We start from the raw sequence: 57,671 nt of genomic DNA, 5'->3' as shown, positions 1-57,671 counted from the left end.
ACGTACGCGGGCATGCGCCCCCAACGCACCTGGCACGCCGGATCGACCGGCGCCCCTTCCTGCTCGCGCAGGAACGCCTGGCGCATGCCCTCACGCGCCCGGTGCAACAGCACCGCCGTCGCGCCCTGCTTGGCGCCGATGCGCTGTCCGACCGTCTCCAGTGGCTGGCCCTCCGCCTCGGCGAGCCACAGCGCCTGCACCCACCGCTCGGGCAGCTGGCCCAGCACCCGCACCAACAGGTCGACCGAGGACACCTGTTCGGCGGGGTCGGCGGCATCGTCCGTGTGGGCGCCGGGCTCGACCCGCTCGGGGGCGGTCGGATCCTGCGGAGTCTCCCGCGTCGCGCTCCCGACCGTGACCGCGAGATGCTTGACCGTCGTCATCAGATACGCCGGTACGTTCTCGATCTCGTGCCCCGCCGACAGCCGCCGCCACACACGGAAGTGCGCCTCGGCGACCAGGTCCTCGGCCGTCCAGGCGTTACGGGTGAGGGAGCGCGCGTATGCGACGAGGCGCGGATGCTGCTCCTCGTAGATCCGGGTGTAGGCGGCGGTCGCGGACGCCGACAGGGAACTGGGCGCGGGCGCGGACCCCTGAGCCGGAACAACGGGCGCAGCGGGTACGGCAGGCACGGTGGCGTGACCGTCGGTCATGGAGGAACGCTCTCTAGTCGCCTGCTAATGGGACGAGGTTGATTTTGTAATCATGGATGATAAACACGTAGAGTAATCGCGAAAGAGTGACGCACGTCACGGAAGTTGACGTGAGTGGCGCGTAATACCCAGGTGCTCCGCGAGGTCGAGAAGGGTGTCGGGGGCAACTGGCCACCTGCTCAACCGCACTCGGAGAACTTCACATGGACAACATGGACACCGCCCTCGCGCAGCCCGCCCGTGCCCGCCTCATCGCCTCCGGCCACCAGCAGGTCTCGGTCCGCAGCACGCTGCGCTACACCGCCGCCGACCCCTACGCCGTGCACATCGACTTCCCCGGCGGCGCCTCGCTGGACGGCGGGAGCGTGACGTGGACGTTCGCCCGCGCCCTGTTGGAGGAGGGGCTGAGCGGCCCCGCCGGGATAGGTGACGTCCATATCTGGCCCTGCGGATGGGCCCGCACGGTCGTCGAACTCCACTCCCCGCACGGCCTGGCGATGATCCACTTCGAAACGGCCGCCCTCCGCCGCTTCCTGCGCCGCTCCTACGCCGTCGTCGCGGCTGGCGGCGAGGACTTGGCACCGATCCTCGACGAGGGCCTGGAATCGCTCCTCGGTGGGGTGTGAAGGATGAGACGCGGTGCCTTCGACCGCTATGTTCGATCAACGATCGTCCGACATTCGGCGTCGAGATCGTCGGGCCCGTCGATACCTCGTGGGGCCCGCCGGGACTCTTGAGATCCTTGAGATCCTTGAGTTCGGTGGGAGGGCCGGGATGCGGAAGGCGCATCGACCGGCGGGGAAGGTGGGGGCAGTGGCGGAGAGGGAGACGGTCGTCGCGTCGGCCCCTGTGGCGATCGGCGTCGAGGCCGAGGCCGATACCGACGAGGCCCCCATACGCGACTGGCCCCGCCACTGGCCCCTGCTGCTCCTCGGCGCGGCCGTCGTCCCCGGCGTGGTGCTCTACCTCGTCGGCCGGGGGACGGACAACCCCGCCATCGACGCCTGGCGGACGGTCTGCCTCTCCATCACCGTGCAGGCGCTGCCGTTCCTGTTGCTCGGTACGGCCCTGTCCGGCGCCATCAACGCGTTCGTGCCGGCCAGGGTGTTCAACAGCGTGCTGCCGAAGAAGCCCGCGCTGGCCGTACCGGTCGCGGGCGCGGCCGGGGTCGTCCTGCCGGGCTGCGAGTGCGCGTCCGTACCGGTCGCGAACAGCCTGATACGCCGAGGAGTCAACCCGGCCGCCGCCTTCGCGTTCCTCCTCTCGGCCCCGGCCGTCAACCCGATCGTCCTGACCGCGACGGCCGTCGCCTTCCCCGACAGCCCCGCCATGGTGCTGGCCAGGCTGCTCGCCTCGCTCGTCGCGGCCGCCGCGATGGGCTGGCTGTGGCTCTGGCTCGGGCGCGAGGAATGGCTCAAGCCCAACCCCGTACGCCACACCGGGCACCGCCCCGGCCACAGCCGCTGGACGGAGTTCCGGCTCGGCTTCCAGCACGACTTCCTGCACGCGGGCGGCTTCCTCGTCGTCGGCGCCATGGCGGCCGCCACCTTCAACGTGGCGGTCCCGCGCTCCCTCCTCGACACGGTCGCCGACTCGCCCTGGCTGTCGGTACTGTTCCTCGCCGCGCTCGCGATCCTCCTCTCGGTCTGCTCCGAGGCGGACGCGTTCGTCGCCGCCTCCCTGACCGGCTTCTCCCCCCTCGCGCGGCTGACGTTCATGGTCGTCGGCCCGATGGTCGACCTGAAGCTGATCGCCCTCCAGACGGGCACCTTCGGCCGGGCCTTCGCCCTCCGCTTCTCCGCCGCCACCGCCGTCGTCGCCGTCCTGAGCAGCGTCCTGATCGGAGCCGTACTGCTGTGAAACGTCCCCTCCAAGCACTGCTCCTCCTCCTCAGCGGCCTCGGCCTCCTCCACGCCACCCTCCTCACCGACCTCTACCTCCGCTACGTCAAGGAGGGCATGCGCCCGGTACTGATCGCGTCCGGCGCGGTGCTGCTGGTACTGGCGGCGGCGGAGGCATGGTCGTGCTGGAACCCGAAACCAGAGTCCGACGACACCCACAGCGACGACGGCGGCCACGGCCACGACCACTCCACCCCACCCCACGTGGCGTGGCTCCTCTTCCTCCCCGCCCTGAGCCTCCTCGTCTACGCCCCACCGGCCATCGGCGCGTACACCGCCTCCCGCGAGGCGCCCAAGGTCGTGGCGGTCACGGACCAGGACGACTTCGAGCCGCTCCCCAAGACGTCACCGCTCCCGATGACCCTCACCGACTTCACCAAGCGCGTACAGCAGGACCGCGAACAGGCGATCGAGGGCCGCGAGATCCAGCTGACCGGTTACGCCACCCCCGACGACCAGAGCGGCGACGGCTGGTACCTGACCCGCACGATCTTCAGCTGCTGTGCCGCGGACGCCCAGTTCGTGAAGGTCCGCGTCCACGGCACCCCACCCCCACCCGCCGACACCTGGGTCACCCTCACCGGCACCTGGCACCCCACCGGCACCCTCGGCACCAACTCCGCCGAAGCCGCCCTCGACGTCCACGCCATCAAAGAGGTCCCCCGCCCGACCAACGGCTACAAGGACGCCCTTCCGCTGCCGGGCTCGTGACGTCGCCGGCCGTCAGGGCGCTGCCAGGAGTGGCACCGGCGACTTCCGCTCCGCTTGGGATGCGGAGTCCGGTGGCCAGTCCTGCCGGTCCAGCTGCGGTTCGGGATTCCGAGGGAGCGCGTGTAGTCCTGCGCCTGTCGGTGGCCTGTTGTGAAGCCGTCTGGAACCGAATCCGATTGCCCCTTCGCGGCCAGTTGCGCATCCTGCTGGGATGCGCTTCTCCATCAACATCCCCAATTTCGGTGACTTCGCCTACCCCCGTAACGTTGCGACCGTGGCGGCTGCTGCTGAACAGGGCGGCTGGGACGGGCTCTTCATCTGGGATCACGTACTGCACCGGCAGCATCAAGGGCGTCCCTTCGGAGATCCTTGGATGTCGCTGACCGCGGCTGCGCTGGCGACCTCGCGGATCCGACTGGGCACCTTACTGACGCCGGTTCCCCGTTACCGTCCGCAGCAACTCGCCCGCCAAGTGGCCACCCTGGATCACCTCAGCGACGGCCGGGTGATCTTCGCCGCCGGCCTGGGCGGTCCGATCGAGGACGAATACCGCAGCTTTGGCGACGCCGCCGAGCCGCACGTCCTCGCCGAGCGGCTGGATGAGGGGCTGGAGCTGTTGAGGCGCTTCTGGTCCGGCGAGCCGGTGAACCACCGCGGCCGGCACTACGAGGTTCAGGACGTGACGCTCCTGCCTGCCACTGTGCAGCGGCCTGGTCCGCCGGTGTGGATCGGTGGGTTCTGGCCGCGGCGTCCGCCCATGCGGCGGGCAGCGCGGTGGGACGGCGCGGTGCCGCTGTTCGAGACGGCCCGGCATGGGCATGTGCCGGATGTGGCGGAGGTACGGGATCTCGTCGGCTATGTACGCAGGCACCGTTCGGCCGAGGCCGACCGCCCCTTCGAGCTCGTGCTCGGCGGTGCCACACCCCCGGATGCGGCCAAGGCCAAGGACGTGATCGGTCCGCTGCACGACGCCGGCGCCACCTGGTGGGACGAGCGGCAACTCCAGACGGGCCCCGAACTGGACCGCCTGCTCCCGGTACTGCGCCGCATCGAGGCGGGGCCGCCGGTGGTCTAGACGGCCCGACGAAATGACGGATGGCTGCGGCACGGGGGTTGTGGCCCGCGCGGTGACATCCGCGGGTGTGCGGGCATCGCCGGCCAATACCCGCACCACCCGTCAGACGCGCTCGTAGGTGGTGCCGGACTCGTTTCTGCGCAAAGATCGGACCAACTGAGGCAAGTTGATGTGGTGGCCGATGCGGGAGGCGATCCAGGCAGCCACCGAAGGACGCTTCCGGATGGTCGAGAGCGATACGCCCGACGCGTTCGCCACTCCCGATGGGACAGCCCGCGACGCTTGTGGGCTTCCTTGACCCTGCCCGGCAGTGCTCATGGATCGAGCGTACGACGCAAACCCAAGCCGGGCGCGGGCTCTGGGTGAGACCGTCTCGCCTGCGGGCTCCTCATGGCGCGGCGAGGTCCATGCGACGTCCAGGGTGTCTCCGGTGGCGTGTGTGAGGGGTGAGAATCGTTTCCGTAAAGGTCCGCACGTCAGCCCGGAGTGGAGAATCATGCTCCCCTTCTTCGTCTACGGCACCCTCCGCCCCGGCGAGCCCAACCACGACCTCTTCCTGCGTGGCCGCTCCCGTTCCGAGGAACCGGCGACGATGCGGGGTGTGGTGCTCTACGACGGGCCCGGGTACCCGTACGCGGTGGAGGAGCCCGGTGGTGTTGTGGTCGGTGAGGTGGTGACCGCTCGTCCCGAGGCGTACGGCGAACTCCTCGGTGCCCTCGACCGGTTGGAGGAGTACGCGCCCGGCGATCCCGCGAACCTCTACGAGCGCGTCGAACGGCCGGTGGCCCTTGGTGACGGCAGCGTCGTACGGGCCTGGGTGTATGTCGCCGCCCCGGCTGTTGCCGCCCGGCTGCGGGCCAGAGGCAAGCTGATTGAGGGTGGGGACTGGCGGGGGCGGTGACCCTGGGGCGGCCCTCGCCGGTTCAGGCGACCGTCAGCCGTAGTGGCCATGCCGTCGGGGTTTCCGGCAACCCTGATCCGCCTGCCGCCCTGCAGCCCTGCCGCCCTGCCGGCCTGCCGCCCTGCCGGCCTGCCGCCCTGCCGGCCCGTCGGCCCGGATCCGGCGGTTCACGCCGACCGGATCCGGTCCGGGTCACTTGCCCACCGCCTCCACCCGCACCGCGCACGTCTTGAACTCCGGCATGCGGGAGGTGGGGTCGAGGGCGGGGTTCGTCAGGGTGTTGGCCCGGCCCTCGCCCGGCCAGTGGAACGGCATGAACACCGTGTCGGGGCGGATGCTGGTGGTGATCCGCGCGGGCGCCACCGCCCGGCCCCGCCGGGACACCACGGCCACCGGGTCGCCCTCCGCCGCCCCGAGCCGCTCGGCCAGCCGGGGATGCAGCTCCACGAACGGGCCGGGCGCGGCGGCGTTCAGCTCGTCGACCCGCCTGGTCTGCGCGCCCGACTGGTACTGGGCGACCACCCGCCCGGTGGTCAGCAGCACCGGATACTCCTCGTCCGGCTCCTCGGCCGCCGCCCGGTGCGACACGGGCGCGAACCGGGCCCGGCCGTCCTCGGTGGCGAACCGGTCGAGGAAGAGCCGCGGGGTGCCGGGGTGGACCTCTCCGGCCGGGTCGGCAGCCTGCGTCGGGGCGGGGCAGGGCCAGAACACCCCGTTCTCCTCCACGAGCCGCTGATAGGTGATCCCCGAGTAGTCGGCGGGACCGCCCGCGCTGGCCCGGCGCAGTTCCTCGAAGACCTCCTCGGGATCGGTCGCGAAGCCCTTCTCCACGCCCAGCCGGGCGGCCAGTTCGTTCATCACCTCGAGATCGCTGCGGACGCCCTCGGGAGCGGTGATCGCGCGCCGCCGCAGCAGCACCCGGCCCTCCAGATTGGTCGTCGTGCCCGTCTCCTCCGCCCACTGGGTCACGGGCAGGACGACGTCCGCGAGGGCCGCCGTCTCCGACAGCACGACATCGCACACCGCCAGGAAGTCCAGCGACTTGATCCGGTCCTCGATGTGCGCGGCACGCGGCGCCGACACCACCGGGTTGGAGCCCATCAGCAGCAGGGACTTGATGTCCGTACCCAGCGCGTCCAGCAGTTCGTACGCGCTGCGCCCCGGCCCCGGCAGGCTGTCCGGATCGACCCCCCACACCTCGGCGACATGCCGCCGCGCCTCGGGGTCGACCAGCTTGCGGTAGCCGGGCAACTGGTCGGCCTTCTGCCCGTGCTCGCGCCCGCCCTGCCCGTTGCCCTGCCCGGTGAGGCAGCCGTACCCGGACAGCGGGCGCCCGGCGCGGCCCGTCGCCAGCGTCAGGTTGATCCACGCGCCGACCGTGTCGGTGCCCTTGGACTGCTGCTCGGGCCCGCGCGCGGTGAGCACCATCGCGCTCTCCGGCTCGCAGAACATCCGTACGGCCGCACGGAGTTCGGGAACGGACACTCCCGTGATCCGCTCCACGTACTCCGGCCAGTGCGCCATCGCCGCGGCCCGCGCCTCCTCCCAGCCGCTCGTACGCTCCCGGATGTACTCCTCGTCCGTACGCCCTTCCGCGACGATCACATGCAACAGGCCCAGCGCGAGGGCGAGATCGGTGCCGGGGCGCGGCGCCAGATGCAGATCCGCCTGTTCGGCCGTACGGGTGCGGCGCGGATCGATGACGATCAACGTGCCGCCGTTGTCCTTGAGTTCGGTGAGATAGCGCAGCGCGGGAGGCATGGTCTCCGCGAGGTTGGAGCCGACGAGGACGACACACCCCGTCTTCGGGATGTCCTCCAGCGGGAACGGCAGCCCCCGGTCCAGCCCGAACGCCTTCATCCCGGCGGCCGCCGCCGAGGACATGCAGAAACGCCCGTTGTAATCGATCTGCGAGGTGCCGAGCACGATCCGCGCGAACTTGCCGAGTGTGTAAGCCTTCTCGTTGGTGAGTCCGCCGCCGCCGAACACTCCGCACGCGTCCGGGCCATGTTCCGTACGCGTGCGGGTGAGTCCCTCGGCGATCCGGTCGAGTGCCTCGTCCCAGGAGGCGGGTTCCAGGACGCCCGCCTTCCTGACCAGGGGAGTGGTCAGGCGAACGCTCGACGACAGCACCGCGGGCGCCGTACGGCCCTTGCCGCACAACGCGCCCCGGTTCACCGGGAAGTCCGGGCGCTCGACGACCGCGACGCCACCCGCTGATCCGGGCGTGAGGTTCATCCCGCACTGCAGGGCGCAGTACGGGCAGTGGGTGGGCGTCGCGGAGTTCGGCATACCGCCCAGCGTGCGTCGGACGTGTTACGCGCCGGGACGCTCCCCGTTACGCGACCGGCACGGGGACCTCCCGGCGCGGACCGGGGTGGCGTGAGGAAGCCGGACGGGGCCTGGGTGAACGGAGGGTTCCCGATGTCCCGATTCTGTCACCGAGTGCACTTGCACAAGCGCTTACGGTGTCCTGCGTTCGGCCGTGCGTGCTAAGAACTACAGGCGCCACGGACACGGGAGTCAAACCGAGAGCCCGACGTGGCGCACGCCCAATCGCAGGGCCCGCGAGGGCCGTAGGGGGAAGAGGACCACCACTGTGAACCGTATGCGCACCACCGTCGCCGTCCTGGGCGCCACCGGCGCTCTGACCGCCGCCCAGCTGGGCCTCGCCGGGGGAGCGTCCGCGACGGACGTCTCGACGCAGGACACCAAGTGCGGCATCAAGATCACCTTCCTGACGAGGTTCTACGTGGACCAGAACAACTGGGTGACCAACGGCGGCCTCAGGTTCGGTCTCACGAACACCACCAAGAAGCAGACCTTCAATTCGGTGAGCCTCAAGGTGCAGAACGTCAAGAGCCTCCGCTTCGGCAAGGCGACCGTGACGACCAGGCCGATCGGCCGGATCACCCAGAAGACCGACCAGACCGTCAAGATCGCCGCCAAGACCCTGAAGCCGGGCAAGAGCGCCGCCTTCAAGGTCAGCACGCGCCTGCTGAGCAACAGGTACGAGGCGAAGTTCACCCTGTACGGCAAGACCCCGAACGGCAAGAGCTGGAGCTGCCCGGTGAACGGGGGCACCTGGGGCAACATCCACTAGGCCAGCCGCCTCCCCGTGAGGCCTCAGCGGGCCGCGGCCAGCGCCCGCTCGACCCCCGGTTCCTCCGGCCCGAGGAACCGGGGGTCCGGCTTGAACAGGGCGTCCAGGGAGGCCTTGCCCGCGGCGAACAGCTCCCGGGTGGCGCCGTAGTACCAGGTCTCGTCGTGCCGGTCCTGCACTCCGACGCCGTACGACTCGACGCCCGCCTCCTGGCACAGCGCGACCGCCCGGCGTATGTGGAACCCCTGGCTGATGAGCACCGCGCGGTCGACACCGAAGATCTTCTTGGCCCGGACGCAGGAGTCCCAGGTGTCGAAGCCCGCGTAGTCACTGACGATCCGTCCGTCGGGCACCCCGCGCTCGGTGAGATAGGCCCGCATCGTGTCCGGCTCGTCGTACTCCTCGCGACTGTTGTCCCCGGTGACCAGCACCACCTCTATACGGCCCTCGCGGTACAGCTCGGCCGCCGCGTCCAACCGCCGCGCGAGATAAGGGGACGGCTCACCCCGCCACAGCCCCGCCCCGAAGACCATCGCCACATCGGTACGCGGCACATCGGCGGTCGTCCGCAGCCGCCCGTCGGCGGCGGTGAACATCCACGTCGCGGGCAGCAGACCCAGCACGCACAGCAACATGACCACTTGCACGGCCCGCCGCCGCCCCGCCCGCGTACGAGGCAGCCGGAAGACATGCCTCACCCGCCTGCCCCCCTCATACCGCTCCCCGCCCCGCCATGTGTCCTGGATGTTTCCGACGGACCCGACAGCGCCCGTCCTTCTGACCAACGAAGACGCCGTATGCGGTGATCAGGTTCATCGCACAGCGTGACCAGTTTCACTCAGCCGAGCCGAAACTCCAGGTCACAGCGGTTCACACAGCCCTGCGGTCCACCGTGAACCCCCGGAAAACCCCCGTCATTCCCGTGCAACGGGCAGGCAACCTCCCCCCGGCACCATTTGTTCATGTTGTTCATGAAGGCGACCCGACGCCCCGCCCCGCCCACGCCGTCTCCGGCACAGGCCCTGGTCCTGGTGGCGCACGGCAGCCGCGACCCGCGCGCGCTGGAGACCGTACGCGCCCTCATGGACCGCGTCCGCGAACAGCGCCCCGGCCTGGACGTGCGCCTCGGCCACATCGAGCTGAACGAGCCCCTGCTCCCCGACACCCTCGCCACCCTCGGCGACCGCGAGGCCGTCCTGGTCCCCCTCCTCCTCAGCCGCGGCTACCACGTCAAACGGGACATCCCCGAGATGGCGGCGGAAGCAGGCGTACGCGCCCGAGTAGCGGCCCCTCTCGGCCCGCACCCCCTCCTCGCGGAAGCCCTCCACGCCCGCCTCGTCGAGGCCGGCTGGCGCACCCCCATGGACGACGCCACCCGCCGCACCAGCGCCGTCGTACTCGCCGCCGCGGGCTCCCGCGACCCCGAGTCGAAGGTCGACACCGGCCGCACCGCCCAACTCCTCGCCGAGCGCCTGGGCGTGCCCGTGGTCCCGGCCTACGCCACCACCGCCGCTCCCACAGTCCCCGACGCCCTCCAGGCCCTGGCCGCCGCCGGCCGCCCCCGAGCAGCCGTGGCCTCCTACTTCACGGCCCCCGGCCGCTTCGCCACGGAGTCCGCGGAAGCGGCCCCCTGGATAGCGTCGGCCCCCTTGGGTACGCACCGGGCGATGGCGAGCCTGGTCCTGCACCGCTACGACCAGGCACTGGCAACCCCGGAAGCGACGAGGGAACGAGCGCTGGCAACGGCATAGGGCGCTGGTAACTAGGGGGACGTCGTGCTGTTAAGGGGCGCGGGGCTGTACTCATATGCGGCTCCGCCGCGATGGGGGTCCCCCCGGTCGAGCGAAGCCGAGACTGGGGGGAGCGACTAGCCACAACGAACCCGCACCCGCCCAAAATCAGAACCCGGCAGACGGGTAGGCACCATTTGTCACCACCTCCCCGTACTGTCGAATCATGGAAGGCACCGCACCCCCCGGCTACGACCCCTCCTCAGCAGAACGTTGGGCCTACGAGCCCGACAAACGCCCAGGCCGCACCGCCTTCCAACGCGACCGTGCCCGCATCCTGCACTCCGCCGCGCTCAGAAGGCTGGCCGGCAAGACCCAGGTCGTCCCGCCAGGCGAGCGCAGCGACCCCGCATGGGACGCCACCCCCCGCACCCGTCTCACCCACTCCCTGGAGTGCGCCCAGGTCGGCCGAGAGCTGGGCGCGGCCCTCGGCTGTGACCCCGACCTCGTCGAAGCCGCCTGCCTCTCCCACGACCTCGGCCACCCCCCGTTCGGCCACAACGGCGAGGTCGCCCTCAACGAATTCGCCGAGGACTGCGGCGGCTTCGAGGGCAACGCCCAGTCCCTGAGGCTCCTCACCCGAATCGAACCCAAACGGTTCACCCTGGAAGGCTCGGTCGGCCTCAACCTCACCCGAGCCACCCTGGACGCCGCCACCAAGTACCCCTGGCCCCGCGGCGGCCACCCCACCGACCCCGCGTCCCCCAAGTTCGGCGTCTACGACGACGACCGCCCCGTCTTCGACTGGGTCCGCAAGGACGCCCCCGGCACCCGTACGACCTTCGAGGCCCAGGTCATGGACTGGTCCGACGACGTGGCGTACTCGGTGCACGACGTCGAGGACGGCCTGCACGCGGGCCACATCACCCCCAACCTGCTGCACGCGGAGCCCGAACGGCAGGCGGTGTTCGGGGTGGCCCGCGGCCGGTACGTGCCCGCCGACACCGACCCCGCCGAACTCGCCGAGGCCCTCGACCGCCTCCTCGACCAGGAGTGGTGGCCGCACGGCTACGACGGAACGGCCGTCGCCCAGGCCCGGTTGAAGGACGCCACCAGCCAGCTCATCGGCCGCTTCTGCCTGGCCGCCGAGGGCGCGACCCGGCAGACGTACGGCACGGGACGCCTCACCCGGTACGCCGCCGAACTGGTCGTCCCGCGCGGGGCCCGGCTGGAGTGCGCGGTCCTCAAGGCCGTCGCCGACCGGTATGTGATGCAGCGCGCCGAGCAGGAGCGGCTCCGCGCCGACCAGCGGATCGTCGTCGCCGAACTGGCCGGGGCGCTCACCGCCCGCGCCCCGGAAGGCCTCGAACCGCAGTTCCGCGCGCTGTTCGAGGAGGCCCCGGACGACCGCGCCCGCAAGCGGGTGATCGTCGACCAGATCGCCTCCCTCACCGACACCTCGGCCCGCTCACTCCACGCGAGACTGACGAGACGCGGCTGACGGGCATGAACGGTGAACGCACGACTGACGAGGCCGGTGTGAAACAAAAAGACCAGTATGAAACAAATGTGACCTCCGTGGCCTGATCGGGTCACTCCCTCTTCCCGCATCACGCTGTGTGCGGGACGCTCGCATGTGGCGGCAACCTTAAGAGGAGGCATCAAGTGGTCGACGCGGATCAGACATTCGTCATCGTCGGAGGTGGTCTCGCCGGCGCGAAGGCGGCGGAGACGCTCCGAGCGGAGGGCTTCAGCGGCCGCGTGATACTGATCTGCGACGAACGCGACCACCCGTACGAGCGCCCGCCGCTCTCCAAGGGCTATCTGCTCGGCAAGGAGGAACGCGACAGCGTCTTCGTCCACGAGCCCTCCTGGTACGCGCGCAACGACATCGAGCTGCACCTCGGCCAGACCGTCGACGCGATCGACCGCACGGCGAAGACCGTCCGCTTCGGCGACGACGGCACCCTCGTCCACTACGACAAGCTGCTGCTCGCGACCGGCGCGGAACCGCGCCGCCTCGACATCCCCGGCACCGGCCTCGCCGGTGTCCACCACCTGCGCCGCCTGGCCCACGCCGAGCGCCTCAAGGGCGTCCTCGCCGCCCTCGGCCGCGACAACGGCCACATCGTCATCGCGGGCGCCGGCTGGATCGGCCTGGAGGTCGCGGCGGCGGCCCGCGAGTACGGGGCGGAAGTGACTGTCGTGGAGCCGGAGCCGACCCCGCTGCACGGCGTGCTCGGCCCCGAGCTCGGCAACCTCTTCGCCGAACTCCACCGCGAGCACGGGGTCCGCTTCGTCTTCGGCGCGAAGCTCACGGAGATCGTCGGCCAGGACGGCATGGTGCTGGCGGCCCGTACGGACACGGGGGAGGAGCACCCGGCGCACGACGTCCTCGCGGCCATCGGCGCGGCTCCGCGGGTCGGCCTCGCGGAGGCCTCCGGCCTGGAGATCGCCGACCGCGCGCACGGCGGCGGCATCGTGGTGGACGCCCGGCTCCGTACGTCCGACCCCTCCATCTACGCGGCCGGTGACGTCGTCTCCTTCCCGCACGCCCTCTTCGACACCCGGCTGCGCGTCGAGCACTGGGCCAACGCGCTCAACGGCGGCCCGGCGGCCGCCCGCTCCATGCTCGGGCAGGACGTCAGATACGACCGTGTGCCGTACTTCTTCTCCGACCAGTACGACATGGGGATGGAGTACTCGGGCTGGGCGCCCCCCGGTTCGTACGACCAAGTGGTGATCCGGGGGGACGCGGGGAAGCGGGAGTTCATCGCGTTCTGGGTGCGGGAGGGGAGGGTGCTGGCCGGGATGAACGTGAATGTGTGGGACGTCACGGAGACGATCCAGAAGCTGATCCGCTCCCGGGCGCGCGTGGATGTCGAGGCGCTCTCGAACCCTCAGGTGGCGTTGGAGAGCCTTCTGGGCACCTCATAGCTGTCAGTGGGCCACCGTAGAATCACCCCGTGGCAGGACGGATCAACGACGAGGACGTGAAGGCGGTACGGGACGCGGTCCCGATCGACGCCGTGGTGTCCGAGTACCTCCAGCTGCGGAGCGCGGGCGGGGGCAACCTCAAGGGGCTCTGCCCGTTCCATGACGAGAAGTCGCCCTCCTTCCAGGTCAGTCCCAGCAAGGGGTTCTTCCACTGCTTCGGCTGCCAGGAGGGCGGCGACACCATCACGTTCGTGATGAAGGTCGACCACCTGTCCTTCTCGGAGGCGGTGGAGCGCCTGGCCGCCCAGGCCGGGATCACCCTTCGCTACGAGGAGGGCGGTTACAACCCCTCCCACCAGCGCGGTGAGCGGATCCGGCTGGTCGAGGCACACAAGATCGCCGCCGAGTGGTACGCGGAGCAGCTGGCGGTCAGCCCCGAGGCCGACACGGGCCGGATGTTCCTCGCCGAGCGCGGCTTCGACCAGGCCGCCGCCGTCCACTTCGGCGTCGGCTACAGCCCCCAGGGCTGGGACCACCTCACCCGCTACCTCCGCGGCAAAGGCTTCGCCGACAAGGAGCTGCTCCTCTCGGGGCTGGCGCAGGAGGGCCGCCGAGGCCCCATCGACCGCTTCCGGGGCCGGCTGATGTGGCCGATCCGCGACATCGCGGGGGACGTCGTCGGCTTCGGCGCCCGCAAGCTGTACGAGGCGGACAACGGGCCCAAGTACCTGAACACCCCCGACACGGCGCTCTACAAGAAGTCCCAGGTCCTGTACGGCATCGACCTCGCCAAGCAGCACATCGCCAAGACCAGCCGCGCCGTCGTGGTCGAGGGCTACACGGACGTGATGGCCTGCCACCTCGCCGGGGTGACGACGGCCATCGCCACCTGCGGTACGGCCTTCGGCGGCGACCACATCAAGATCCTCCGCCGACTGCTGATGGACAACGGCTCGGCCCGCGTGATCTTCACCTTCGACGGCGACGCGGCCGGGCAGAAGGCGGCCCTGCGCGCCTTCGAGGACGACCAGAAGTTCGCCGCCGAGACGTACATCGCGATCGCGCCGGACGGCATGGACCCCTGCGACCTGCGGCTGGCCAAGGGCGACGAGGCGGTGGCGGACCTGGTCGAACCCCGCACCCCGCTCTTCGAGTTCGCGCTCCGCCAGATCGTCGCCCGCTACGACCTGGAGACCCCGGCGGGCCGGGCGGCCGCCCTCGACGAGGCCGCGCCCGTCGTGGCCCGCATCAAGAACAGCGGCGCCCAGCACGAGGTCGCCGTGCAACTCGCCGGCATGCTCGGCATCCTCGACACCCAGTTCGTCGTCAAGCGCGTCGCCCAACTGGCCCGCTGGGCCCGCGACCGCGGCGGCAAGGGCCCCGCCCCGGCCCCGCAGCGCACCGCCCAGCCGTACGAGTCCACGCCCCGCCGCCCCTCCGGCCCCGCCCTCAACCTCCGCAACCCCGTCTACGCCACCGAGCGCGAACTCCTCAAACTCGCCCTCCAGCGACCCGAGTTGGTGGCCCCGGCGTTCGACGCGTACGGGGTCGACGAGTTCACCGCCGAGCCCTACGCGGCCGTACGCCAGACGATCATCGAGGCGGGCGGCGTCGAGTACGGCGCGGAGGACCCGCAGGAGTATCTGATCCGGGTCCGCGAGGCCGCGCCGGACGACGCGGTGCGGGCCATGGTGACCGAGCTGGCGGTCGAGGCGATCATGCGCAAGACGGTCGACGAGGTCTACGCGGGCGCCCAGTTGGTCACCGTCCGCCGCCGCGCCGTGGAACGCCGCGTACGCGACGTCCAGAGCAGCCTCGCCCGCGCCAGCGCCCAGGGCGACCCGGCCGCCCTGGCCGCCGTACAGAACGAGCTGTGGGTGTTGCAGCAGTACGACCAGGCGCTGCGGGAGCGGGGCGCGGAGGCGTTGTGAACGCTTCCGCGCGGAGCGTCCGGCCCTAGCCTTCCTGAGGCTGCTCGGGCGGCGTGATGCCGAGGTGATCCAGAATCGCGGCCTGCCCAGCCGCCAGGGACCGCAACATGGTGCTGTGCTCGCCCAGCGTCTTGCTGTGCTCGCCCAGCACCTTTGTGTGCTCGGCGAGGATTTTGCCGTGCTCGATCTGGCCCTTGACGAGAACGCCCAGCAGTTCGCTGTGCTCGCGCAGGGTCTTTCCGTGCTCCAGCTGCGTCTCACGCAAGGCATGGAACAGCTGCCGGTCGGCCCGCCGCTGCTCCTGCAGCGCAGCCACGTCCCGGTCGGAGCTCACGGCAAGGTGTCGGATGATGGCCTGCTGCTCCACCACGTCGTGCACCTGCGCCTCCAGCGCCTCAAGACGCCGCCGCAGCTCCTCGATCTCGCCCATGTCTTTCATCCTGCCCCAAGTCAGCGGGAATCAGTGTCCCCGCACGTCAGTCCGATGGTCAAACGATCCGAGTAACCGACCGGTCACGGACCGGACGCAAAAAGTCACCGCACGCCCCTCGTGGCGGCTGTGTGTCGTACTCCACACTGGGTTCCGGTGCCTGAGTCCTCGGAGCGCGGCCGACCCGTCCCCCACGGGTCCGAGATCCCCGCGGTTCCGCTCGATGAGTACGGGATGGACGGCGGCGAGGCCGCCCGCGCCATCCCAGACGTACCGCTGCCGTACGCCTCAGCAGCGACATTCCTGGAGGTCGCCCCCGTGCAGACCCAGACCCTCATACAGAACGACATCAGCACAGCCATCAGTACCGACGGCGCGGAGCCGGACGAGGAGACCGACGTGATCACCGCGGTGCCCGCCCAGAGCCGCGTCGCGCACCACCCCGAGGCGGCGCCGGAGGCCCCGCCGGGCCTCGAGGAGCCGCCGGCCGCCGTGGTGGAGGCCATAGCGGCGGCCGATCCCCCCGAGCCCGTGGAACTGCCGCGCAGCCGCCCGGACACCAGCGGCCCGTCATCCGACCTGTTCCGCCAGTATCTCCGCGAGATCGGCCGCATCCCGCTCCTGACGGCGGCGGAGGAAGTGGAGCTCGCCCGCCGCGTCGAGGCCGGCCTGTTCGCCGAGGAGAAACTCGGCAACGCCACCGACCTCGACACCCAACTCGCCCTCGACCTCGACAAACTGGTCGTCATGGGCCGCATGGCCAAGCGCCGCCTCATCGAGGCGAACCTGCGGCTCGTCGTCTCGGTGGCGAAGCGTTACGTCGGCCGTGGCCTGACCATGCTGGACCTGGTCCAGGAGGGCAACCTGGGCCTCATCCGGGCCGTCGAGAAGTTCGACTACGCCCGTGGCTACAAGTTCTCGACCTACGCGACCTGGTGGATCCGCCAGGCCATGTCCCGCGCCCTGGCCGACCAGGCCCGCACGATCCGCGTCCCCGTCCACGTGGTCGAGTTGATCAACCGCGTGGTCCGCGTCCAACGCCGCATGCTCCAGGAACGCGGCTACGAACCCACCCCGGAGGAAGTGGCAGCCCACCTCGACCTCCTCCCCGCACGCGTCAGCGAGGTCCTACGCCTCGCCCAGGAACCCGTCTCGCTCCATGCCCCGGTGGGCGAGGAGGACGACGTAGCCCTCGGCGACCTGATCGAGGACGGCGACGCCACGAGCCCCGTCGAATCGGCCGCGTTCCTGTTGCTTCGCGAACACCTGGAAGCGGTCCTCTCGACCCTGGGCGAGCGCGAACGCAAGGTGGTCCAGCTGCGCTACGGCTTGGCGGACGGCCGCCCGCGCACCCTGGAGGAGATAGGCCGCATCTTCGGCGTCACGAGGGAACGCATAAGGCAGATCGAATCCAAGACCCTGAACAAGCTCAGGGACCACGCCTTCGCAGACCAACTAAGGGGCTACCTGGACTGAGGTGCGGCCGCGGGTGGTGTGTGGCCCCTGAAAAGCACGGGCGCAGCCCCTGCTTTTCAGGGGCGCGGGGCTGTGTCGATGTGCGGCTCCGCCGCGTGGGCGCGACCAGCCCCCACCCACCCGCACATCGGGGTCGAAGGGGCAGCGCCCCCGGGGGGATGGGACGGGTAGGGGCGGCGGGGGCGGGAAAACCCCACGCACGCCCCACCCCCCTCAGTCCACCTCCGCAACCGCCTCCGCGAACTGCGCCTTGTACAACCGCGCGTACGCCCCGTCCGCCGCCAACAGGTCCCCATGGGCCCCCTGCTCGACGATCGAACCGTTCTCCATCACCAGAATCGCGTCCGCGTCCCGAATCGTCGACAACCGATGCGCGATCACGAACGACGTCCGCCCATGCGCAAGCTTCGCCATCGCCTTCTGAATCAACACCTCCGTACGGGTGTCGACCGACGAGGTCGCCTCGTCCAGCACAAGAATCACCGGATCCGACAGAAACGCCCGAGCGATGGTGATCAGCTGCTTCTCCCCGGCACTGACCCCCGTCCCCTCGTCGTCGATCACGGTGTCGTACCCGTCCGGCAACGTCCGGATGAACCGATCCGCGTGCGCGGCCCGAGCCGCCTCCTCGACCTCCCCCCGCGTGACCTTCCGCGCGGCGGACGCCCCGTACGCGATGTTCTCCGCGATGGTCCCCCCGAACAGCCAGGTGTCCTGAAGCACCATCCCGATCCCGTCCCGAAGCTCGTCCCGTGACATGGACGCGATGTCGACCCCGTCCAGGGTGATCCGCCCACCGGTGACTTCGTAGAACCGCATCAACAGGTTCACCAACGTGGTCTTCCCGGCCCCCGTCGGCCCCACGATCGCCACCGTGTGCCCCGGCTCGACAGCCAGCGAGAGGTCCTCGATCAGCGGCTTGTCTGCCTCGTACCGGAAGGACACGCCCTCCAGGGCCACCCGCCCCCGCAGCTCCTCCGGCCGCACCCCGGGCACGGCGTCGGCCTCCTGCTCCTCCGCGTCGAGCACCTCGAAGACCCGCTCGGCGGAGGCGACCCCCGACTGTACGAGGTTGGCCATCGACGCGACCTGCGTCAGCGGCATCGAGAACTGCCGCGAGTACTGGATGAAGGCCTGCACGTCACCGATGGACAGGGCGCCGGACGCGACCCGCAGTCCACCCACCACGGCCACCAGCACATAGTTGATGTTCGACACGAAGAACATCAGCGGCTGCATGATCCCGCTGTTGAACTGGGCCTTGAACCCGGCCTCGTACAGCCGCTCGTTCTCCTCCGCGAACTGCCGCGCCGACTCCTCCTGCCGCCCGAACACCTTCACGAGCGTGTGCCCGGTGTACATCTCCTCGATATGGGCGTTGAGCTTCCCGGTGGTCCGCCACTGTGCGACGAAGTGCGGCTGCGACCGTTTGCCCACCCGGGTGGCCACCAGGAACGACACCGGCACAGTGACGAGCGCGACCAGCGCCAGCAGCGGCGACACCCAGAACATCATCACCAGCACACCGATGATCGTGAGGAGCGAGTTGATGAGCTGCCCCATCGACTGCTGCAAGGTCTGGCCGATGTTGTCGATGTCGTTCGTCGCCCGGCTCAGCACCTCACCCCGCTGCCGCCGGTCGAAGTACGACAACGGCAGCCGCGACAGCTTCGCCTGGAGTTCCTCGCGCATCCGGCACATGGTCCGGTTGATGGCCCGGTTGGAGAGCCGGGTGGCCGCCGCCATCAGCAGCCCGGCGACCAGGAAGATGCCGAGGGCAACCAGTAGTACGCCGCCGACGGCCCCGAAGTCGATGCCCTCGCCGGGGGTGAAGTCGGTGCCGGAGAGCATGTCGGCCACCCCGCCGTCCCCACGCTCCCGCAGGCCTTCGAGCACCTCGGCCTTGGTCTGCCCGGCCGGCATCTCCCGCCCGACGACCCCCGCGAACACCAGGTCGGTCGCCTTGCCGAGGATCCACGGCCCCAGCACCGAGAGGCCGACGCTGCACACCGCGCACACGACCATCGCGTACATGGTGAACCGCTCCGGCCCGAACTGCGCGAGCAGCCGTTTCCCGGACCTCTTGAAGTCCATGGAGTGCTGATCGGGGCCGCCTCGGGCTCCCGCCATCCGTGCCAACGGCCCGGCCATCAGGCTGCCTCCGCTTCCGTGAGCTGGGAGAGCACGATCTCCCGGTAGGTCTCGTTGTCGGCCATCAGCTCGTGGTGGCGCCCGGTGCCGACGACCCGGCCCTCGTCGAGGACGACGATCCGGTCGGCGTCCCGGATGGTCGCCACCCGCTGGGCGACGATCACGACGGTCGCCTCGGCGGTCTCCCGCCCCAGCGCGGCGCGCAGGGCCGCGTCGGTCGCGTAGTCGAGCGCGGAGAAGGAGTCGTCGAACAGATAGATCCCCGGCCGCTGCACCAGCGTCCGAGCGATGGCGAGCCGCTGCCGCTGCCCACCGGACACATTCGTACCGCCCTGCGCGATCGGGGCGTCGAGTCCGCCGTCCAGCCGCTCGACGAACTCCTTCGCCTGCGCCACCTCCAACGCGTGCCACAACTCCTCGTCGGTGGCGTCCGGACTGCCGTACCGCAGGTTCGTCGCCACGGTCCCCGAGAAGAGGTACGGCTTCTGCGGTACGAGCCCGACCGCGCCGGCCAGCAGTCGCGGTTCGATCCGGCGTACGTCGACACCGTCCACGAGGACCTCGCCCTCGGTGACGTCGAACAGCCGGGGTACCAGCCCGAGCAGCGTCGACTTTCCGCTGCCCGTGGACCCGATGACGGCGGTCGTCTCACCCGGCCGCGCCACGACGTCGATCGACTTGAGCACGGGCTCCTCGGCACCCGGGTAGCGGAACCCGGCCCCCCGGATCTCCAGGAACCCGCGCCGCCGCAGCTCCCGTACGGGCTCGGCCGGCGGTACGACACTGGTCTCGGTGTCGAGCACCTCCTGGATGCGCTCGGCGCACACCTCGGCGCGCGGCATCATCATGAACATGAAGGTGGCCATCATCACGGCCATGACGATCTGCATCAGATAGGCGAGGAACGCGGTGAGCGCGCCGATCTCCATCCCGCCGCTGTCGATCCGATGGGCGCCGAACCACACCACCGCGATCGACGAGAAGTTGATGACCGTCATCACGATCGGGAACATCAGCGCCAGCATCCGCCCGGTCCCCAATGACACCTCGGTGAGGTCGGCGTTCGCCTTCCGGAATCGGTCCTTCTCGTAGTCGTCCTTCACGAAGGCCCGGATGACCCGGTTGCCGGTGATCTGCTCGCGCAGCACCCGGTTCACGGTGTCGAGCCGCTCCTGCATCGTGCGGAACAGGGGGCGCAACCGGCGCACGATGAGGCTGACGGCGATGCCGAGCACCGGTACAACGGCGAGGAGCACCCCCGACAACGGCACATCCAGCCCGAGCGCCAGCACGATGCCGCCCACACACATGATCGGCGCCGACACCACCAGCGTGAACGTCATCAGCACCAGCATCTGGACCTGCTGCACATCGTTCGTCGTCCGCGTGATCAGCGACGGCGCCCCGAAGTGGCCCACCTCACGCGCCGAGAACGACTGCACCCGGTCGAACACCGCCGCCCGCACGTCCCGGCCGACCGCGGCCGCCGTACGGGCGCCGTAGTACACGGCCCCGACGTTGCAGACGACCTGCACCAACGAGACGCCGATCATGATCGCCCCGAAGGTCAGGATGTAGCCCGTGTCCCCCTTCACCACACCCTGATCGATGATGTCCGCGTTCAGCGTGGGCAGATAGAGCGTGGCGCACGTCTGCACGAACTGCAGCAGCACCAGCAGAACGATGGGTTTCCGGTACGGACGGAGATGACTTCTCAGCAGTCGTATGAGCACGCGAGCTCTCTCGGAGGTCGACAACGGGGACGGGATGCACCACCCCCCATCGTCGAACACTCCACCCGCGTTACCTCAACCGAATTAACCCATCGGTGAAGGCATGGTGCCGCACCGGCGAAGGCGATCAGGGCCGACAGGAGAGATCAGGTGCGAAACGCCCCGGGGTGAGTCTGCTCACGAACCGACACGTACTGCTGCCGAACCGCCTGCCCCACGGCCAGCTCGTCCCCCGGCTCCAACACCTGCGCGGCCGCCCCCGGCCACATCGGCGGCGTACGGGGATCAAGCGTCCCCTGCGTCACCCCGAGCGCCCACGCCGCCTGCCGGGCAGCCCCCACGGCCGCGTAATCCGCCGGCTGCGGCACGACGACCTGCACCCCGAACAACGCCGGCGCCGCGGCCTGCACCGCGGGCAACTCCGCCGCCGCACCGAGCAGGAAGATCCGCCGTACGTCCACGCCTCGCCCCCGCAGCACGTCCAGCGCGTCCGCGAGACCGCACAGCATCCCCTCGAACGCGGCCCGCGCGAAGTGCTCCGGCTTCATGGACTCCCGCCGCAGCCCGGCCAGCGTCCCCGCCGTGTGCGGCAGATTCGGCGTCCGCTCACCCTCCAGATACGGCAGCATCACCAGCCCGTGCGACCCCGGCGTCGACTTCATCGCCAGGTCGGACAGCCCCTCCAGATCGGGCACGCCCAGCATCTCGGCGGCCCCCCGCAGCGTCCGTACGGCGTTCAGTGTGGTGACGACCGGCAGATGCATCCCCGTGGCGTCGGCCAGCGACGTGATCATGCCGGTGGAGTCGATGAGCGCCTCGGTATGGACGGCCATGACGGACCCGGAGGCCCCCAGCGACACCACCGCGTCCCCGAGCCCGATGCCGAGCCCGAACGCGGCGGCCATGGTCTCCCCGGTCCCGGCGGAGATGAGGAGCCCCTCCGGGGTCGTACCGGCGGCGTCCGAGGGCCCGAGCACCTCGGGAAGCATGACCTGATGCCCGAGCGCCATCTCGACAAGGTCGGTCCGGTACTGCCCGGTCGCCGCGCACCAGTACCCGGTCCCCGAGGCGCCGCCCCGGTCGGTGGTCCGCCGGACCGGCCGCCCGAGCAACTGCCAGACCAACCAGTCGTGGGCCTGCATGAGCACAGCCGTCCGCATCGCGGCATCCGGCTCCGTACGGCTCATCCAACGCAGCTTGGTCACCGGCTGCGCGGCCCCCGGCACGCACCCCACGGCCTCCGCCCAGGCGCCCCGCCCGCCGAGCGCGTCGACGAGGTCGGCCGCCGCGACCTGCGCCCGCTTGTCACCGCCGACCATCGCCGGACGCACGGTGTTGCCCTGCGCGTCCAGCGCGATCAGCCCGTTCTGCTGCGACGACACCCCGATCGCCTGCACACCTTCGAGCAGCCCGCCGGTGGCCGCCTCCCCCAGGGACAGCAGCCACGCCTGCGGATCGACGTCCGAGGGGCGCCCCCCGCCCTCGGCCGACTCCAACGGGTGCGGGGCATACCCCTGCCTGAGCACGGCCCCTGTGTCCGAGTCACAGACGACAATGCGCGTAAAATCGGGCGAACTATCCAGCCCGGCGACTATCCCCATGGCAGAAATTCTGCCGCACGGGAAGGGGTGGAGCCGCCCGCTGGTCTGCCTGGCGCGATGCGGCCCTTATGTATCGCTGGTCCCCCAGTCATCTCCGGCGGAGCCGTTCGCGTTGCGTTCGCGCAGGGAGCGGACCCGTTCCGCCACCGACTCGGGCACCCGGTCCCCGACCTTCTCGCTGACCACGTGGTACGCCTTGCCGGCGATCTCGCGCCCCTGCTGGGCGGCCGATTCGGCGGTGTTGCGCACGGCGGGGTTCTGGGCGAACTGCCGGGCGGACTTCTTCAGCTGCTCGTAACGTTCGCGCCCGGCTCGTGTGCCCAGTACGTAACCCAAGGCCACTCCGGCGACGAATGTGAGCCGATAGCGCATGGCGGCCACCCTTCCTTGCGTCTGCGTAGTTGCGTCTGCGTCGGTCTCTCGCGCCGCCCTGCAGGGGCGCCGGGCACGGGGATACCGATTGGCGGAGCACCCCCCTGCTTGCGCTAATGTATGTGTCGCAGCGAGCGCACGCCCCCTGGCGAATACCCAGGTGGGTACGTTCGATGCAACGAGGCATTCCTCCGTAGCTCAATTGGCAGAGCAGCCGGCTGTTAACCGGCAGGTTACTGGTTCGAGTCCAGTCGGGGGAGCTCGGTCCTCCGTAGCTCAATTGGCAGAGCAGCCGGCTGTTAACCGGCAGGTTACTGGTTCGAGTCCAGTCGGGGGAGCAGCCTGAACGAGGACCCCGTAGGGGTCCTTTTTCGTGTCCGGGTTCCGCGTCCGGCTTCCTGCCCAGGGAACCGCGGGGGCGGCGTCGATGTCCTCAAGGTCAAGAACGCATGCGAAGGCCGACCATCCGAAGCAGGAGATCGTATGAGCGGCTATGCTGCGGCAGACGGCGCGCACAAATGTGCGCGACACGCCGTACGGGGCGGTAGCTCAGCCGGTTAGAGCAGCGGACTCATAATCCGTCGGCCGTGGGTTCGAGTCCCACCCGCCCCACTTCAGCCCTTCGGTGCAGGAACGTTTTCACCTGCGGAAGCGCGTCGGCCCCTCCGGTTGGAAGGGGCCTTTTTCATGCCTGAAGATCGTTAGCTCAGTCGAAGCTCAACCGAAGTGCAGACGATCACGACATGGAGCGGCCCCGGCCGGGATCGGCGTCCGGCCGGGGCCTGGTCCCGCCCGCCCCCAGAGCTCACGGGGTGCAGGGACGGGCGGGAGTCTTTGGTGCGGTGACCCGCGGCCGTTCGGGGGTGCCGGCGCGCGGGTCACCTGACCGCCCACCCCGCGCAGGACCGGGGTCACCCTAGGGCGGCCTCACCCCGGCGCCGGAAACCTGAAAGAAAACGGCGCCAGGGGAGTTCAGTGGGGTATGGGCGTCTGGGCGCCCTCAGGTCGCCTGGCCTTCGGGGGCCTGCCGCCGTGGCACGGGCACTCGCACCTTCGCTGGAGGAGAATGCCGTTCGAGTGGGGCAGCGGTATGTCGACCTGCGTGCACCGCTGATGCCCGTCTTCGTAGCCGGGCTGCTGTGAGACCGCGCATTCCGGTGACAGTTCTGTGCTCACGGCTGCTCCGAGATGGGCACGAGGTCGTATGCGTGACGGCAGGGAGTGCAGGCGAACAGGCCGGGTGTTCCCGAGCCCGAGCCTTGGTCTGCGGGGAGGCGTACCAGGCGCGCGGTGCGGGTGTAGCCCTGATGCCACGAGCAGTAGGCGAACGAGCTGGTGGGCTGGCCATCCTTGGTCGTGGTCATGTCGCGGCCTTGTGCTTGGGGTGGCAGCGCATCTCCACCTCGAACATCGTGGCGCGGCGGATGTCGCCGTCCTTCTCCGCCTGGGCGCGCTGCACCTCGAGGGCCTCGCACACGTCACAGCCCGGCTTCGGCCGTGGCGGTCGCGTCGGGTCGGGCAGTGTGATGGGCGGCTCAGACGCCGTCTGCTGGGGGCTCACCTCGCACCCTCCGGACAGGCCTGGAGGGCGGGCTCTGCCGCCTCAGTTGGGCGGGTGGTAGGAATTGACATGTCGGCGCTCCTCAGCAGCGTTGGCCACACCCCGGGAGGCAGCCACCTCGCCGGGGCTTTGTCGTAACCGCCGACGTTAGGAACCACCACCGCGCGACCGCCACGAAGTTGCACGGAATTACATGCCAGTTGAAAACAGAGGTGGCAGTCCATACGCGGTCTTGACCGTGCGCCACGAGAGGCTGACGGTGGTGTAAATCGCTGCAACCAACTAGCGCGAGAGGCCAGCCTTCATGAACATTCGCTTCGTCGGGATCGACCCCGACACGGACGAGGACGGATGCCCCACGGTATGGGTGGACACGGATACAGCAGACCTGCTGATCCAGAGCTACGAGGCCGACGCGGAGACGAGCACCACGTGCGACTCGCTGTCGCCGGCCAGGGCACCGATCCCGCCCGGCGAAACGGTCATCAGGATCCCGGCCCGCATGATCCCGATCATCAGGAAGGCGTGCGATGAGCTCGATCCCGGAGTTCGCTGAACTCCTCGCCAGCACCGAAAAGTCGGCGGTCCACCTGGAGATGCGGGACGCCTACTACACCAACCCCCGCTTCGAGGGCTGGCAGCGAGGAGAGCGCGTCGACTGGGATGACCGAGCGTCCTGGTGGCGTCCGTTCCACCAGCAGATCGCGGATGCTGTCGCCCGCGGCGTGGCCGTGCGGCGTGCCCGGATCGTGTCCGAGCCGGTCACCGACTACATCAGGTGGGAGCACTACCAGACCCATGCCAATGTCGAGGCGGGCGAACGGGTGCGATGGCTGCCCCGGAGCCGGGCATGGGATCTGTTGCTGCCGGGCAGCGACTTCTGGGTGTTCGACGGACGCCTGATGCGCGTTCACCACTTCTCCGGTGACGGCGACTGGATCGCCAAGGAACTGTGCGACGACCCGGCCCTGGTGGAGATGCACGCGGCCGCGTTCGAGAAGATCTGGGAACGGGCCATCCCCCACGACGAGTACGAGATCAAGTAGCCAGCGATGCCCTCTTTCCCCACGTCCAGCGTGCAGGAAGCGCGCGCAGCTCTCGCGGCACGTCTGCGGGAGCTGCGCCTGGACGCGGGCATCACCGGCAAGGAACTGGCCGTGCGTTGCGGCTGGTCCGTCGCCAAGTCGTCCCGGATCGAGAACGCGCACACGCCGCCCTCCGACAAGGACATCAGGGCCTGGTGCCAGGCCTGCGGAGCGGAGGCCCAGGCGGCGGACCTGATCGCGGCGAACCGGCAGGCCGACTCCATGTACGTCCAGTGGAAGCGGCTCCAGCGCACCGGCATGCGCCAGCTGCAGGAGACATCCACGCCCCTGTACGAGCGCACCCGCCTCTTCCGCGTGTACGCCTCCCACGTGATCCCCGGCTATCTGCAGACGCCCGGCTACGCGAGGGCCCTCATGGGGACCATCGCGGGTTTCCGAGGTACTCCCGACGACGTGAGCGAAGCCGTGGAGGCGCGGGTGCGTCGCTCCCGTGTCGTCCACGAAGGTGACCACCGGTTCGCCACGCTCGTCGAGGAGAACGTGCTGCACCACTGTGTCGGCGACGCGGAGGTGATGGCCGGCCAACTCGGGCATCTCCTCGCCGTCATGGCGCTGCCGTCGATGTCCCTGGGGATCATCCCGGCTGCTGCATCCAGGGAACAGATCATGTGGCCTCTGGAGCAGTTCACGGTCTTCGACGACGCGCGCATCCATGTGGAGCTCCTTGCCGCGAAGGTGACCGTAACGGCTCCTGGCGAACTGGACATCTACCTGCGTGCGTTCGCCCGGCTCACCGACCTCGCCGTGTATGGGGCCGACGCCCGTGCTCTGATCCTGAAGGCCATCGAGGCGCTGAACTGATCCCGGGCATGACGAAACGCCCCCTGCACGGCCGCATGGACCGTGCAGGGGGCGTCGTCATATGTACAGGCGGCGCGTGGGGCCGAGGGCCGCGAGCGGGCCGTTGCCGTCGCTGTTGCCGGGTTCGTCGGGTGGCGGGGCGCCGTCCCGTCGGCAGACCAGCGCATCGGGATCGTCGGCCGGCGCCTGGAGGCTGTAGCCGTCCGGGCAGGTCTGCCCGTTCTTCCCGTCCTCTCCGGGCTCGCCCTGGGGCCCGGACGGTCCTGGTGCCCCCACGGTCGTACGACCGTGGGGGCACCGCTTTCTGTGAGGGGTCAGCCCCGGCCACCCGCCCTGCGGCGACGGAACACCAAGTAACCACCGGCGGCGACGAGGACGCCCGCGACCGCCGCGATCGGACCGACCGGCGCCCCGGCACCCGTCTCGGCGAGGTCACCGCCCGAACCGCCCTGCGGGGAGGCGGACGCCGCGGGGTCGGAGACGGACTCGGACACCGGGTCGGACTTCGCCCCGTCCGACGGCGTGGACGCCCCCTTGTCACCCTCCTTGCCGCGCTCCTCCTCCTGCGCGTTCACGTCCCCGTCGCAGTCCGTCCAGAACACCTTGTGCTTCGCGGATCCGTGCTCACCGTCGAAGTTCCAGAACAGCTTGTAGTGACCGTCGGGCAGCGACAGATCCTCCGTACGGCCATGCCCCGCGGCGTCCAGGCTCAGCGCCCCGGACTTCACCGTCTCACCCTTGACCTTCGCGGTCGGGGCCCAGGCCTCGATGTGCCAATCCACCCGCTGACCGCCGTCGAAACCGAACGCGTCCAGATAGAAGGTGCACACGTGCGGCTCGTTCTTCTTCAGCTCCTCACCGGTCGCCGCGTCATGGATCTTCACGGTGCCGTTGTCACCGGGCGGCGTGGCGTGCGCGGCGAAAGGAGCGGTCAGCACCGCGGCTGACGTGGCGACGGCGAGAGCGCCGAAGCGGATGAGGGTGCGCATGGGCAATCCATCTTCGAGACGGGAACGGAAGATGTGGAGGGGGCGGCTCAGCTTCCAGTTCCGGCGAGATCCGGTCAAGTGGCTGAACACCCCGTCTGGCCGATCCGTTACGGTTCGCCTCAAACGTCCCGGATAACGATCAGGGAACGTACAGACATTCCACAGACGCGCGCAGGGCCGGATGAAACCGTGAAGGAGAAACCCCAGATCAGAGCGCCACCCACGCCGCCGTGACCAACGCTACCCCCGCGCCGCCCAGCACCCACGCCGAACGAGTCATCCGCAGCCCGCCCGCCACCACCACCGAGGCGAGCAACAGCGCACCGCCGAGCGGCACCCAGGCGTGCAACAGACCCGCCGGCCCCGTCCGAACGACCTCACTGCTGCCCGGCTTCACCACGACCATGTACGTCTTGCCCGACTCCACCGCCACGGTCTGCTCGATGTCGACCCGCTTCCGCGCCGTCGACCCCACCGACACCGGCACGTACGGCCCCCAGCAGGTCTCCTCGCCACACCGCGAGACGGTCATCGTCCCCTGCTCACGCCCCTTGCTCAGCATCACGTGCTGGGCACAGTCCCAGGAACCCCACACCCCCGCGACCAGAATCACCACAGCCACGACACCCATCGCCGCGAGCCGCCCGTACCGGAACGCGGCCGCCGTGCCGCCGCCCTTGCCACCTCTGCCGCGCGACGCACGGGCATGCCGCGAACGCGGAGAGGTCTCGGTGGTTGTCGCAGGCATGGCGGGGATCATTGGCCATGGACCTGTGGTCGGTCAACCCCCGCAGGCCAGCACGGGCGGCCGACCGAAAACAGGACTTATGGACTCATCCCGATCGACTCACGAGTTGTACGTCCCCTGCGCCCGCTCCAACCCCTCGATGACCAGACACTCCACCGCGTCCGCCGCCCGGTCCACGAAATAGTCCAACTCCTTGCGCTCCGTGGAGGAGAAGTCCCTCAACACGAAGTCCGCGACCTGCATACGACCCGGCGGCCGACCGATCCCGAACCGCACCCGGTGATAATCCGACCCCATCGCCTTCGTCATCGACTTCAGCCCATTGTGACCGTTGTCACCACCGCCCAGCTTCAGCCGCAACGTCCCATAATCGATGTCCAGCTCGTCATGGACCGCCACGATGTTCGCCACCGGCACCTTGTAGAAGTCCCGCAACGCGGTCACCGGACCACCCGACAGATTCATGAACGACATCGGCTTCACGAGAACCACCCGCCGGTTCCCCGGCCCCGGCGGCCCGATCCGCCCCTCCACCACCTGCGCCTGAGCCTTCCCCGCCCGCTTGAACCTCCCCCCGATCCGCTCGGCCAACAGATCAGCCACCATGAACCCCACGTTGTGCCGGTTCATGGCGTACTCCGGTCCAGGATTCCCGAGCCCCGCGATGAGCCAGGGGGCACTCGGATCGGTCGTCACGTCCATGTCTCCTTACGCAGCAGCCGCCGCTCCCGGAAGGGAACGGCGGCTGACAGTCTGCTACGGCCCAACCGAAGCTCAGGCCTTGGCAGCCTCTTCGCCCTCGCCGGCCTCCTCCGACGGCTCCTCCGCCTGAGCGGCCAGAACCTGCAGGACGACGGCGTCCGCGTCGACGGCCAGCGTGGTGCCCTTCGGCAGCGTGATGTCCTTCGCGAGGACGGACGCACCGGCCACCAGACCCTCCACGGACACCGTGACGGACTCCGGGATGTGCGTGGCCTCGGCCTCGACCGGCAGCGCGTTCAGCACGTGCTCCAGCAGGTTGCCACCCGCCGCCAGCTCACCCTCGGTGTGCACGGGGATCTCGACGTTGACCTTCTCGCCCTTCTTCACGAGCAGCAGGTCGACGTGCTCCAGGAAACCCTTCAGCGGGTCACGCTGCACAGCCTTCGGGATCGCCAGCTCGCTGGTCTTGCCGTCGATGTCCAGCGAGATCAGGACGTTCGGCGTACGCAGCGCGAGCAGCAGGTCGTGGCCCGGCAGCGTCAGGTGCAGCGGCTCCGCACCGTGACCGTACAGAACACCGGGAACCTTCGCGTCACGACGGATACGACGGGCCGCACCCTTACCGAACTCGGTACGCGTCGACGCGGTGAGCTTCACCTCGGACATGATCACTCCTCGTAGATAACTAGGGGACAAGGTCACCCGGCCACACGAACGGCCTGCTACGAAGAGCGCGTCGATAACGGACCACCACACCTGCGAAAACAGGCACGGCCTCCCTCGCCGAGCAACTTCAGCAGTCTACTCGGAGGGGGAGGCCGTACCCAAAACGATCTCTACCGCACGTAGATCTCTACTGCTCGTCGAACAGGCTCGTCACCGAACCGTCCTCGAACACCTCACGCACCGCACTCGCGATCGTCGGCGCGATCGACAACACCGTGATCTTGTCCAGATCCAACTCACCCGGCGTCGGCAGCGAGTTCGTGAACACGAACTCGCTCACCTTCGAGTTCTTCAGCCGGTCCGCCGCCGGACCCGACAGCACACCATGCGTCGCCGTCACGATGACGTCCTCCGCACCATGCGCGAACAACGCGTCCGCGGCGGCACAGATCGTGCCACCCGTGTCGACCATGTCGTCCACCAGAACACACACACGACCCTTGACCTCACCCACGACCTCGTGGACGGTCACCTGGTTCGCCACATCCTTGTCACGCCGCTTGTGCACGATCGCCAACGGCGCACCCAGCCGGTCGCACCAACGGTCCGCCACCCGCACCCGACCCGCGTCCGGAGACACCACCGTCAACTTGCTCCGGTCCACCTTGGCGCCCACATAGTCCGCCAGCAGCGGCAGAGCGAACAGGTGATCCACCGGACCATCGAAGAAGCCCTGAATCTGATCCGTGTGCAGATCCACCGCCAGAATCCGATCCGCACCCGCCGTCTTCATCAGATCCGCGATCAGACGCGCCGAAATTGGTTCACGCCCACGGTGCTTCTTGTCCTGCCGCGCGTAACCGTAGAACGGCACGATCACGGTGATGGAACGAGCCGACGCACGCTTCAACGCGTCGATCATGATCAACTGCTCCATGACCCACTGGTTGATCGGAGCCGTATGGCTCTGAATCACAAAGCAGTCCGCACCACGCGCCGACTCCTCATAACGGACATAGATCTCACCGTTCGCGAAGTCGAAGGCCTTCGTCGGGACAACCCCGACACCCAACTGCTGGGCGACCTCCTTGGCAAGCTCGGGGTGGGCGCGGCCGGAGAAGAACATCATCTTCTTCTCGCCGGTCGTCTTGATCCCGGTCACAGCACTGTCTCCTCAGAGGTTTCTCAGCCGGGCGCGCGAACAGCAAGCCCAGCCGGGGTGCGGGTGTGCACTTATCACGGTACGCCGTCCCAGACGCACCCGTTTCCGGTCAGCTTTCGCCTTCCACCTCCCGAGAAGCCACCTCGGCCGCCTTCGCCGCCGCGCTCCCCGGACGCTTACGAGCCACCCAACCCTCGATATTCCGCTGCTGACCACGGGCCACAGCCAACGAACCGGGCGGCACATCCTTCGTGATCACGGACCCCGCCGCGGTGTACGCACCATCCCCGACCGTGACAGGCGCCACAAACATGTTGTCCGAACCGGTCCTGCAGTGCGACCCCACAGTCGTGTGGTGCTTCTGCTCCCCGTCATAGTTCACGAACACGCTCGCCGCGCCGATGTTCGTGTACTCACCGATCGTCGCGTCACCGACATAGGACAGGTGCGGCACCTTGGTCCCCTCGCCGATGTTCGCGTTCTTGGTCTCGACGTACGTACCGATCTTGGACTTGAGCCCGAGGCGGGTGCCGGGCCGCAGATACGCGAACGGCCCCACGGTCGCCTGCGGACCGACCTCGGCGCCGTCCGCGACCGTGTTGTCGACCCGGGCCCCGGCCCCGACCCTCGTGTCCTTCAACCGCGAATTCGGACCGACCTCCGCGCCCTCACCGAGGTGCGTGGCACCGAGGAGCTGGGTCCCCGGGTGGACGACCGCGTCCTGCTCGAACGTGACGGTCACATCCACCCAGGTGGTGGCCGGGTCGACGACGGTCACACCGGCCAGCATGGCCTCCGTCAGCAGCCGGTCATTGAGGATCCGACGGGCCTCCGCCAGCTGCACCCGGTTGTTGATACCGGCGATCTCACGGTGGTCGCCGGCCACGGAGGCACCGACCCGATGCCCGGCTTCCCTGAGGATCCCGAGGACGTCCGTCAGGTACTCCTCACCCTGGGAGTTGTCCGTCCTGACCTTCCCGAGCGCGTCCGCGAGCAGCTGACCGTCGAACGCGAACACCCCCGAGTTGATCTCACGGATCGCACGCTGCGACTCGGTGGCGTCCTTGTGCTCCACGATCTCCGTCACGGCACCGGAGGCGCCGTCGCGCACGATACGGCCGTAACCGGTGGCGTCCGGGACCTCGGCGGTCAGCACGGTGACCGCGTTGCCGTCGGCGGCGTGGGTGGCGGCGAGGGCCTGGAGGGTGGCGCCGGTGAGCAGCGGGGTGTCGCCGCAGACGACCACGACCGTCCCGTCGACGGTCCCGCCCAGCTCCTCAAGACCCATGCGTACGGCGTGCCCGGTGCCGTTCTGCTCCGCCTGGACCGCCGTACGTACGCCCGGGTCGATCTCGTTCAGATGCGCGGCGACCTTCTCGCGGGCGTGCCCCACGACCACGACGAGGTTCTCCGGGTCCAACTCGCGCGCGGCGGCGAGTACGTGGCCGACCAGCGAACGGCCACAAATGCTGTGCAGAACCTTCGGTGTGGCCGACTTCATACGGGTGCCCTCACCCGCTGCGAGTACGACGACGGCTGCCGGGCGGGTTGCGCTCACGGGGATGCCCTTCGGCTGTGGATGGGTGAGGTGTGGACATCCGCAGGATACCGGGGCGTTGTGAGGGGGAAATGTGAGCGGGTCCTGACCGTCTGGGGTCAGGACCCGAACCGAGCAGCTCCGCCGGCTGGATTCGAACCAGCACTGCAAGGCTTCAAAGGCCTGCGGGCTACCGTTACCCCACGGCGGATCACTGCATCAGACCCTACCGGAGACGCGCAGGGGCCATAGCCACCATTCCCTGCCACCAACCTTCGATGCGGCGGTACAGGTCAGCGCCTTGGGCGACACGGATCACCAGGCAGCCTCGGTAGTTCTCGCCCACGTTCTTCCGGACCGTCTTGGGGTTGTGCTTCTTGATGGTCGTCCTCTGGAACGTGGAGACGTCGACTCCGACCAGGTCGGCCCAGTAGCGCTTCGCACCTTCGACGTCCGCTGTCATGTGGATCATGACCCGGTAGCGCCGACGCTCGGGTTCAACGCCCAGGAGGTCCAGCCAGGCCATGTAGATGCCGATCACTCCAGGGTCGCTGTTGACGAACAGCACGTTCTCGCGTCGGTCGTACGGCTTGTCCTTGGAGCCCTCGGCCCAGTACAAGGCGACTCCTGCGATGAACAGGTCGCGGTCTGTCATCGTTCCCATCTCCTGGGTCGCGGCCGCTTTGGTGCGCTGGCGCTCCTCGTCACGGATCGCCAGCTCGTGCTCCCACCTCTTACGGGCTGCGAGCTTCGCCTGTTCCGTCGGGTCTCGCCGCTCCGGCTTCGGCAGGTCCCGAACCCAAAGCGAGATCGAGCTCTTCGAGCAGCCCAGCTCCACCTGGATCTGGTCGTACGTCCAGCCCTGGAGGCGTAGCTCTCGGGCCCTGTGTCGCAGGTCGTCCTTGGCGTTCGGGCGCTTGGTCCACTCCGGTGGGGGCTCGCCCTCCAGGAGGCGGTTGAGGATGTCGTTGTTGTCGACGTGGAGCCGGTCGCGGATCTGGCGGCGGCTGAGGCCTGCTCGGCGCAGGGCGACTGCCCGCTCCCGCAGGCCCTCGAAGTCGGCGCATTTGCCGTGTGCGTGTGCCATGGGCATACCGTCTGGGCGGAATGGGGGGTTCCAGGATCGAACGGTGGGCGATTCAGTAGTTCGAGCGATACCGGGTGGTTTCGCTTCTGTTCGAATGCGGGGTGTGGTGTAGGCCAGTACGGGAAACTCGCCGGAAAAGCGGGGGTGCTCGAACGTAGGCTTGGGCTATGACCACGACGGGGGAAGACCGCACCGGGGCCGAGGCGGGGGAGAGGGCCGGGCCGTGGTGGTGGGAGCGGCGGCGGGGGGTGCTGCTGGACGGCGGGTTGGCGCTGGTGTCGGCGGTCGAGTGTGCGGTGCGGGGGGAGCGGTTCGCGGGCGAGGCCGGGTTGCCGGTGGGTGTGGGGGTTGTGTTCGGGGCCGCCGCGGGGTCCGTTTTGTTGGTGCGGCGGATGTGGCCCGTCGCCGTCGTGTTGGTCTTCGTCGCTGTCGCGCCTGCTCAGATGGGGTATCTGATGGGGCTCGTCGGGTTGTACACGCTGGCGGCGTCGGAGGCGCCGCGGCGGATCATCGGGGCGTTGTCGGGGATGGCGTTCGTCGGTGTGTTCATCGTGTGGTTCGTGCAGACGACGCGGAGCAATGTGAGTGGGGGCGCGGGGGTCAGTGGGGAGTGGTTCGCGCCGTTCGTGTCGTTGGCGGTGGCGATCGGGCTGACCGCGCCGCCGGTGCTGCTCGGGTTGTACGTGGGGGCGCGGCGGCGGTTGATGGAGAGTTTGCGGGAGCGGGCGGACTCGTTGGAGCGGGAGCTTCAGTTGCTCGCGGAGCGGGCGGAGGAGCGGGCGGAGTGGGCTCGGGGGGAGGAGCGGACTCGTATAGCGCGGGAGATGCATGACGTGGTCGCGCATCGGGTGAGCTTGATGGTTGTGCATGCCGCTGCCTTGCAGGCGGTGGCGCGGAAGGATCCTGAGAAGGCCGTGAAGAATGCGGCGCTTGTGGGGGACATGGGGCGGCAGGCGTTGACCGAGTTGCGGGAGATGCTCGGGGTTTTGCGGTCGGGGGAGGGGTTGTCGTCGGTGGTGCGGGCGGAGCCGACGGGGGTGCCGTTGGCTGCGGTGGGGGCGGCTGCGGCTGCGGCCGCGGCGGCTTCGCGGGCGGAGGAGGAGTCGGGGGAGGGGCCTTGTCTGGCGGAGTTGGGGGAGTTGGTGGGGCAGTCGGCGGCTGCGGGGATGGTCGTCGAGTTGTCGGTGGAGGGGGAGGTGCGGGCGTATGCGGCTGATGTGGAGCAGACGGCGTACCGGGTGGTGCAGGAGGCGTTGACGAACGTGCACAAGCATGCGGCGGGGGCGAAGACGCAGGTGCGGTTGGCGCATCGGGCGGCGGAGATCGCGATGCAGGTGGAGAACGGTCCGCCGCCGGAGCCGGGGGCGGCGGGGGCCGCGCGGTTGCCGAGTGGGGGGAATGGGTTGCTCGGCATGAAGGAGCGGGTGGCTCGGCTGGGGGGCGTGTTTGTGTCGGGGCCGACGGAGGCTGGGGGGTTTCGGGTGTCGGCGGTGATTCCGGCGGCGTAGGCGCGCTGTCCCCGGCGGCACGATTGCCCGCGGTGGTGGAGGCGACCTCTCAGCCTGTTGTGAGCCGTACCGGGGCGTTGCCGGTGAGGAGGGTGGTGAGGGCGGCGTCGATGTGGGGGCCGAGGTACCAGTCGCCGGTGTGGTCGAGGGCGTAGGTGCGGCCGCTTGTGTCGATGGCGAGGAGGGCTCGGGTGGCCGTTTCGTGGCCGAGGGGGCTGACCTCGGTGTCGAGGGCGCGGCCGAGGTCGCCGAGGGTGCGGGCCATGTGGAGGCCGTGGAGGGGGTCGAGGTGGAGGTCGGCGGGGGCGAGTTGGCGGCCGGGACCTTGTGAGGTGAGGTGGAGGCCGCCGAATTCGGCCCAGGCTTCGACGGCCGCGGGGAAGACGGCGTGGCGGTGGCCTGCGGGCGAGGTGTGCTCGCGCAGGGTGTCGGCCCAGATTTCGGCCTGCTTTATGTCCCAGCGTCCGGGCTGCCAGCCGGCGGCGCGCAGGGCGGCGTCGACGGGTACGGAGAAGCGCGTGGTCGAGGTGCGGTCGGTGTGCATCTGCCCTTTGTTCGTCGGGGGGTTCGTTGGTGGGGACTTCGGCCTATCAGGTGTTCCTGTGGGTCCGGGGTGGGTTTTGTGATTTCCGGGGTGTTCCTTCAGGGATGGTGCTGGGGGCTGTAGAGACGGTGTTGGGGGTTCTTCGGTTGCTCGGTGGGGGATTGCCCGTCAGTTCTGCTGTGTGGGGTCCACGATGCGGACGCCGAAGTGGGCGCTGAGGGCGGTGCAGGCGCGGCAGGGGGTGGCGAAGCCGCCGTGGAGGGGGTCGCCGTCCTCGCGGATGTGGCGGGTGGTGAGTTTGGCCTGTTTGAGGACTTTGCGGGCTTCGCCGTTGGTCATGGGTCTGCGGGCGGCGCGCTTGCTGCGGGCGGCGTCGGCGGTGGTGATGTGCCGGGAGATGAGGATGGCCTCGGCGCAGCGGCCGGTGAAGCGGTCGCGTTGTGCGGTGGCGAGGGAGTCGAGGAACTCCTGGACGAGGGGGTGCAGGGGTGGTGCGTGGTCGCCGCGGGCGGCGGTGCCGGTGAGGGTTTCGCCGCGTACGGAGAGGGCGGCGGCGACGGTGGGCAGGATGCCGTCGCGGCGGTGGAGGAGGGCGGGGGCATGCGGCTGTTCCGCGGTGCTCCAGCCGATGCGGGGATCGCCCGAAGGTCCCGCCTGCGTCGTGCTCATGATCGTCGTCCCCTCCTGTCGCATCCCCCGTCAGCGGACACAGAGTGCCAAACGGTGTGGCGGGTGCGGAAGCTGGGGTTGTGCGACACGCCCGGGCTTCGGCGCACGGTGAGGGTGGTGTGACGGCTGGTCACGGAAGCGGAGGCCCGGTGACCGGTGTCGCCGTACCGCATAGGCTGTCGACAACCGCGGTCCGTGCGGTTCCCGCGATCGAGGGCAGATCGAGAGCTGATGGAGAGCTGATCGAGTGCCGGTCGGGTGCGGGGGCTGGGTGGATCGGGGTGTGGGAAGAGGCTGGGTACGAGGGTGTGCACGGGCCTTTTCGCCGCCGGTTGGACCAGTCATTACTGAGACAGCAGTCAGCAGCAGTCAGACCGTCAGAACAGGTCACACAGAACGCCGCAGGGGGCTACCGCCATGACGACAGGTCGGCTCGGGCAGCAAGCCGCGCCGCCGAACGCGGCCTATGCCGGGCAGGTCGTGCAGTTTCCGGACCCGGTCCGGGCCGCGCGTCATCCGAGGGGTGTCCGTGTTGACGCGCACGGCTATCCGGACTTCTCGCCCTATGCGCGTGCCGCGGCGGAGATCGCCGATCCTCCGGAGGGGTTCGGTGTGGACGAGTTGCGGTTGACGGACTATGTGTCCGCGAACGCGGCGCTGGCGGCGACCGGGCATGAGTTGTGGGACACGATTCCGACGGTGGCGACGCCGCACGGGTGGACGTGGCATCACGTCGCGGGCGGTCGGCGGCTGGAGTTGGTGCCGGTCGAGGTGAAGGCGCTGCTGCGGCATCACGGTGGTATCGCGACGGCGCGTGTGGATCAGAACAAGCGGGGCACGCGGCCGTTGCAGGAGACCCGGCCGGCGCATTTCGGGTTGCCGAAGTCGTCGGCGGTGGCGGTGACGGAGTCGCAGGTGCAAGGGGTCGAGGAGGATCTCGGGTACCGGCTGCCGGGTGCGTACCGGTCGTTCCTGAAGGCGGCCGGTGGTTGTGCTCCGGTGGGGGCGGCGCTGGACGCGGAGTTGGGGCTGCTGGTCGATCAGCCGTTTTTCACGGTGCGCGACGAGGCGGCCGTCAACGACTTGGTGTACGTCAACAAGTGTCTGCGGGACCATCTCACCAAGGATTATCTGGGTGTCGCGTTCGCGCAGGGCGGGTTGCTGGCGGTGAAGGTGAAGGGCGACCGGATCGGGTCGGTGTGGTTCTGCGCGTACGACGACGCCCGTGATGTCGATCCGTCGTGGCCTCCGGCCGAGCGGGTGGAGCGGTTGCTGCTCCCTGCCGGTGAGGACTTCGACGCGTTTCTGTCCCGGTTGGCGGGAAATCCGCCGGAGTTGGAGACGGTGGCGAACCTGATGGTGGACGGTGGCTTCGCACGTGCTGTGCCGGTCGCCGCGGGTGCCGCGTCGTCTTCGGCGTCCTCGGTGGGGGAGTGAGTTTTCGATGGTGACGTTCGCTCAGGCGCAGGAGCGCGCCGAGGAGTGGATCAACGGGGAGCTGCCCGGTTATCAGCACCGTGAGGTGCGGGTGCGGGAGTTCGAGCTCGGGTTCGTGGTGTGGGCGGAGGACCGTGCGGACGGTCCGCGTTCCGATGGCGGCGCGCAGCGGCTGGTCATTGCTCGGGACAGTGGGGAGGCCACGCTGTGGCCGGCGCTGCCGGTGGGTGAGGTGATCCGTCGTTACGAGGAGGAGTACGGCCGTACGGAGGCGGCTCCGGCGGCTGCGCCTGCGGCGCCTCCGGCGCGGGTGGATCTGAACCAGACGTCGTTCCTGCTGACTCCGCCGGAGTGGTTGCAGGACGCGGCGGACAAGCTGGGGATTCCGGATCGTCGGTCGGGGTCGGGTGCGTCCGATGGTGCTGGGTCCCGTCCGGCTGCGGTTGCGGATTCGATGGGTGGCCCGGGTGGCCCGGGTGCCAATGGGGTGTCCGGGGGCGCGGGGGCGATGCCCGAGACGATGCCGGGTCAGGGGACGCCGCCTGGGCCCGTGACGTCCGGTACGTCTGTCACTCCGGCCGATGCGACGCCGTGGCCGGCCGCCGCGTCGGCGGATGACGAGGTGCGGGACGTGGTGCCGCCCAGGGACATCGGCGAGCCGCACGACGCGGTGCCGGGTGTGCCTGCCGGGGCGACTCCGTGGGCGGGGACGGACACCAACGCCGAGGCGGAGGACGACCGTTCGGTACCGCTGCCGCAGACGGTGTTCGCGCCGCAGCTGTCCGAGGTGGGCGAGGAGCACGACACTCCGCCGCCGGGCGCGGCGCCGGACGCCAAGACCGCGCTGATGTCCGGGGGCAGCCAGCTTCCGCGTACGACGGTGGCTCCCGCGGTGGGCGGTCCCGGCCCCGATCTGGGAGCGCCGGGCGGGCCTTCGCAGCAGCCGCCGCCGCACGGGCCGGGTACGCCGCCGCCGGGTGCGCCTTCGTACGGGTACCCGGGTGGGCCGGTCCCGCACGGGCCGGGTACGCCGCCGCCGGGTGCGCCTTCTTATGGCTATCCGCAGGGAGCGGGTGGCCCGCAGGGGTCCGGTCCCCGTACGCCGCTCGCGCCCCACGCCGGTGACATTGCCGACGCCGCCACCAGTAAGGCGGCGCCGCCTCCGCGTCGGGGTGGCCGGGGCGGTGGTCCGGGTGCGCCGCCGCCTCCGGCTCCGCCGGGTACCCCCGGTACGCCGGGCGCGCGTCCGGGCGGTACGCCCGCGCCGCAGTCCGGGCCCGGTGCTCCGGGGAACCCGGGGACTCCGGCGGGTGGTTACGTGCCTACGCAGCTGGTTTCGGCTCTTGGCCCGGACGGGCCGGAGGGATTGGCCGGCGGTCCGGGCACGCCCGCTCCCGGTCAGCCCGGCGGTCCGGGTGCCCCCGGCGCTCCGGGTCAGCCTGGTACTCCAGGTGCCCCGGGCGCTCCGGGCGCGCCGAATCCGCCCGGGGGTACGCCCGCAGGTGGTGTGCACCATGCGGCGACCATGCTGGCCGGTCCCGCGGTGGGCGGCCCGGGCGCGCCGCTGCCGCCGGGGCCTCCTGGGGTTCCGGGCCAGCCGCCCGCTCCCCCCGGTCCTCCGGGTGCCCCGGGTGCCCCGGGTGCCCCGGGTGCTCCGGGCGCGCCGAATCCGCCTGGGGGTACGCCCGCGGGTGGTGTGCATCACGCGGCGACCATGCTGGCCGGACCTGGCGTGGGTGGCCCGGCTGCGCCTGGTGCTCCTGGTGCTCCTGGGCAGCCGGGGACGCCGCCGGGTGGCCCCGGTCCCGTACACCACGCCGAGACGATGCTGGCGGGGCCTCCGGTCGGTGGGCCCGGCGTGCCCGGAGTCCCGCAGCCGCCCGGCCCGCCGGGGATGCCGCCGGGTGCTCCGCAGGGGATGCCGGGCCGGCCGCCGATGGGGATGGGGGCGCCCCCCGCGTACGGCTACCCGCAGCCGCCCGCCGGTCAGCCGACCGTCGGCCCCGGCTACCAGGCCGTACTGCGCTACCGCGCGCCCGACGGCTCCGAGCAGCAGGTGATCCGGCGGTCCGCGCCGGGCACCCCGCACCCGGAGTGGCAGATCTTCCATGAGCTGCGCGGTATGAACATCCCGCCGGAGGCGGTCCTCGAACTCCACACGGAGCTGGAGTCGTGCGAGCTGCCGGGTGCGTACTGCGCGCGGATGATCCGCGAGCAGTGGCCGAACGCGCGCATCACGTCCATCGCCCCGTACGGCAAGGACCATGCGAGCCGGCAGCAGGGAATGGCTCAACTCCTCGCGCACCAGGGCGAGTTGCACCAGGTGGCGGATGGTCCGGCGCGGCCCGCGCCGGTGCGGGCGCCGTTGCCGCCGGTGCAGCCGGCGCCGCCGATTCCGCCGGAGGCGATCGGGCAGGAGCTGGCGGCGGTGTTCGGGCCGGGGGTGTTCCGGTTCGACCAGCAGGCGGTGTCGCGGCAGGGCGTTCCGCCGATCGTGGCGCACACGCTGGTCGTGGCGGGGCTGCCGGTGGACATGGGGCCGTTCTTCTGGGCGCAGGCCCAGCCGGGGCGTCCGGTGCCGACTCTGGCGGAGCTGGCGCAGGAGCGGGGTGTGCAGCCGGCGGCGGACGCGGGCTCGTACCTCGTGATGGGCAGCGACTTCGGCAAGGCGCTGTGTGTGCAGTACGGCACGGCGAACATCGTGGCGGTACCCGTGGAGGCGGGGCCGGGCGGTGCGCCCGTACCGCCGCAGTTCGTGAACACGGGCCTGCCCGAGTTCGCGCGTTGTCTGGCTCTTCTCGGCCGGATGTGGCGGCTGCGCTTCGGTCTGAACCAGGAGCAGGCGGGCCGCTGGACCGTCGATTTCCAGGCTCAGCTCGCCGCCCTCGACCCGGCGGCGCTGGCGTCGCCGGAGAGCTGGTGGTCGGTGCTGCTGGAGCAGATGTGGGACGGATTGCTGTAAAGCGCCACCGCCACGGTCGTGGTCGCTGACGGCGGTCGTGGGAACGGAACAGGGGCTGGGCCCGGTCGCAGGACCGGGCCCAGCCCCTGTTTCCGTTCTCTCTTGCCGTCGTCCATGACCTCGTACGGAGTGTCGCGTTATGAACACTTCCGTCCGATACATCAAGATGTGCGCGAAATCATCATTTCGTGTGCGTCCGGCGGAGAGGGTCCAGCATGAGCAGCGCACCGACGGCGCCCCACGGCTTCACGCTCGACTTCGACGTCGTACGGCGTGGTTACCGTCCCGACCAGGTCTACGCCTGCGCGGTGGCGCTCTCGCAGGACCGTGACGCCGCGTGGGAGCGGGCCGCCCGGCTGACCGTGCTGGCCAAGGACATGGACGCGGAACTGGCCCGGCTGCGCGCGACGGTCGCCGGGCTGGCCCCGCAGACGTACGAGGCACTCGGCGGCCGGGCCCGCGAGCTGTTCGAACTCGGGGTCGAGGAGGCCGGGGCGGTGCGTGCGGGCGGGCGCCTGGAGGCCCAGCGGATCGTCGAGGAGGCGGAGGAGGCCGGGCGGCGGGTGCTTCAGGCCGCGCAGGCGTACGCCGACGGGGTGCGTGGCGAGGCCGACGAGCGGGCCCGGCACCGGTTGCTGGCCGCCCAGGCCCAGGCCGACGACCTGCGCATCGGGGCGCGGCGCGCGGTGAAGGAGGGCCGGGGTGAGGCCCTGGCCGCGCTGCGGGAGGTGCGGGAGCGCACCGAGGGGATGCTCGCCGAGCTGGACAGGGAGTACGCCGAGCGCGTCGCCGACATCGAGCGCGACATCGCCGGGCGCGAGGCTGCGTTCGAGGCCCACCACACGGCACGCGTCGCCCAGGCGCAGGCCGCCGTCGCAGAGGCGGAACGCGTCCTCGCCGACTCCGCGGGAGCCGCGGCCCAGATCCAGGCCGAGGCCGAGGCCCGCGCCTGCGAACTGATCGCGGAGGCCCGGATGCGCGAGGAACGCATCATGCGCGAGACCGAACGCATCCTGCGCGAACACGGCGAACGCTCGGACGAACTGCAGGCCCAGATGGACTGCGTACGCGCGAGCCTGTCGGCGCTGACGGGCAACGCGCAGGGCGAGTAGTCACATCCGGGCGACGAACAGCCTTGTCGGCGCCGTCCGCTTTCTGGAGGAACTCGTCGCTGGTGTCCCCGAGTTCGGCGAGGTCTACGAGATCCATGTCGGCGGAGTCGGCGGAGTCGGCGGAGTCGTGGGTCCGCTGCTGTCCGCGTAGCACGCGACGTCGCGAGTGGCTCAGTCCTTCAGTACCGGAAACCTCCGCGGCGCCACCACCAGCAGCACCACGAACGCCACCGCCGCCGCAGCCGCCGCTCCCAGGTACACGGCGTGGACCGCGTCCGCGACGGCCCTGCGGACCGGCTCGGCGGCTGTGCCTGAGTCGAGGGAGTGGGTCACGGCGTCCAGGTCTCCCGCGCCGCCGAGGCGGGACGCCAGCACGCCGTTCGCCACCGCGCCGAACACGGCCGCGCCCAGGGTCTGGCCCGTCTGGCGGCAGAAGAGGATGGACGCGGTGGCGGTGCCGCGCTCCTCCCACTCCACCGTCGACTGGACGCCCACGATCAGGGGGAGTTGGAAGAGGCCCAGGGCGGCGCCGAGGAGGAGCATCAGCAGCGTGGGCTGCCAGGCCTCGCCCGGGTAGGGGAGGAGCGGGAAGGCGAAGAGGAGGGCTGCTGCCGCCGCCATGCCCAGGAGGGCTGTGTCGCGGAAGCCGATCCTGCGGTAGACGTGCTGGCTGAAGGCCGCCGACACCGGCCAGCTCAACGTCCAGATGGACACGACGAATCCGGCGGCCACCGGTGCCAGGCCCAGCACCGACTGGGCGTAGGTCGCGAGGAAGACCGTGGGCGCGACCATCAGCAGGCCCAGTGCACCGAGGGCGAGGTTCACCGCGGCGATCGTGCGGCGGCGCCACACCCAGCCGGGGACGATCGGTTCGGCGGCCCGGCGTTCGATCAGGACCAGTGCCGCGATCAGGGCGACTCCCGTGCCCAGCAGGGTGATTGAGGGCCAGGAGAGCCAGTCCCAGGCCACCCCGCCCTGCACCAGCGCCGTCAGCAGGGCGCCTCCGCAGGCGAAGACCGTCAGGGCGCCCGCCCAGTCGATACGCGGCCGACTCGTCGACTCCCGCCGCGGCTCGTGCAGATGACGGGCCAGCAGCCACAGCGCGGCCGCGCCGAGCGGGAGGTTGATGAGGAAGATCCAGCGCCAGTCCGCGTAGGCGGCGAGCACTCCGCCCACCCCGGGACCCGCCACCGCCGACATCGCCCACACCGTGGACAGCTTGGACTGGATCTTGGGGCGTTCCTCCAGGGGGTAGAGGTCGGCGGCCAGCGTCTGCACGGTGCCCTGGAGCGCTCCGCCGCCCAGGCCCTGGACGATACGGAAGGCGATCAGCGAACCCATGTTCCAGGCGAGCGCGCAGAGCAGCGAGCCCAGCAGGAACAGGGCCGCGCCCACGATCAGTACCGGTTTGCGGCCGAAGGTATCGGAGAGCTTGCCGTAGACGGGGAGCGTGACCGTCACCGCGAGCAGATAGCCCGAGAACAGCCAGGAGAAGACGGAGAAGCCGCCGAGGTCCGCGACGATCTGCGGTACGGCGGTCGAGACGATCGTGGAGTCCAGCGCGGCCAGCCCCATGGCCAGCATGAGGGCGACGGCGACGGCTCTTCGTCTGTCGGTTCCGGTGTGCTGTGCCGAGTCGCGTACCGCGGGTCGCGTGTCGCCCACCGGATTCCTTCCCCTTGCACCTGTCTGCCGCGGAACACCATGCCACTTGGCCCGCCCGTCGCCCGACCACCACCCCTCAACGACGCGCTTCGCGCGGCCCCTGCTGAATTGTGGCGGCAGGGTGCAGCCTGAGTGCGCCGGAAGGGGGACGCGGACCCCGAGACGGTCTCGTCCCGGCGGGCCAGTTCCCCTAGGGGTACCTCCGTACTACGGCCAGGGCAGGGTTCGTACCGTCGGAGGACGAGACGGCCCCGCCCTCGTCCTTAACCTGGCTTTACGCCGCTGGAGGGCGGTGCACCGGACCGGTGGGGGTGGGGTTTTCCCCAGCAGAAGACTGCGCCGGGCACCAGCGCGCCGGACCCCGTCGGGGGACCAGACTCAAGGGCACATCACCTCGTACGACTTGGCACCTCACTTCGTACTGCTTGTCCGCTGACCGACATAGGAGACATACCGTGACATCGGCTGTGACCATCACCAGGCACGGGGGTACTGGAGGGACTACGGCCGTTGCCGCGCGGGCGCGGCAGGTCGTGAAGGCGTACGGGTCCGGGGAGACCCGTGTCGTCGCCCTCGACCATGTGGACGTGGACATCGCGCGGGGGCAGTTCACCGCGATCATGGGTCCTTCGGGGTCCGGGAAGTCCACCCTCATGCACTGCCTCGCCGGGCTCGACACCGTGACGAGCGGCCAGATCTACCTGGACGACACCGAGATCACCGGGCTGAAGGACAAGAGGCTCACGCAGCTGCGCCGGGACCGGATCGGGTTCATCTTCCAGGCGTTCAACCTGCTGCCGACGCTGAACGCGATAGAGAACATCACCCTGCCGATGGACATCGCCGGGCGGAAGCCCGACAAGCAGTGGCTGGGGCGGGTCGTGGACACGGTCGGGCTCTCCGACCGGCTCAGGCACCGGCCCACCCAGCTCTCCGGCGGTCAGCAGCAGCGCGTCGCCGTGGCGCGGGCGCTGGCGGCCCGGCCGGAGATCATCTTCGGTGACGAGCCGACCGGGAACCTGGACTCGCGGGCCGGCGCCGAGGTGCTCGGCTTCCTGCGGCGGTCGGTGGACGAACTGGGCCAGACCATCGTGATGGTCACCCACGACCCGGTGGCCGCCTCGTACGCGGACCGCGTGCTGTACCTGGCCGACGGGCGGATCGTCGACGAGATGTACAAGCCGACCGCGGACACCGTCCTGGACCGCATGCACCTTTTTTCTGGGGGACACCCCCAGACCCCCAACTTCGACGCGCGGGGGCGTACGTCATGAGTGTCATGAAGACCTCGATGCGCAACTTCTTCGCGCACAAGGGACGGATGGCGCTGTCGGCCATCGCGGTCATGCTGTCGGTGGCGTTCGTGTGCGGCACGCTCGTGTTCACCGACACGATGAGCACGACGTTCGACAAGCTGTTCGCGGCCACCGCCTCCGATGTCACGGTCAGCGCCGAGGACGCCTCGGGCACCGGTGAGACCCAGGCCGACAACGGCAAGCCGCCGGTCATGCCCGCCTCCGTGCTCGACAAGGTGGGCGGCGCGGAGGGCGTCAGGTCCGCCGAGGGCACGGTCTTCTCGACCTCGGTGACGGTCGTCGACGCCGACAAGGACAACCTCTCGCCCACCAGCGGCGCCCCGACCATCGTCGGCAACTGGAACGCCAACGACGCCCGCACGATGAAGATCGCCTCCGGCAACGCGCCGCGCGGGCCGGACCAGATCATGGTCGACGCGGACACCGCCGACAAGCACGGGCTGAAGCTCGGCGACGAGATCGGTGTGATCTCGGCCGTCGGCACGCACCGGGCCAAGGTGGCCGGCATCGCCGAGTTCCAGGTCACCAACCCCGGCGCCGCGATCTTCTACCTCGACACCGCCACCGCTCAGAAGACCCTCGTCGGCGAGACCGGCGTGTACACCAACGTCAATGTCACCGCCGACGCGGGGATCACGGACGCGCAGCTGAAGAAGAACGTCGCCGCCGAACTGGGCGGCGCCTACAAGGTGCAGACCGCCAAGGAGGTCGCGGACGCGAACGCCGCCGACGTCCAGGAGTTCATGGGCGTGATGAAGTACGCGATGCTCGGCTTCGCCGGGATCGCCTTCCTCGTCGGCATCTTCCTGATCATCAACACCTTCTCGATGCTGGTCGCCCAGCGGACCCGCGAGATCGGTCTGATGCGGGCCATCGGCTCCAGCCGCAGCCAGGTCAACCGCTCCGTGCTCGTCGAGGCGCTGCTGCTCGGCGTCTTCGGCTCGGTGCTCGGTGTCGCCGCGGGCGTCGCCCTCGCCATCGGCCTGATGAAGCTCATGGGCGCCACGGGCATGAACCTGTCCACCGACGACCTCACCGTTGCCTGGACCACCCCGGCGGTCGGCCTGCTCCTCGGCATCGTCGTGACCGTCCTGGCCGCGTACGTGCCGGCCCGGCGCGCCGGCAAGGTCTCCCCGATGGCCGCCCTGCGCGACTCCGGCGCCCCACTGGACGTCAAGGCCGGTGTCGTACGGGCCGCGATCGGCCTGGTCCTGACCGGCGCCGGTGGCTACTGCCTGTACCTGGCGTCCGCCGCCGGCAAGGCGGGCGAGGGCTCGATGTGGCTCGGCGGCGGTGTCGTGCTGTCCCTCATCGGTTTCGTCGTCATCGGCCCGCTCCTCGCGGGTGCCGTGGTCCGCGTCCTGGGCGCGCTCGTCCTCAGGATCTTCGGCCCCGTCGGACGGATGGCCGAACGCAACGCGCTGCGCAACCCGCGCCGTACCGGAGCCACGGGCGCCGCCCTGATGATCGGCCTCGCGCTCGTCGCCTGCCTCTCGGTCGTCGGCTCCTCCATGGTCGCCTCGGCCACCGAGCAGCTCGACAAGACCGTCGGCACGGACTTCATCATCCAGTCCGACACCGGCCAGCTGATCACCGCGCAGGCGGTCGAGGCCGCGCGCTCCGCCGAGGGCGTCGACAGCGTCACCGAGTACAAGTGGACCCAGGCCGACTTCACCACCCCCGACGGCAAGACCCTCAAGGACACGGCGATCACCGCCGCCGACCCGAGCTACGCCACGGACCTCGCCACCGAGACCGTCGCCGGCAACCTGACGGACGCCTACAAGCCCGACTCGATGTCCGTCCACGAGGAGTTCGCCAAGGACCACGGCATCGAACTCGGCTCCAAGGTCTCCGTCGCCTTCCAGGGCGGCTCCACGGCCCGGTTGACCGTACGGGCCATCACCAGCAGCGACGTCGTCATCGACGCGGGCGCCATGTACACGGCCATCGACACCATGGCCAAGTACGTCCCCGCCGAGAAGATGCCGCTCGACCAGCTCCTCTTCGCCTCCGCGAAGGACGGCCAGGAGACGGCCGCGTACAAGTCCCTCAAGGACGCCCTGCACGACTACCCGCAGTACGAGGTCCGCGACCAGACCGACTACAAGGAGGCCCTGAAGGGCCAGATCGACCAGCTCCTCAACATGATCTACGGCCTGCTCGCCCTCGCGATCATCGTCGCGATCCTGGGAGTCGTGAACACCCTGGCGCTGTCGGTGGTCGAGCGGACGCGCGAGATCGGCCTGATGCGGGCCATCGGCCTCTCACGACGCCAGCTGCGCCGCATGATCCGCCTGGAGTCGGTCGTCATCGCCCTGTTCGGCGCGCTGCTCGGCCTGGGCCTGGGGATGGGCTGGGGTGCCACCGCCCAGCAACTCCTCGCCCTGGAGGGCCTGAACGTCCTCGACATCCCCTGGCCGACCATCATCGCCGTCTTCCTCGGCTCGGCCTTCGTGGGCCTGTTCGCGGCCCTGGTCCCGGCGTTCCGGGCGGGCCGGATGAACGTCCTGAACGCGATCGCCACCGAGTAGCCACCGAGTAGCCACCGAGTAGCCACCGAGTAGCCACCGAGTGAGTGGCCATGGGCCACGGGGGAACCGGGGGAGAGCCCGGCGCCGGGAAGTCGACACTTCCCGGCGCCGGGTTCCACCGCTTCAAGGGGACGTACGTTTCAAAGGGGGCGTACGACTCAAGGGAAGGTGATTTTCACAGATGTTCAGGGATGTACGTCTCACGGGGAGGTCCGTTTCAGCAGCACGTACCCCTGGACCAGGCCCCTGAGCTCGTACTGGGCGCGCGGATGCAGCTGACGGGCGTACCCCGGGACGTCCTTCACCCACCGCGAGGAGTTGTTGAAGACGATGTAGTCCGGGGTGAGCCCCTTGGCGCGGCCGATCCAGAAGACGCGGCAGCGGGAGGTGAGGCGGGTGATGGGCCCGATGTTGGACTCGACGGTGGCGCCGTCCGGGACGGTGTCCAGCAGCCTCTCCACGGCCGTGACCCGGTCCGGGACGCGATAGGCGTCGGCCTCGGTCAGCGCGGACAGCGGCAGCGAGGCCGTCAGCGCCAGCGCGGCCGCGGCGACGGTGGCGGGCAAATGGAACGCGTACGAGCGCAGCCACGGGCGGGCGCTGTGACGGGCGGCCGGGAGCGCGTCGACGAGGGCGAGGGTGACGATCGGCATCAGGACGGCGCTGTAGTGCCAGTCCGTGCCCCAGTAGTGGTCGTCGGAGGACAGGAAACGCCAGCCGAGGGTGGGGAGAGCGGCTATGAGGATCGGCGAGCGCAAGGCCAGCAGCCCGCTCGTCGGCACCAGCAGCCACAGCAGCGTGCGGATCTTGGTGTCCGTGCCTTCGAGCGGGCCGGCCTCGCCGACCTTGGTCCAGTAGTCGTAGCCGCCGGTGGCGTTGAACGCCGGGATGATCACGGTGAAGGTGAGCAGCGCCGCGACCGCGCCGAACGAGGCCACGGCGATGGCGTACGGCACGGTCCGGGCCGAACCGTGCTTCCGGGCCCGTAGCGCGACCACGACCGCGAGGGCCGCCGTCGTCAGCCCCAGGTCCTCCTTGACCAGCACCAGCGGCAGCGCCCAGAGCAGCGCCGCGCGCCACCGCTGCGTCAGCAGCGCCTCCAGCGAGAACGCGATCAGCGGAACCGCGAAGCAGATCTCGTGGAAGTCGAAGTCCACCGCCCGCTGCAGCCCCCACGACAGCCCGTACGCCACCCCGACCGCCAGCCCGCGCGCCCGCCCGAGCATCCGCGCGGCGACCCGGGTGACCGGCACCGCCGACAACGCGAACAGCGCCGCCTGTGCCACCAGCAGCGTGACGGGGGAGGGGACGACCCGGTAGATGGGCGCGAGCAGGGCGGTGACCGGGCTGAAGTGATCACCGAGGACGTTGAACCCGGGCCCCTTCAGATCGACGATCGGCGCCTGAAAGTGCGCGTACCCCCGGACCGCCTGCTCGAAAATGCCCAGGTCCCACGACCGAGTACCCATGTGCCGATACCGCCCGACCGACACCGCCGCGTACGCGACGAAGAACCCGACGGCGAGCACGTACGGATCGCGCCGCGCGGAGAAGACCCGCCGCAGGTCACGAGCCGAGCCCGAGGCCGTGACCTGCGCGGGTATGAGAGCCGTGGGCGGAGGGGCGCTCGGGGACATGGGGACTCGCGTTCGGGTTGGGGCAGGGCCGGTCGGGTGCCCTTCAGGTTAGGCGGCGCCTCGTGCTTTCAGGGGCGCGGGGAACTGCGCGAGAAACCACACACGACGGTCACGGACCAACCGACCGCAGCTCCAGAAGCGGGAGCGAAGGGGCGGCAGCCCCTGGATGGGGGTCCCCCCGCTCGAGCGAAGCCGAGAGTGGGGGAGGGACGGGGAGGGACGGGGAGGGACGGGGAGGGGCGGCGGGGGCGAGACCTTCCCGGCCCCACCCCACGGTTATCCACAGCCCCCACCCCCACCCACACCGCCGTCGTACCCTGGACACCCCCGGCCCGTCCCACGAGGTCGGGCGTTCGCGTTGCCCCACCCCAGCTCAGCCCACCCAGCCCACACCGACTGCCCACCCCCATGCCCCGGACGGGAATCGCCCCAAATGAGCCTTCACGGTCTGCTCGACGCCGTAGTCAAGGACGCACCCCTCGCGGAAGCGATCAGGGCGGCAGCCGACGGCCACCGCACCCACATCGACCTGGTGGGCCCCCCGGCGGCCCGCCCCTTCGCGGTGGCCGCGCTCGCCCGGGACGCCGGCCGCCCCGTACTCGCCGTGACGGCGACGGGCCGCGAGGCCGAGGACCTGGCGGCAGCCCTCCGCTCCCTCCTCCCCCCGGAGGGCGTCGTGGACTACCCGGCATGGGAGACGCTCCCGCACGAACGGCTCAGCCCGCGCAGCGACACCGTCGGCCGCCGCCTCGCCGTCCTGCGCCGCCTGACCCACCCGAGCCCCGACGACCCGGAGACGGGCCCGGTGTCGGTCGTCGTCGCCCCCGTGCGGTCCGTCCTCCAGCCCCAGGTCAAGGGTCTCGGCGACCTGGAGCCGGTGGCCCTGCGCACGGGCGAGACCGCCGACCTGAACCGCACGGTCGAGGCCCTGGCGGCGGCCGCGTACTCCCGGGTCGAACTGGTCGAGAAGCGCGGCGAGTTCGCCGTACGCGGCGGCATCCTCGACGTGTTCCCGCCGACCGAGGAACACCCCCTTCGGGTGGAGTTCTGGGGCGACGACATCGAGGAGATCCGGTACTTCAAGGTCGCCGACCAGCGGTCGCTGGAGGTCGCTGAACACGGCCTGTGGGCGCCGCCCTGCCGTGAGCTGCTCCTCACCGACGACGTACGCGCACGCGCGCGTGCCCTCGCCGAACGCCACCCCGAACTCGGCGAACTCCTCGGCAAGATCGCCGAGGGCATCGCCGTGGAAGGCATGGAATCCCTCGCTCCGGTCCTCGTCGACGACATGGAGCTGCTGATCGACGTACTCCCGAAGGGCGCGATGGCCGTCGTGTGCGACCCGGAGCGGGTGCGCACGCGCGCGGCGGACCTGGTGGCCACCTCGCAGGAGTTCCTGCAGGCGTCCTGGGCGGCCACGGCGGGCGGCGGCGAGGCGCCCATCGACGTCGGCGCGGCCTCCCTGCGGTCGATCGCGGACATCCGGGACCGGGCACGCGAACTCGACATGATGTGGTGGTCGGTCTCCCCGTTCGCGGCGGACGCGGAGCTCGACGCGGACACCCTCAAGCTCGGCATGCACGCCCCTGAGACCTACCGCGGCGACACGGCCAAGGCGCTGGCCGACACCAAGGGCTGGCTGGCCGACGGCTGGCGCACGGTGTTCGTGACCGAGGGCCACGGCCCGGCCGCCCGTACGGTCGAGGTGCTGGGCGGCGAGGGCATCGCCGCCCGCCTGGAGGCCGACCTGGGGGAGATCTCCCCGTCGGTCGTGCACGTGTCGTGCGGCTCGATCGACTACGGCTTCGTCGACCCGGCCCTGAAGCTCGCGGTGCTCACGGAGACCGACCTCTCCGGCCAGAAGGCGGCCGGCAAGGACGGCGCCCGTATGCCCGCCCGCCGCCGCAAGACCATCGACCCGCTCACCCTCGAACCGGGCGACTACATCGTCCACGAGCAGCACGGCGTCGGCCGCTACATCGAGATGGTCCAGCGGACCGTGCAGGGCGCGACCCGCGAGTACCTGGTCGTGGAGTACGCCCCCGCCAAGCGCGGCCAGCCCGGCGACCGCCTCTACATCCCGACCGACCAGCTGGAGCAGATCACCAAGTACGTCGGCGGCGAGGCCCCGACGCTCCACCGCCTCGGCGGCGCGGACTGGACGAAGACGAAGGCGCGCGCGAAGAAGGCCGTCAAGGAGATCGCCGCCGACCTGATCAAGCTGTACAGCGCCCGCATGGCGGCCCCCGGACACGCCTTCGGACCCGACACCCCCTGGCAGCGCGAACTGGAGGACGCCTTCCCGTACGCCGAGACGCCCGACCAGCTGACCACGATCGCCGAGGTCAAGGAGGACATGGAGAAGACGGTCCCGATGGACCGCCTGATCTGCGGTGACGTCGGCTACGGCAAGACGGAGATCGCGGTCCGGGCCGCCTTCAAGGCCGTCCAGGACGGCAAGCAGGTGGCGGTCCTGGTCCCCACGACCCTGCTGGTGCAGCAGCACTTCGGCACATTCAGCGAGCGCTACTCCCAGTTCCCGGTCAGCGTTAAGGCGCTGTCCCGCTTCCAGACGGACACCGAGGCGAAGGCCACCCTGGAGGGCCTGCGCGACGGCGGCGTCGACATCGTCATCGGTACGCACCGACTGTTCTCCACGGAGACCAAGTTCAAGGACCTGGGCCTGGTCATCGTCGACGAGGAGCAGCGCTTCGGCGTCGAACACAAGGAGCAGCTGAAGAAGCTGCGCGCGAACGTGGACGTCCTGACGATGTCGGCGACCCCGATCCCCCGGACCCTGGAGATGGCGGTCACGGGCATCCGGGAGATGTCGACGATCACGACACCCCCGGAGGAGCGCCACCCGGTCCTCACCTTCGTCGGCCCGTACGAGGAGAAGCAGATCGGCGCGGCCATCCGCCGTGAACTGCTGCGCGAGGGCCAGGTCTTCTACATCCACAACCGCGTCGAATCGATCGACCGGGCGGCGGCGAGACTGCGCGAGATCGTCCCCGAGGCGCGCATCGCGACCGCCCACGGCCAGATGTCGGAGCAGGCGCTGGAACAGGTCGTCGTCGACTTCTGGGAGAAGAAGTTCGACGTCCTCGTCTCGACGACGATCGTCGAGTCCGGCATCGACATCTCCAACGCCAACACGCTGATCGTGGAGCGCGGCGACAACTTCGGCCTGTCGCAGCTGCATCAGCTGCGGGGGCGCGTGGGGCGAGGCCGCGAGCGCGGGTACGCGTACTTCCTCTACCCCCCGGAGAAGCCGTTGACGGAGACGGCGCACGAGCGGCTCGCCACCATCGCCCAGCACACGGAGATGGGCGCGGGCATGTATGTGGCGATGAAGGACCTGGAGATCCGCGGCGCGGGCAACCTGCTCGGCGGCGAACAGTCCGGCCACATCGCGGGCGTCGGCTTCGACCTGTACGTACGGATGGTCGGCGAGGCGGTCGCGGACTACCGCCGCCAGCTGGAGACCGGCGCCATCGAGGAGGAGCCGCCGCTCGAGGTCAAGATCGAGCTGCCCGTCGACGCGCACGTCCCGCACGACTACGCCCCCGGTGAGCGGCTTCGCCTCCAGGCGTACCGCGCGATCGCCTCCGTCAACACCGAGGCCGACATCACCGCCGTACGCGAGGAACTCGTCGACCGCTACGGCAAGTTGCCCGAGCCGGTGGAGAACCTGCTGCTCGTGGCCGGGCTGCGGATGCTCGCCCGCGCCTGCGGCGTCGGCGAGATCGTCCTCCAGGGCAACAACATCCGTTTCGCACCGGTGGAGTTGCGGGAGTCGCAGGAGCTGCGCCTCAAGCGGCTGTACCCCGGCACCGTCATCAAGCCGGCGGTCCACCAAGTGCTGGTGCCACGCCCGAAGACAGCGAAGGTGGGCGGAAAGCCGCTGGTCGGGCGGGAGCTGCTCGGGTGGACGGGAGAGTTCTTGGCTTCGATTCTGGGGTCGTAGGGGGGGTGGGCCCGGCTACAGGCGGTCGGTGATTGAGAGCCCGGCTACAGGCGGTCGGTGATTGAGAGCCCGGCTACAGGCAGTCGGTGATTGAGAGCCCGGCTACAGGCAGTCGGTGATTGGGAACCCGGCTACAGGCAGTCGGTGATTGGGAACCCGGCTACAGGCAGTCGGTGATTGGCAGCTCCGTCTCGGTGGGCGTGCGGTAAACGCGGCTGTTGCCGGGACGCAGCTGCCAATCACCGGGACACGGTTGCCCATCGCCGAGACCTGGTTGCCAACCGCCGGGTGACGGCGGGATCGGCGGTGACGTCCCCGTCGAGACACGGCAGGGGGAGGAACGAGTCGGGTGATCGCCCAGGTCACCTGACCGTGCGGCCGACGAGGCCCAGGTCGGTCAGGCGGAGGGGAACAGCAGCTCCGTCGCCGTGCGGAAGACCTCCTCCGGGTCCTGGTCGCCGACCACCCCGTCCAGGTTGCGGCTGAGCAGCAGCGTGGCGAAGCCGTGGGAGAAGGACCAGGCGGCGATGCCGGCCAGCCGGGGGTCGGTGCCCGTGCTCTCCGGGCGGGCGATGGTGACGGCGGTGCGCAGCTGCTCGCTCGACAGGGCGCGGGCGGTGGTCAGTTCGAGGTCGTCCTCGCGGAGCAGTTCCGGCCGGAACATCACCTGGAAATGCGCCGGGTGCTCGCGTGCGAAGCGGACATAGCGCACGCCCGCGTCCCGCAGGTCCTCGGCCCCCGCGAGCGCGGCCGCCAGCAGTCCGTGTCCCTCCGCCGCGATCGCCGTGAGCAGCCCCGTGCGGTCCTTGAAGTGGTGGGCCGGTGCCGCGTGCGAGACGCCCGCGCGGCGGGCGAGGTCCCGGAGGCTCACCGCCGACGGGCCGTCCGCGGCGATGACGTCGAGCGCGGCGCGGAGGATCGCGCGACGCAGGTCGCCGTGGTGGTAGGGGCGTTCACCAGCGCTGTTGTCGGGCATGGGTAACAGCGTACGCCGGATCTAGCCATTGACAAGTTGAGAGCGCTCGGTGCAATCTAGTCAGTGGAAAGTTTGGGTTCGGTCGGGATGGCCGAGGGGAGCGGCGAGGGGGATGAGTCATGTCCGACAACATGTCCGAGAATGTCACCGGAGGCGGTTCGACAGCGGGCGGTGAAGGTGTCGATGGATCTACGGGTGAGGGCGCGCGCGTAGCGCTGCCCGAGGTCCGCCGCATGTGGCACCTCCTGGAGCCACTGCACGCCGTCCTCTACTACGCGCCGGAGGCGTTCGAGGAGGCGACCGCGCTCGGGTACGGCGTGGGGGAGCGGTGGCCGAGTTACTTCCCGTACCGGGCGGCGCCGTTGGGAGCGGCCGGGAGCGAGCGGGTGACCTCGGCCTTCTACAGCTTCAGCCCCCGCATGGTCGCCGAGCACATCGAGCCGGCATGGAAGACCGCGAGCCCGGAGGCCGTGCTGGCGGCACGGGACCGGGCGATCGACCGGGCCTGCCGAGCGATATTCGGCGACCGGGCGAACAGCCCCGAGCTCACCGAGGCCGCCGCACTCGCCCGCCGCGCCGCGGAGTCCGTGAACACGGCCGGGCGCCCCCTGGCCGCGGCCAACGCCGAACTGCCCTGGCCCGAGCCCGCCCACCTCCAGCTCTGGCGGGCGGCGACCATCCTGCGCGAACACCGGGGCGACGGCCACCTCGCGGCCCTCATGGTCGCGGACCTCGACCCCGTCGAATCCCTGGTCTCCTTCGCTGCGATAGGCGCGGCGTCGCTGGAACGCTTCGAGAGCCGGGGCTGGAGCCGGGAGGAATGGGCAGCGGCCCACGCCCGCCTCGCGGCACGGGGCCTGGTCGCCGCGGATGGGGACGGCACGGGCACGGGCACGGGGACGGGGACGGGAAGGGGAACGGCAACGGGGGTGGTACGGCCATGGAAGCCGGCCGAAGCCTGCGCCAACAGGTCGAGCGGCACACCGACCAACTGGCCGCCGGTCCCTGGCGGTTCCTCGGCCCGACCGACACCGCCCGGCTCGCCGACCTGCTGGGCGAGTTCTGGGTGGCTGTGATCGGTTCGGGCCTGCTGCCTTCGGAGACAACCCTGGGAATCGGCAAAGTGTCAACTACCCCTTCGCCAAAGTGAAGGGCTTGCACAACGGGCATCACTGGCTGTGGTGCTGCGTTCGTGTCCAGCCCCACCGGCACGCTGGCGCGGTGGTGGGGCAGGGGCCGTCGACTCGGCCCCGCGTCGCCACAACTCCCACGCACGGGCGCGGATGTTGCGGGAGCTGTTCCGGTCCGCGTGATCAGCGAATCCGCAGGACCGGCACGCGAAGCGGGCCTGTGAGACCCGGTTCGCCTTGTCGCAATCACCGAACGCACACACCTGTGCGGACGCAGCGGTACGTTCGGGACAGATCACCCGATCGGGGGAGGCGGCCGCCCCTCGCCTGCCGTATCCGTCGGCCGGGCGCCCGGACGCTCCCGTTGGCCGATCGGACCGTGATGTCGCTGCGGCGCCTCGCGCCGGGGATGCGCTTCCTCCCGGGTGTGGACACCCAGGGTCCCTCGCAAGAGCCCCGCTGAACCTTCGGCTGGGAAGCCGGGCCGGGAGCTGTGCAGGTGTGAGCGACTGCGGTGCACGCCGGGTGTGCACCCACTGCCGGTCGAGGTGCCCGGTTCGCTCCTCCACGCGGCCGCTACGGTGTGAGCAGGGAAGACAGGCTGGACGGACAAGGCCGGGCGAGGGCACGGGCAATGGGGAGGGGTGTCGCGTGGTGCGTCTGAGGGGTGGGGCCGCCGTGGCCGCCGCAGCTCTGCTACTGACCGCGATCAGCGGCTGTGAACTGGACACGGAAGGGTCGTCAGGCCCGGAGGGGAGTTCCGGTGGGGGAGGCGCGGCCCTCACCGCTGCGGAGGCGTTGCCGGTCAAGGGGCGGGCGCCCAGGACCGGTTACGACCGCGACAAGTTCGGCAGCCCCTGGGCCGACACGGACTCCAACAAGTGCGGCACCCGCGACGACATACTGAAACGCGACCTGGAGAACGTGAAGTTCCGGGACGGGGACTGCACCGTGGCCTCCGGTGTGCTCGACCCGGACCCGTACACCGGCGAGGACGTGACCTTCGTACGGGGGCGCAGCCAGGTCGACATAGACCACATAGTGGCCCTCTCGGACGCCTGGCAGAAGGGCGCTCAGCAGTGGGACGCCAGCAAGCGCATAGCCCTGGCCAATGACCCGCTCAACCTCCTCGCGGTCGACGCGAGCACCAACCGCGGCAAGGGGGACGGCGACACGGCCACCTGGCTCCCACCCAACAAGGCGTACCGCTGCACCTATGTCGCCGCCCAGGTCGCCGTGAAGAAGAAGTACGGCCTCTGGGTCACCTCGGCCGAACAGTCCGCCATGAAGCGAGTCCTGACCAGCTGCCCCGACCAGAAGCTCCCCTCCGGCGGCAACCCGACCAAGGCACCGGCACGCTTCCACGCGAACTGAGCGGCGAACGGGCCGAGCCGGGGGAGGGGCCCCGGCTACGGCCTACGTCAGCTCCACTCCTCGTCCAAGTCGATCACCTTGCCCTTGGGGGCCTCGGCCGGGACCGGCTTGTTGTAGTCGGTGAAGGTGAGCTCGCCGGGCTCCTTGGCGGACTTGCTGACGACTCGCAGGAGGTACGGCTTGCCCTCGGTCGCCACGTAGAGGGTGTAACGGTCCTTGCCGTCACGCTCGTTGAGGGTGATCGCGGGGGTGCCGTCGAGGGTGGTGGTCTTGCCGCGCTCGGCGTCGGAGTTCGTGTCCTCGAACTCGGAGAGCGTTTCGTCGAGGTCGCAGAAGCTCGCGATGTCCTTGGAGTCCTCGGCGGTCGCGGACGTCTTGGTCCACTTGCCGGCGAGCATCTCCACGACCATGTCGGCCTCCTCCTTGGAGGAGTCCTTGGACTGGGCGCGCAGGAAGGCCTCGTCGTACTTCATGTAGATCGTGTCGCCGACCTTGATCAGCTCGGCCTGGCCCTCGCCGCCCATGCTCATCGTGCCGGCACAGTCGCCCTTCTTGTTCATCGCCATGTCGAGCTGGACCGTGCCGCCGGCGGTCTCGTCCGTGATCTCGCCCTTCATCCGGAGCGAGTCCGCGCCCGTGGTGGCCTTCACGGCCTTGTCGGCGATCTCGCCGCCGGTCAGTCCGGCGAACGGGACCTTCGACGTGTCCTCCTTGGGCTCGCCGCCGGGCAGGCAGCCGGTGATGGAGACGGTGGCCGCGGCGGCGAGGCAGACAGCGGCGAGTGCGGTGCGACGCATGGGAGTTCCCCCCTGGGAATCGGTGAAATGAGCGGTGAGTAGCGCGTGGGAAGCGAGGAGTGAGCGGTGCCGACGCGGATGCGGAGGGCGTCAGTACGTCCGGGTGCCGAGTACTTCGCCCGCCGAGTCGTAGACCGTGACGCGGCCTCGCTCGTCGTGCTTCCAGTCGGCGAAGGCGGTGGCGATCAGTCGGGCGGGGCCTGTGCCGCCACCCGGCGGGCCGCCGGTGAAGTCGGTGTGGATGTCGGTGGAGTCGATGTCGCCCGCCGACGGGGCGGGTCTGTGAACCGCGGTGACATGGGAGACGGCGGTTCTCTCGGCGGAGGTGCCGTGACTGTTCACAAAGGCCTTGAAGCGGTTCGCGGAGCCGGTGCCGTATCCGGCGCTGTCACCGCTCCCGGCGTTCGCCGAGACCACGCCGATGACGAGGAGACCGACCGCCGCGTTCAGCGCGAGCTGGGCTTTCATCCGCATGGCCGTGCCTCCTCCCCTGGTGTGTGACCGCACGACGAGGTGTGACCTCCCGGATCGGGTGGCCCGTCGTTTCATGGGTCAATCACAGCAGAGCCTGTGAACCGAGTCAACACGGTTCACAAGGTTGGTTGCGTACACGTCGTGAAGGGGTAGATCTTGCGTACGTCGGTATGCTCGGCGTCACAGAGCGGGAACGAGGGGAGTCGGGCGCGTGCAGGGCAACGGGACAGAGGTCACCGCCGCGGAGATCGCGCGGCTCGCGGGCGTCGGCCGCGCCGCCGTCAGCAACTGGCGCCGCCGGCACGCCGACTTCCCCAAACCGGTCGGCGGCACGGAGACCAGCCCGTCCTTCGCGCTCACCGACGTCGAGGGGTGGCTGCGCAAGCAGGGCAAGCTCGCCGAGGTGCCCCTCAAGGAGCGGGTCTGGCAGCAGGTCACCGGCCACCCCGACGGGCCCGTCACGGCTCTGGTGCACGCGGGCTGCGCCCTGCTGTACCTGCACGAC

At 70.1% G+C, this 57,671-nt stretch carries 47 protein-coding genes, 4 tRNA genes and 1 pseudogene (2 of these 52 running past the window's edge); 27 read left to right on the top strand and 25 right to left on the bottom strand.

Going from position 1 to position 57,671, the window contains the following annotated elements; translation table 11 throughout:
- Window positions 1-653 carry the 5' end (the start) of a sigma-70 family RNA polymerase sigma factor gene (locus CES90_RS35670; protein WP_189781309.1) on the bottom strand. Its footprint begins 1,315 nt before the window's first position, so only the first 653 of its 1,968 coding nucleotides appear in the window; its start codon is at window positions 651-653; its stop codon lies off the left edge, out of view.
- Between the two features lie 212 nt (window positions 654-865).
- On the opposite strand from CES90_RS35670, the gene CES90_RS35665 reads away from it, so the two are divergent.
- The 5 genes from CES90_RS35665 to CES90_RS35645 all read left to right on the top strand — a co-directional run bounded on the left by CES90_RS35665 (window position 866) and on the right by CES90_RS35645 (window position 5,241).
- Complete coding sequence (locus CES90_RS35665) at window positions 866-1,279, top strand: SsgA family sporulation/cell division regulator (RefSeq protein ID WP_189781516.1); 414 nt, start codon at window positions 866-868, stop codon at window positions 1,277-1,279.
- A 148-nt stretch (window positions 1,280-1,427) separates the two neighbouring features.
- Window positions 1,428-2,513, top strand: a complete 1,086-nt coding sequence (locus CES90_RS35660; RefSeq protein ID WP_189781308.1) for a permease — start codon at window positions 1,428-1,430, stop codon at window positions 2,511-2,513.
- Window positions 2,510-3,265, top strand: coding sequence for a TIGR03943 family putative permease subunit (locus tag CES90_RS35655; protein WP_189781307.1), 756 nt, complete (start codon window positions 2,510-2,512; stop codon window positions 3,263-3,265). Before CES90_RS35660 ends, CES90_RS35655 begins: the two co-directional genes overlap by 4 nt.
- A gap of 211 nt (window positions 3,266-3,476) precedes the next feature.
- Window positions 3,477-4,340, top strand: coding sequence for an LLM class flavin-dependent oxidoreductase (locus tag CES90_RS35650; RefSeq protein ID WP_189781306.1), 864 nt, complete (start codon window positions 3,477-3,479; stop codon window positions 4,338-4,340).
- Between the two features lie 496 nt (window positions 4,341-4,836).
- Window positions 4,837-5,241, top strand: coding sequence for a gamma-glutamylcyclotransferase family protein (locus CES90_RS35645; protein WP_189781305.1), 405 nt, complete (start codon window positions 4,837-4,839; stop codon window positions 5,239-5,241).
- Between the two features lie 192 nt (window positions 5,242-5,433).
- Here CES90_RS35645 and CES90_RS35640 read toward each other — a convergent pair whose 3' ends face one another.
- Entirely contained in the window at window positions 5,434-7,533 is a 2,100-nt protein-coding gene (locus tag CES90_RS35640; RefSeq protein WP_189781304.1) for a molybdopterin oxidoreductase family protein, read from the bottom strand.
- A gap of 316 nt (window positions 7,534-7,849) precedes the next feature.
- Between CES90_RS35640 and CES90_RS35635 the strand changes: the two genes are divergently transcribed.
- Window positions 7,850-8,344 carry a hypothetical protein gene (locus CES90_RS35635; RefSeq protein WP_229913641.1) on the top strand — a complete coding sequence of 165 codons (495 nt, stop codon included), beginning with the start codon at window positions 7,850-7,852 and terminating at the stop codon, window positions 8,342-8,344.
- A 23-nt stretch (window positions 8,345-8,367) separates the two neighbouring features.
- Here the strand turns inward: CES90_RS35635 and CES90_RS35630 are convergent, their stop codons facing one another.
- Entirely contained in the window at window positions 8,368-8,979 is a 612-nt protein-coding gene (locus CES90_RS35630; protein WP_229913659.1) for a SanA/YdcF family protein, read from the bottom strand.
- Between the two features lie 327 nt (window positions 8,980-9,306).
- Between CES90_RS35630 and CES90_RS35625 the strand changes: the two genes are divergently transcribed.
- From CES90_RS35625 to dnaG, 4 genes are all read left to right on the top strand, one after another.
- Entirely contained in the window at window positions 9,307-10,095 is a 789-nt protein-coding gene (locus tag CES90_RS35625) for a sirohydrochlorin chelatase (RefSeq protein WP_189781301.1), read from the top strand.
- A gap of 205 nt (window positions 10,096-10,300) precedes the next feature.
- Window positions 10,301-11,575 (top strand): deoxyguanosinetriphosphate triphosphohydrolase, encoded by a 1,275-nt coding sequence (locus tag CES90_RS35620; protein WP_189781300.1) that lies wholly within the window; start codon window positions 10,301-10,303, stop codon window positions 11,573-11,575.
- A 164-nt stretch (window positions 11,576-11,739) separates the two neighbouring features.
- Window positions 11,740-13,011 carry an NAD(P)/FAD-dependent oxidoreductase gene (locus CES90_RS35615; protein ID WP_189781299.1) on the top strand — a complete coding sequence of 424 codons (1,272 nt, stop codon included), beginning with the start codon at window positions 11,740-11,742 and terminating at the stop codon, window positions 13,009-13,011.
- Window positions 13,012-13,040: 29 nt separating this feature from the next.
- A complete protein-coding gene (dnaG, locus tag CES90_RS35610; RefSeq protein ID WP_189781298.1) occupies window positions 13,041-14,942 on the top strand; it encodes a DNA primase in 1,902 nt (633 codons plus the stop codon).
- A 25-nt stretch (window positions 14,943-14,967) separates the two neighbouring features.
- On the opposite strand, the gene CES90_RS35605 is transcribed toward dnaG, so the two are convergent.
- Window positions 14,968-15,372 carry a hypothetical protein gene (locus CES90_RS35605; RefSeq protein ID WP_189781297.1) on the bottom strand — a complete coding sequence of 135 codons (405 nt, stop codon included), beginning with the start codon at window positions 15,370-15,372 and terminating at the stop codon, window positions 14,968-14,970.
- Window positions 15,373-15,528: 156 nt separating this feature from the next.
- Between CES90_RS35605 and CES90_RS35600 the strand changes: the two genes are divergently transcribed.
- Window positions 15,529-16,848 carry an RNA polymerase sigma factor gene (locus CES90_RS35600; protein ID WP_189781296.1) on the top strand — a complete coding sequence of 440 codons (1,320 nt, stop codon included), beginning with the start codon at window positions 15,529-15,531 and terminating at the stop codon, window positions 16,846-16,848.
- A 213-nt stretch (window positions 16,849-17,061) separates the two neighbouring features.
- Here CES90_RS35600 and CES90_RS35595 read toward each other — a convergent pair whose 3' ends face one another.
- From CES90_RS35595 to CES90_RS35580, 4 genes are all read right to left on the bottom strand, one after another.
- Complete coding sequence (locus CES90_RS35595) at window positions 17,062-18,999, bottom strand: ABC transporter ATP-binding protein (protein WP_189781295.1); 1,938 nt, start codon at window positions 18,997-18,999, stop codon at window positions 17,062-17,064.
- A complete protein-coding gene (locus CES90_RS35590) occupies window positions 18,999-20,732 on the bottom strand; it encodes an ABC transporter ATP-binding protein (RefSeq protein ID WP_189781294.1) in 1,734 nt (577 codons plus the stop codon). The genes CES90_RS35595 and CES90_RS35590 overlap by 1 nt, the downstream gene beginning before the upstream one ends.
- 146 nt (window positions 20,733-20,878) lie before the next feature.
- Window positions 20,879-22,333 carry an FGGY family carbohydrate kinase gene (locus CES90_RS35585; RefSeq protein WP_189781293.1) on the bottom strand — a complete coding sequence of 485 codons (1,455 nt, stop codon included), beginning with the start codon at window positions 22,331-22,333 and terminating at the stop codon, window positions 20,879-20,881.
- A gap of 66 nt (window positions 22,334-22,399) precedes the next feature.
- A complete protein-coding gene (locus CES90_RS35580; RefSeq protein ID WP_189781292.1) occupies window positions 22,400-22,705 on the bottom strand; it encodes a YtxH domain-containing protein in 306 nt (101 codons plus the stop codon).
- Window positions 22,706-22,892: 187 nt separating this feature from the next.
- On the opposite strand from CES90_RS35580, the gene CES90_RS35575 reads away from it, so the two are divergent.
- The 3 genes from CES90_RS35575 to CES90_RS35565 all read left to right on the top strand — a co-directional run bounded on the left by CES90_RS35575 (window position 22,893) and on the right by CES90_RS35565 (window position 23,317).
- Window positions 22,893-22,965 (top strand) — tRNA-Asn (locus tag CES90_RS35575).
- 5 nt (window positions 22,966-22,970) lie between these two features.
- Window positions 22,971-23,043 (top strand) — tRNA-Asn (locus CES90_RS35570).
- Between the two features lie 200 nt (window positions 23,044-23,243).
- Window positions 23,244-23,317: transfer RNA gene (locus tag CES90_RS35565), tRNA-Ile, on the top strand.
- 748 nt (window positions 23,318-24,065) lie between these two features.
- On the opposite strand, the gene CES90_RS35560 is transcribed toward CES90_RS35565, so the two are convergent.
- Window positions 24,066-24,266 (bottom strand): hypothetical protein, encoded by a 201-nt coding sequence (locus CES90_RS35560; protein WP_189781291.1) that lies wholly within the window; start codon window positions 24,264-24,266, stop codon window positions 24,066-24,068.
- 304 nt (window positions 24,267-24,570) lie between these two features.
- On the opposite strand from CES90_RS35560, the gene CES90_RS35555 reads away from it, so the two are divergent.
- The 3 genes from CES90_RS35555 to CES90_RS35545 are packed head-to-tail and all read left to right on the top strand — an operon-like array spanning window position 24,571 to window position 26,173.
- Entirely contained in the window at window positions 24,571-24,822 is a 252-nt protein-coding gene (locus CES90_RS35555) for a hypothetical protein (protein ID WP_189781290.1), read from the top strand.
- Complete coding sequence (locus CES90_RS35550) at window positions 24,797-25,312, top strand: DUF6879 family protein (protein ID WP_189781289.1); 516 nt, start codon at window positions 24,797-24,799, stop codon at window positions 25,310-25,312. Before CES90_RS35555 ends, CES90_RS35550 begins: the two co-directional genes overlap by 26 nt.
- 6 nt (window positions 25,313-25,318) lie before the next feature.
- Window positions 25,319-26,173, top strand: a complete 855-nt coding sequence (locus CES90_RS35545; protein ID WP_189781288.1) for a helix-turn-helix domain-containing protein — start codon at window positions 25,319-25,321, stop codon at window positions 26,171-26,173.
- A gap of 57 nt (window positions 26,174-26,230) precedes the next feature.
- Here the strand turns inward: CES90_RS35545 and CES90_RS35540 are convergent, their stop codons facing one another.
- The 9 genes from CES90_RS35540 to CES90_RS35500 all read right to left on the bottom strand — a co-directional run bounded on the left by CES90_RS35540 (window position 26,231) and on the right by CES90_RS35500 (window position 33,064).
- Window positions 26,231-26,449 carry a hypothetical protein gene (locus CES90_RS35540; protein ID WP_208921481.1) on the bottom strand — a complete coding sequence of 73 codons (219 nt, stop codon included), beginning with the start codon at window positions 26,447-26,449 and terminating at the stop codon, window positions 26,231-26,233.
- Between the two features lie 38 nt (window positions 26,450-26,487).
- On the bottom strand, window positions 26,488-27,162 hold the full coding sequence (locus tag CES90_RS35535; protein ID WP_189782786.1) for an LPXTG cell wall anchor domain-containing protein: 675 nt from the start codon (window positions 27,160-27,162) through the stop codon (window positions 26,488-26,490).
- Window positions 27,163-27,370: 208 nt separating this feature from the next.
- Window positions 27,371-27,910, bottom strand: coding sequence for a hypothetical protein (locus CES90_RS35530; protein ID WP_189782785.1), 540 nt, complete (start codon window positions 27,908-27,910; stop codon window positions 27,371-27,373).
- A 99-nt stretch (window positions 27,911-28,009) separates the two neighbouring features.
- A complete protein-coding gene (gene pth, locus CES90_RS35525; protein WP_189782784.1) occupies window positions 28,010-28,612 on the bottom strand; it encodes an aminoacyl-tRNA hydrolase in 603 nt (200 codons plus the stop codon).
- A 72-nt stretch (window positions 28,613-28,684) separates the two neighbouring features.
- On the bottom strand, window positions 28,685-29,278 hold the full coding sequence (locus CES90_RS35520; protein ID WP_189782783.1) for a 50S ribosomal protein L25/general stress protein Ctc: 594 nt from the start codon (window positions 29,276-29,278) through the stop codon (window positions 28,685-28,687).
- A 187-nt stretch (window positions 29,279-29,465) separates the two neighbouring features.
- Window positions 29,466-30,440 carry a ribose-phosphate diphosphokinase gene (locus CES90_RS35515; RefSeq protein WP_189782782.1) on the bottom strand — a complete coding sequence of 325 codons (975 nt, stop codon included), beginning with the start codon at window positions 30,438-30,440 and terminating at the stop codon, window positions 29,466-29,468.
- Window positions 30,441-30,549: 109 nt separating this feature from the next.
- A complete protein-coding gene (glmU, locus tag CES90_RS35510; RefSeq protein ID WP_189782781.1) occupies window positions 30,550-31,998 on the bottom strand; it encodes a bifunctional UDP-N-acetylglucosamine diphosphorylase/glucosamine-1-phosphate N-acetyltransferase GlmU in 1,449 nt (482 codons plus the stop codon).
- A 118-nt stretch (window positions 31,999-32,116) separates the two neighbouring features.
- Window positions 32,117-32,188 (bottom strand) — tRNA-Gln (locus tag CES90_RS35505).
- Window positions 32,189-32,203: 15 nt separating this feature from the next.
- A complete protein-coding gene (locus CES90_RS35500) occupies window positions 32,204-33,064 on the bottom strand; it encodes a hypothetical protein (RefSeq protein WP_189782780.1) in 861 nt (286 codons plus the stop codon).
- A gap of 167 nt (window positions 33,065-33,231) precedes the next feature.
- On the opposite strand from CES90_RS35500, the gene CES90_RS35495 reads away from it, so the two are divergent.
- The gene (locus CES90_RS35495) at window positions 33,232-34,572 is read left to right on the top strand and encodes a sensor histidine kinase (RefSeq protein WP_189782779.1); all 1,341 of its coding nucleotides are present in this window, start codon (window positions 33,232-33,234) and stop codon (window positions 34,570-34,572) included.
- A 49-nt stretch (window positions 34,573-34,621) separates the two neighbouring features.
- Here CES90_RS35495 and CES90_RS35490 read toward each other — a convergent pair whose 3' ends face one another.
- Together CES90_RS35490 and CES90_RS35485 are read right to left on the bottom strand one after the other, a co-directional pair.
- Entirely contained in the window at window positions 34,622-35,116 is a 495-nt protein-coding gene (locus CES90_RS35490) for an SUKH-3 domain-containing protein (RefSeq protein ID WP_189782778.1), read from the bottom strand.
- A gap of 168 nt (window positions 35,117-35,284) precedes the next feature.
- The gene (locus tag CES90_RS35485) at window positions 35,285-35,785 is read right to left on the bottom strand and encodes a YwqJ-related putative deaminase (protein ID WP_189782777.1); all 501 of its coding nucleotides are present in this window, start codon (window positions 35,783-35,785) and stop codon (window positions 35,285-35,287) included.
- A gap of 417 nt (window positions 35,786-36,202) precedes the next feature.
- Here CES90_RS35485 and CES90_RS35480 point away from each other — a divergent pair, with 417 nt between their 5' ends.
- The 3 genes from CES90_RS35480 (at window position 36,203) to CES90_RS35470 (ending at window position 41,296) form a co-directional block, all read left to right on the top strand.
- Window positions 36,203-37,222, top strand: coding sequence for an SMI1/KNR4 family protein (locus CES90_RS35480; RefSeq protein WP_189782776.1), 1,020 nt, complete (start codon window positions 36,203-36,205; stop codon window positions 37,220-37,222).
- 7 nt (window positions 37,223-37,229) lie between these two features.
- Window positions 37,230-40,184: an SUKH-4 family immunity protein gene (locus CES90_RS35475; protein ID WP_189782775.1), complete on the top strand. Its 2,955-nt coding sequence runs from the start codon at window positions 37,230-37,232 to the stop codon at window positions 40,182-40,184.
- A gap of 215 nt (window positions 40,185-40,399) precedes the next feature.
- A complete protein-coding gene (locus CES90_RS35470; protein WP_189782774.1) occupies window positions 40,400-41,296 on the top strand; it encodes a coiled-coil domain-containing protein in 897 nt (298 codons plus the stop codon).
- 171 nt (window positions 41,297-41,467) lie between these two features.
- Here the strand turns inward: CES90_RS35470 and CES90_RS35465 are convergent, their stop codons facing one another.
- The gene (locus CES90_RS35465; RefSeq protein ID WP_189782773.1) at window positions 41,468-42,961 is read right to left on the bottom strand and encodes an MFS transporter; all 1,494 of its coding nucleotides are present in this window, start codon (window positions 42,959-42,961) and stop codon (window positions 41,468-41,470) included.
- Window positions 42,962-43,416: 455 nt separating this feature from the next.
- Between CES90_RS35465 and CES90_RS35460 the strand changes: the two genes are divergently transcribed.
- Both CES90_RS35460 and CES90_RS35455 read left to right on the top strand, forming a co-directional pair.
- Complete coding sequence (locus tag CES90_RS35460; RefSeq protein ID WP_189782772.1) at window positions 43,417-44,235, top strand: ABC transporter ATP-binding protein; 819 nt, start codon at window positions 43,417-43,419, stop codon at window positions 44,233-44,235.
- Entirely contained in the window at window positions 44,232-46,811 is a 2,580-nt protein-coding gene (locus CES90_RS35455) for an ABC transporter permease (RefSeq protein WP_189782771.1), read from the top strand. Before CES90_RS35460 ends, CES90_RS35455 begins: the two co-directional genes overlap by 4 nt.
- 200 nt (window positions 46,812-47,011) lie before the next feature.
- Here CES90_RS35455 and CES90_RS35450 read toward each other — a convergent pair whose 3' ends face one another.
- A complete protein-coding gene (locus CES90_RS35450) occupies window positions 47,012-48,448 on the bottom strand; it encodes a DUF2079 domain-containing protein (RefSeq protein WP_189782770.1) in 1,437 nt (478 codons plus the stop codon).
- Between the two features lie 433 nt (window positions 48,449-48,881).
- On the opposite strand from CES90_RS35450, the gene mfd reads away from it, so the two are divergent.
- Window positions 48,882-52,415 (top strand): transcription-repair coupling factor, encoded by a 3,534-nt coding sequence (gene mfd / locus CES90_RS35445; RefSeq protein ID WP_189782769.1) that lies wholly within the window; start codon window positions 48,882-48,884, stop codon window positions 52,413-52,415.
- Between the two features lie 397 nt (window positions 52,416-52,812).
- On the opposite strand, the gene CES90_RS35440 is transcribed toward mfd, so the two are convergent.
- Window positions 52,813-53,391 (bottom strand): TetR/AcrR family transcriptional regulator, encoded by a 579-nt coding sequence (locus tag CES90_RS35440; RefSeq protein ID WP_189782768.1) that lies wholly within the window; start codon window positions 53,389-53,391, stop codon window positions 52,813-52,815.
- A 233-nt stretch (window positions 53,392-53,624) separates the two neighbouring features.
- Between CES90_RS35440 and CES90_RS35435 the strand changes: the two are divergent.
- Window positions 53,625-54,541 (top strand): annotated as a pseudogene (locus CES90_RS35435) (SCO6745 family protein).
- A 631-nt stretch (window positions 54,542-55,172) separates the two neighbouring features.
- The gene (locus CES90_RS35430) at window positions 55,173-55,895 is read left to right on the top strand and encodes an HNH endonuclease family protein (protein WP_189782767.1); all 723 of its coding nucleotides are present in this window, start codon (window positions 55,173-55,175) and stop codon (window positions 55,893-55,895) included.
- 47 nt (window positions 55,896-55,942) lie between these two features.
- Here the strand turns inward: CES90_RS35430 and CES90_RS35425 are convergent, their stop codons facing one another.
- Both CES90_RS35425 and CES90_RS35420 read right to left on the bottom strand, forming a co-directional pair.
- Window positions 55,943-56,692 carry a hypothetical protein gene (locus CES90_RS35425; protein ID WP_189782766.1) on the bottom strand — a complete coding sequence of 250 codons (750 nt, stop codon included), beginning with the start codon at window positions 56,690-56,692 and terminating at the stop codon, window positions 55,943-55,945.
- Window positions 56,693-56,782: 90 nt separating this feature from the next.
- On the bottom strand, window positions 56,783-57,166 hold the full coding sequence (locus CES90_RS35420) for a hypothetical protein (RefSeq protein ID WP_189782765.1): 384 nt from the start codon (window positions 57,164-57,166) through the stop codon (window positions 56,783-56,785).
- A 211-nt stretch (window positions 57,167-57,377) separates the two neighbouring features.
- On the opposite strand from CES90_RS35420, the gene CES90_RS35415 reads away from it, so the two are divergent.
- On the top strand, window positions 57,378-57,671 hold the start of the coding sequence (locus tag CES90_RS35415) for an N-6 DNA methylase (RefSeq protein WP_189782764.1). It continues 1,734 nt past the right edge of the window; only the first 294 of its 2,028 coding nucleotides appear in the window; its start codon is at window positions 57,378-57,380; the stop codon falls past the right edge of the window.

It is taken from the genome of Streptomyces capitiformicae (assembly GCF_002214185.1).
Lineage (GTDB): Bacteria > Actinomycetota > Actinomycetes > Streptomycetales > Streptomycetaceae > Streptomyces > Streptomyces capitiformicae.
The sequence above is the reverse complement of the archived record's forward strand: the minus strand, read 5'-3'. Positions and strand labels throughout refer to the sequence as shown.

Coding starts and splice junctions, on each gene's coding strand:
- CES90_RS35625 (WP_189781301.1), top strand. CDS start 9,307: ATGTTGTTCATGAAGGCGACCCGACGCCCCGCCCCGCCCACGCCGTCT.
- CES90_RS35555 (WP_189781290.1), top strand. CDS start 24,571: ATGAACATTCGCTTCGTCGGGATCGACCCCGACACGGACGAGGACGGA.
- CES90_RS35520 (WP_189782783.1), bottom strand. CDS start 29,278: ATGTCCGAGGTGAAGCTCACCGCGTCGACGCGTACCGAGTTCGGTAAG.
- CES90_RS35440 (WP_189782768.1), bottom strand. CDS start 53,391: ATGCCCGACAACAGCGCTGGTGAACGCCCCTACCACCACGGCGACCTG.
- CES90_RS35470 (WP_189782774.1), top strand. CDS start 40,400: ATGAGCAGCGCACCGACGGCGCCCCACGGCTTCACGCTCGACTTCGAC.
- CES90_RS35545 (WP_189781288.1), top strand. CDS start 25,319: ATGCCCTCTTTCCCCACGTCCAGCGTGCAGGAAGCGCGCGCAGCTCTC.
- CES90_RS35475 (WP_189782775.1), top strand. CDS start 37,230: ATGGTGACGTTCGCTCAGGCGCAGGAGCGCGCCGAGGAGTGGATCAAC.
- CES90_RS35630 (WP_229913659.1), bottom strand. CDS start 8,979: ATGTTGCTGTGCGTGCTGGGTCTGCTGCCCGCGACGTGGATGTTCACC.
- CES90_RS35485 (WP_189782777.1), bottom strand. CDS start 35,785: ATGAGCACGACGCAGGCGGGACCTTCGGGCGATCCCCGCATCGGCTGG.
- CES90_RS35455 (WP_189782771.1), top strand. CDS start 44,232: ATGAGTGTCATGAAGACCTCGATGCGCAACTTCTTCGCGCACAAGGGA.
- CES90_RS35620 (WP_189781300.1), top strand. CDS start 10,301: ATGGAAGGCACCGCACCCCCCGGCTACGACCCCTCCTCAGCAGAACGT.
- mfd (WP_189782769.1), top strand. CDS start 48,882: ATGAGCCTTCACGGTCTGCTCGACGCCGTAGTCAAGGACGCACCCCTC.
- CES90_RS35580 (WP_189781292.1), bottom strand. CDS start 22,705: ATGCGCTATCGGCTCACATTCGTCGCCGGAGTGGCCTTGGGTTACGTA.
- CES90_RS35640 (WP_189781304.1), bottom strand. CDS start 7,533: ATGCCGAACTCCGCGACGCCCACCCACTGCCCGTACTGCGCCCTGCAG.
- CES90_RS35420 (WP_189782765.1), bottom strand. CDS start 57,166: ATGCGGATGAAAGCCCAGCTCGCGCTGAACGCGGCGGTCGGTCTCCTC.
- CES90_RS35595 (WP_189781295.1), bottom strand. CDS start 18,999: ATGGCCGGGCCGTTGGCACGGATGGCGGGAGCCCGAGGCGGCCCCGAT.
- CES90_RS35490 (WP_189782778.1), bottom strand. CDS start 35,116: ATGCACACCGACCGCACCTCGACCACGCGCTTCTCCGTACCCGTCGAC.
- pth (WP_189782784.1), bottom strand. CDS start 28,612: ATGGACGTGACGACCGATCCGAGTGCCCCCTGGCTCATCGCGGGGCTC.
- CES90_RS35495 (WP_189782779.1), top strand. CDS start 33,232: ATGACCACGACGGGGGAAGACCGCACCGGGGCCGAGGCGGGGGAGAGG.
- CES90_RS35550 (WP_189781289.1), top strand. CDS start 24,797: ATGAGCTCGATCCCGGAGTTCGCTGAACTCCTCGCCAGCACCGAAAAG.
- CES90_RS35645 (WP_189781305.1), top strand. CDS start 4,837: ATGCTCCCCTTCTTCGTCTACGGCACCCTCCGCCCCGGCGAGCCCAAC.
- CES90_RS35450 (WP_189782770.1), bottom strand. CDS start 48,448: ATGTCCCCGAGCGCCCCTCCGCCCACGGCTCTCATACCCGCGCAGGTC.
- CES90_RS35660 (WP_189781308.1), top strand. CDS start 1,428: ATGCGGAAGGCGCATCGACCGGCGGGGAAGGTGGGGGCAGTGGCGGAG.
- CES90_RS35585 (WP_189781293.1), bottom strand. CDS start 22,333: ATGGGGATAGTCGCCGGGCTGGATAGTTCGCCCGATTTTACGCGCATT.
- CES90_RS35535 (WP_189782786.1), bottom strand. CDS start 27,162: ATGCGCACCCTCATCCGCTTCGGCGCTCTCGCCGTCGCCACGTCAGCC.
- CES90_RS35635 (WP_229913641.1), top strand. CDS start 7,850: ATGCGCACCACCGTCGCCGTCCTGGGCGCCACCGGCGCTCTGACCGCC.
- CES90_RS35650 (WP_189781306.1), top strand. CDS start 3,477: ATGCGCTTCTCCATCAACATCCCCAATTTCGGTGACTTCGCCTACCCC.
- CES90_RS35480 (WP_189782776.1), top strand. CDS start 36,203: ATGACGACAGGTCGGCTCGGGCAGCAAGCCGCGCCGCCGAACGCGGCC.
- CES90_RS35665 (WP_189781516.1), top strand. CDS start 866: ATGGACACCGCCCTCGCGCAGCCCGCCCGTGCCCGCCTCATCGCCTCC.
- CES90_RS35425 (WP_189782766.1), bottom strand. CDS start 56,692: ATGCGTCGCACCGCACTCGCCGCTGTCTGCCTCGCCGCCGCGGCCACC.
- CES90_RS35605 (WP_189781297.1), bottom strand. CDS start 15,372: ATGGGCGAGATCGAGGAGCTGCGGCGGCGTCTTGAGGCGCTGGAGGCG.
- CES90_RS35530 (WP_189782785.1), bottom strand. CDS start 27,910: ATGCCTGCGACAACCACCGAGACCTCTCCGCGTTCGCGGCATGCCCGT.
- CES90_RS35500 (WP_189782780.1), bottom strand. CDS start 33,064: ATGGCACACGCACACGGCAAATGCGCCGACTTCGAGGGCCTGCGGGAG.